The organism is Cupriavidus sp. IDO (assembly GCF_000812465.1).
In the GTDB taxonomy this organism is placed as follows: domain Bacteria; phylum Pseudomonadota; class Gammaproteobacteria; order Burkholderiales; family Burkholderiaceae; genus Cupriavidus.
The window spans coordinates 113,980-169,892 of record NZ_JWMA01000036.1 but is presented as its reverse complement, the minus strand read 5'-3'; the positions used below and the strand labels follow the sequence as shown (position 1 = coordinate 169,892).

The 55,913-nt window shown below is 63.9% G+C and carries 57 protein-coding genes and 1 tRNA gene (2 of these 58 only partly in view); 12 read left to right on the top strand and 46 right to left on the bottom strand.

What is annotated here, in order from left to right:
- From urtA to RM96_RS12895, 33 genes are all read right to left on the bottom strand, one after another.
- Window positions 1-74, bottom strand: the start of a protein-coding gene (gene urtA / locus RM96_RS13055; protein WP_039011006.1) for an urea ABC transporter substrate-binding protein. 1,183 nt of this gene lie to the left of the window's left edge; only the first 74 of its 1,257 coding nucleotides appear in the window; it begins with the start codon at window positions 72-74; its stop codon lies beyond the left edge, outside the window.
- Window positions 75-616: 542 nt separating this feature from the next.
- Window positions 617-985 (bottom strand): cytochrome o ubiquinol oxidase subunit IV, encoded by a 369-nt coding sequence (cyoD, locus tag RM96_RS13050; RefSeq protein ID WP_039011004.1) that lies wholly within the window; start codon window positions 983-985, stop codon window positions 617-619.
- Complete coding sequence (gene cyoC / locus RM96_RS13045) at window positions 985-1,635, bottom strand: cytochrome o ubiquinol oxidase subunit III (protein WP_039011002.1); 651 nt, start codon at window positions 1,633-1,635, stop codon at window positions 985-987. Before cyoC ends, cyoD begins: the two co-directional genes overlap by 1 nt.
- Window positions 1,636-1,640: 5 nt before the next feature.
- Window positions 1,641-3,614, bottom strand: coding sequence for a cytochrome o ubiquinol oxidase subunit I (gene cyoB / locus RM96_RS13040; protein WP_039011060.1), 1,974 nt, complete (start codon window positions 3,612-3,614; stop codon window positions 1,641-1,643).
- 8 nt (window positions 3,615-3,622) lie between these two features.
- Window positions 3,623-4,591, bottom strand: coding sequence for a ubiquinol oxidase subunit II (gene cyoA, locus RM96_RS13035; RefSeq protein WP_039011000.1), 969 nt, complete (start codon window positions 4,589-4,591; stop codon window positions 3,623-3,625).
- 587 nt (window positions 4,592-5,178) lie between these two features.
- Window positions 5,179-5,655, bottom strand: coding sequence for a MaoC family dehydratase (locus RM96_RS13030; protein ID WP_039010998.1), 477 nt, complete (start codon window positions 5,653-5,655; stop codon window positions 5,179-5,181).
- A 35-nt stretch (window positions 5,656-5,690) separates the two neighbouring features.
- Entirely contained in the window at window positions 5,691-6,134 is a 444-nt protein-coding gene (locus RM96_RS13025) for a MaoC family dehydratase (protein WP_039010995.1), read from the bottom strand.
- A gap of 159 nt (window positions 6,135-6,293) precedes the next feature.
- A complete protein-coding gene (locus tag RM96_RS13020) occupies window positions 6,294-7,412 on the bottom strand; it encodes an acyl-CoA dehydrogenase family protein (protein WP_039010994.1) in 1,119 nt (372 codons plus the stop codon).
- A gap of 13 nt (window positions 7,413-7,425) precedes the next feature.
- Window positions 7,426-8,628, bottom strand: a complete 1,203-nt coding sequence (locus tag RM96_RS13015; protein ID WP_039010992.1) for an acyl-CoA dehydrogenase family protein — start codon at window positions 8,626-8,628, stop codon at window positions 7,426-7,428.
- Window positions 8,629-8,725: 97 nt separating this feature from the next.
- Window positions 8,726-9,184: a DUF1178 family protein gene (locus tag RM96_RS13010; RefSeq protein WP_039010990.1), complete on the bottom strand. Its 459-nt coding sequence runs from the start codon at window positions 9,182-9,184 to the stop codon at window positions 8,726-8,728.
- A gap of 171 nt (window positions 9,185-9,355) precedes the next feature.
- Complete coding sequence (locus RM96_RS13005) at window positions 9,356-9,970, bottom strand: NUDIX domain-containing protein (protein ID WP_039010989.1); 615 nt, start codon at window positions 9,968-9,970, stop codon at window positions 9,356-9,358.
- A 47-nt stretch (window positions 9,971-10,017) separates the two neighbouring features.
- Entirely contained in the window at window positions 10,018-10,326 is a 309-nt protein-coding gene (locus tag RM96_RS13000; protein ID WP_039010988.1) for a DUF2818 family protein, read from the bottom strand.
- 19 nt (window positions 10,327-10,345) lie between these two features.
- A complete protein-coding gene (nuoN, locus tag RM96_RS12995; protein WP_039010987.1) occupies window positions 10,346-11,821 on the bottom strand; it encodes an NADH-quinone oxidoreductase subunit NuoN in 1,476 nt (491 codons plus the stop codon).
- Between the two features lie 18 nt (window positions 11,822-11,839).
- A complete protein-coding gene (locus RM96_RS12990; RefSeq protein ID WP_039010984.1) occupies window positions 11,840-13,306 on the bottom strand; it encodes an NADH-quinone oxidoreductase subunit M in 1,467 nt (488 codons plus the stop codon).
- A 27-nt stretch (window positions 13,307-13,333) separates the two neighbouring features.
- Window positions 13,334-15,418, bottom strand: a complete 2,085-nt coding sequence (gene nuoL, locus RM96_RS12985) for an NADH-quinone oxidoreductase subunit L (RefSeq protein WP_039010983.1) — start codon at window positions 15,416-15,418, stop codon at window positions 13,334-13,336.
- Window positions 15,419-15,479: 61 nt separating this feature from the next.
- A complete protein-coding gene (gene nuoK / locus RM96_RS12980; RefSeq protein ID WP_039010981.1) occupies window positions 15,480-15,785 on the bottom strand; it encodes an NADH-quinone oxidoreductase subunit NuoK in 306 nt (101 codons plus the stop codon).
- 17 nt (window positions 15,786-15,802) lie between these two features.
- Window positions 15,803-16,447, bottom strand: coding sequence for an NADH-quinone oxidoreductase subunit J (locus RM96_RS12975; protein ID WP_039010980.1), 645 nt, complete (start codon window positions 16,445-16,447; stop codon window positions 15,803-15,805).
- A gap of 158 nt (window positions 16,448-16,605) precedes the next feature.
- Complete coding sequence (gene nuoI, locus RM96_RS12970) at window positions 16,606-17,097, bottom strand: NADH-quinone oxidoreductase subunit NuoI (RefSeq protein WP_039010979.1); 492 nt, start codon at window positions 17,095-17,097, stop codon at window positions 16,606-16,608.
- Window positions 17,098-17,158: 61 nt separating this feature from the next.
- Window positions 17,159-18,223 carry an NADH-quinone oxidoreductase subunit NuoH gene (gene nuoH / locus RM96_RS12965; RefSeq protein WP_039010978.1) on the bottom strand — a complete coding sequence of 355 codons (1,065 nt, stop codon included), beginning with the start codon at window positions 18,221-18,223 and terminating at the stop codon, window positions 17,159-17,161.
- 21 nt (window positions 18,224-18,244) lie between these two features.
- On the bottom strand, window positions 18,245-20,608 hold the full coding sequence (gene nuoG, locus RM96_RS12960) for an NADH-quinone oxidoreductase subunit NuoG (RefSeq protein ID WP_039010977.1): 2,364 nt from the start codon (window positions 20,606-20,608) through the stop codon (window positions 18,245-18,247).
- A 12-nt stretch (window positions 20,609-20,620) separates the two neighbouring features.
- Complete coding sequence (gene nuoF, locus RM96_RS12955; RefSeq protein WP_039010976.1) at window positions 20,621-21,916, bottom strand: NADH-quinone oxidoreductase subunit NuoF; 1,296 nt, start codon at window positions 21,914-21,916, stop codon at window positions 20,621-20,623.
- 1 nt (window position 21,917) lies between these two features.
- Window positions 21,918-22,415, bottom strand: a complete 498-nt coding sequence (nuoE, locus tag RM96_RS12950) for an NADH-quinone oxidoreductase subunit NuoE (protein ID WP_039011058.1) — start codon at window positions 22,413-22,415, stop codon at window positions 21,918-21,920.
- Window positions 22,416-22,594: 179 nt separating this feature from the next.
- On the bottom strand, window positions 22,595-23,848 hold the full coding sequence (locus tag RM96_RS12945; RefSeq protein WP_039010975.1) for an NADH-quinone oxidoreductase subunit D: 1,254 nt from the start codon (window positions 23,846-23,848) through the stop codon (window positions 22,595-22,597).
- A 9-nt stretch (window positions 23,849-23,857) separates the two neighbouring features.
- Window positions 23,858-24,457 (bottom strand): NADH-quinone oxidoreductase subunit C, encoded by a 600-nt coding sequence (locus tag RM96_RS12940; protein WP_039010974.1) that lies wholly within the window; start codon window positions 24,455-24,457, stop codon window positions 23,858-23,860.
- 1 nt (window position 24,458) lies between these two features.
- A complete protein-coding gene (locus RM96_RS12935) occupies window positions 24,459-24,941 on the bottom strand; it encodes a NuoB/complex I 20 kDa subunit family protein (RefSeq protein ID WP_011297145.1) in 483 nt (160 codons plus the stop codon).
- A gap of 6 nt (window positions 24,942-24,947) precedes the next feature.
- A complete protein-coding gene (locus tag RM96_RS12930) occupies window positions 24,948-25,307 on the bottom strand; it encodes an NADH-quinone oxidoreductase subunit A (RefSeq protein ID WP_039010973.1) in 360 nt (119 codons plus the stop codon).
- Window positions 25,308-25,473: 166 nt separating this feature from the next.
- Window positions 25,474-25,558 (bottom strand) — tRNA-Leu (locus tag RM96_RS12925).
- A gap of 187 nt (window positions 25,559-25,745) precedes the next feature.
- A complete protein-coding gene (gene secG, locus RM96_RS12920; protein WP_039010972.1) occupies window positions 25,746-26,108 on the bottom strand; it encodes a preprotein translocase subunit SecG in 363 nt (120 codons plus the stop codon).
- A 52-nt stretch (window positions 26,109-26,160) separates the two neighbouring features.
- A complete protein-coding gene (gene tpiA, locus RM96_RS12915) occupies window positions 26,161-26,898 on the bottom strand; it encodes a triose-phosphate isomerase (RefSeq protein ID WP_039010971.1) in 738 nt (245 codons plus the stop codon).
- Between the two features lie 97 nt (window positions 26,899-26,995).
- Entirely contained in the window at window positions 26,996-28,000 is a 1,005-nt protein-coding gene (locus RM96_RS12910) for an NAD(P)H-quinone oxidoreductase (protein WP_039010970.1), read from the bottom strand.
- Window positions 28,001-28,167: 167 nt separating this feature from the next.
- Window positions 28,168-30,339: a polyribonucleotide nucleotidyltransferase gene (gene pnp / locus RM96_RS12905; RefSeq protein ID WP_039010969.1), complete on the bottom strand. Its 2,172-nt coding sequence runs from the start codon at window positions 30,337-30,339 to the stop codon at window positions 28,168-28,170.
- Window positions 30,340-30,792: 453 nt separating this feature from the next.
- Window positions 30,793-31,062, bottom strand: a complete 270-nt coding sequence (gene rpsO, locus RM96_RS12900; protein ID WP_010809136.1) for a 30S ribosomal protein S15 — start codon at window positions 31,060-31,062, stop codon at window positions 30,793-30,795.
- 150 nt (window positions 31,063-31,212) lie between these two features.
- The gene (locus RM96_RS12895; protein ID WP_039010968.1) at window positions 31,213-32,472 is read right to left on the bottom strand and encodes a branched-chain amino acid ABC transporter substrate-binding protein; all 1,260 of its coding nucleotides are present in this window, start codon (window positions 32,470-32,472) and stop codon (window positions 31,213-31,215) included.
- A gap of 203 nt (window positions 32,473-32,675) precedes the next feature.
- Between RM96_RS12895 and RM96_RS12890 the strand changes: the two genes are divergently transcribed.
- Window positions 32,676-33,197, top strand: coding sequence for a hypothetical protein (locus RM96_RS12890; RefSeq protein ID WP_039010967.1), 522 nt, complete (start codon window positions 32,676-32,678; stop codon window positions 33,195-33,197).
- A gap of 122 nt (window positions 33,198-33,319) precedes the next feature.
- Here the strand turns inward: RM96_RS12890 and RM96_RS12885 are convergent, their stop codons facing one another.
- The 7 genes from RM96_RS12885 to RM96_RS12855 all read right to left on the bottom strand — a co-directional run bounded on the left by RM96_RS12885 (window position 33,320) and on the right by RM96_RS12855 (window position 41,054).
- The gene (locus RM96_RS12885; protein ID WP_039010965.1) at window positions 33,320-34,858 is read right to left on the bottom strand and encodes a 2-isopropylmalate synthase; all 1,539 of its coding nucleotides are present in this window, start codon (window positions 34,856-34,858) and stop codon (window positions 33,320-33,322) included.
- A gap of 336 nt (window positions 34,859-35,194) precedes the next feature.
- The gene (lysM, locus tag RM96_RS12880; RefSeq protein WP_039010964.1) at window positions 35,195-35,698 is read right to left on the bottom strand and encodes a peptidoglycan-binding protein LysM; all 504 of its coding nucleotides are present in this window, start codon (window positions 35,696-35,698) and stop codon (window positions 35,195-35,197) included.
- 132 nt (window positions 35,699-35,830) lie between these two features.
- On the bottom strand, window positions 35,831-36,727 hold the full coding sequence (gene pssA / locus RM96_RS12875; RefSeq protein ID WP_039010962.1) for a CDP-diacylglycerol--serine O-phosphatidyltransferase: 897 nt from the start codon (window positions 36,725-36,727) through the stop codon (window positions 35,831-35,833).
- 25 nt (window positions 36,728-36,752) lie between these two features.
- Window positions 36,753-37,406 (bottom strand): phosphatidylserine decarboxylase, encoded by a 654-nt coding sequence (locus tag RM96_RS12870; protein ID WP_039010960.1) that lies wholly within the window; start codon window positions 37,404-37,406, stop codon window positions 36,753-36,755.
- A gap of 256 nt (window positions 37,407-37,662) precedes the next feature.
- Window positions 37,663-38,679, bottom strand: coding sequence for a ketol-acid reductoisomerase (gene ilvC / locus RM96_RS12865; protein WP_039010959.1), 1,017 nt, complete (start codon window positions 38,677-38,679; stop codon window positions 37,663-37,665).
- 123 nt (window positions 38,680-38,802) lie between these two features.
- Window positions 38,803-39,294 (bottom strand): acetolactate synthase small subunit, encoded by a 492-nt coding sequence (gene ilvN / locus RM96_RS12860; RefSeq protein WP_010809144.1) that lies wholly within the window; start codon window positions 39,292-39,294, stop codon window positions 38,803-38,805.
- On the bottom strand, window positions 39,294-41,054 hold the full coding sequence (locus tag RM96_RS12855) for an acetolactate synthase 3 catalytic subunit (protein WP_039010958.1): 1,761 nt from the start codon (window positions 41,052-41,054) through the stop codon (window positions 39,294-39,296). The genes ilvN and RM96_RS12855 overlap by 1 nt, the downstream gene beginning before the upstream one ends.
- 375 nt (window positions 41,055-41,429) lie before the next feature.
- Between RM96_RS12855 and RM96_RS12850 the strand changes: the two genes are divergently transcribed.
- The 10 genes from RM96_RS12850 (at window position 41,430) to RM96_RS12805 (ending at window position 48,947) form a co-directional block, all read left to right on the top strand.
- Window positions 41,430-41,996, top strand: a complete 567-nt coding sequence (locus RM96_RS12850; protein ID WP_039010957.1) for an RNA polymerase sigma factor — start codon at window positions 41,430-41,432, stop codon at window positions 41,994-41,996.
- Window positions 41,993-42,427 (top strand): DUF3619 family protein, encoded by a 435-nt coding sequence (locus RM96_RS12845; protein ID WP_039010956.1) that lies wholly within the window; start codon window positions 41,993-41,995, stop codon window positions 42,425-42,427. Before RM96_RS12850 ends, RM96_RS12845 begins: the two co-directional genes overlap by 4 nt.
- 1 nt (window position 42,428) lies before the next feature.
- Window positions 42,429-43,184 (top strand): DUF3106 domain-containing protein, encoded by a 756-nt coding sequence (locus RM96_RS12840; RefSeq protein ID WP_039010954.1) that lies wholly within the window; start codon window positions 42,429-42,431, stop codon window positions 43,182-43,184.
- A gap of 173 nt (window positions 43,185-43,357) precedes the next feature.
- Window positions 43,358-43,894, top strand: coding sequence for an RDD family protein (locus tag RM96_RS12835; RefSeq protein ID WP_039010953.1), 537 nt, complete (start codon window positions 43,358-43,360; stop codon window positions 43,892-43,894).
- Window positions 43,891-44,862 carry a lipase family alpha/beta hydrolase gene (locus RM96_RS12830; protein WP_039010952.1) on the top strand — a complete coding sequence of 324 codons (972 nt, stop codon included), beginning with the start codon at window positions 43,891-43,893 and terminating at the stop codon, window positions 44,860-44,862. The genes RM96_RS12835 and RM96_RS12830 overlap by 4 nt, the downstream gene beginning before the upstream one ends.
- 102 nt (window positions 44,863-44,964) lie before the next feature.
- Entirely contained in the window at window positions 44,965-45,960 is a 996-nt protein-coding gene (locus RM96_RS12825; protein ID WP_039010951.1) for a UDP-2,3-diacylglucosamine diphosphatase, read from the top strand.
- Window positions 45,961-46,036: 76 nt separating this feature from the next.
- Window positions 46,037-47,161: a glycosyltransferase family 4 protein gene (locus tag RM96_RS12820; protein ID WP_039010950.1), complete on the top strand. Its 1,125-nt coding sequence runs from the start codon at window positions 46,037-46,039 to the stop codon at window positions 47,159-47,161.
- The gene (locus tag RM96_RS12815) at window positions 47,091-47,576 is read left to right on the top strand and encodes a diacylglycerol kinase (RefSeq protein WP_082016533.1); all 486 of its coding nucleotides are present in this window, start codon (window positions 47,091-47,093) and stop codon (window positions 47,574-47,576) included. Before RM96_RS12820 ends, RM96_RS12815 begins: the two co-directional genes overlap by 71 nt.
- Window positions 47,577-47,667: 91 nt before the next feature.
- Window positions 47,668-48,366 (top strand): TetR/AcrR family transcriptional regulator, encoded by a 699-nt coding sequence (locus RM96_RS12810; protein ID WP_039010949.1) that lies wholly within the window; start codon window positions 47,668-47,670, stop codon window positions 48,364-48,366.
- The gene (locus tag RM96_RS12805) at window positions 48,363-48,947 is read left to right on the top strand and encodes a TIGR00730 family Rossman fold protein (RefSeq protein WP_039010947.1); all 585 of its coding nucleotides are present in this window, start codon (window positions 48,363-48,365) and stop codon (window positions 48,945-48,947) included. The genes RM96_RS12810 and RM96_RS12805 overlap by 4 nt, the downstream gene beginning before the upstream one ends.
- 21 nt (window positions 48,948-48,968) lie before the next feature.
- Here RM96_RS12805 and RM96_RS12800 read toward each other — a convergent pair whose 3' ends face one another.
- The 5 genes from RM96_RS12800 to RM96_RS12780 all read right to left on the bottom strand — a co-directional run bounded on the left by RM96_RS12800 (window position 48,969) and on the right by RM96_RS12780 (window position 54,552).
- On the bottom strand, window positions 48,969-49,565 hold the full coding sequence (locus tag RM96_RS12800) for a DUF924 family protein (protein ID WP_039010946.1): 597 nt from the start codon (window positions 49,563-49,565) through the stop codon (window positions 48,969-48,971).
- 41 nt (window positions 49,566-49,606) lie between these two features.
- Window positions 49,607-50,032 carry a group II truncated hemoglobin gene (locus RM96_RS12795; protein ID WP_443112253.1) on the bottom strand — a complete coding sequence of 142 codons (426 nt, stop codon included), beginning with the start codon at window positions 50,030-50,032 and terminating at the stop codon, window positions 49,607-49,609.
- 20 nt (window positions 50,033-50,052) lie between these two features.
- Window positions 50,053-52,686 (bottom strand): ABC transporter permease, encoded by a 2,634-nt coding sequence (locus tag RM96_RS12790; protein WP_039010943.1) that lies wholly within the window; start codon window positions 52,684-52,686, stop codon window positions 50,053-50,055.
- Between the two features lie 71 nt (window positions 52,687-52,757).
- Window positions 52,758-53,360 carry a DUF4126 domain-containing protein gene (locus RM96_RS12785; protein ID WP_039010942.1) on the bottom strand — a complete coding sequence of 201 codons (603 nt, stop codon included), beginning with the start codon at window positions 53,358-53,360 and terminating at the stop codon, window positions 52,758-52,760.
- Between the two features lie 94 nt (window positions 53,361-53,454).
- A complete protein-coding gene (locus RM96_RS12780; protein ID WP_039010941.1) occupies window positions 53,455-54,552 on the bottom strand; it encodes a substrate-binding domain-containing protein in 1,098 nt (365 codons plus the stop codon).
- Window positions 54,553-54,730: 178 nt separating this feature from the next.
- Between RM96_RS12780 and RM96_RS12775 the strand changes: the two genes are divergently transcribed.
- Window positions 54,731-55,519: a substrate-binding domain-containing protein gene (locus RM96_RS12775; protein ID WP_238587251.1), complete on the top strand. Its 789-nt coding sequence runs from the start codon at window positions 54,731-54,733 to the stop codon at window positions 55,517-55,519.
- 359 nt (window positions 55,520-55,878) lie between these two features.
- Here RM96_RS12775 and RM96_RS12770 read toward each other — a convergent pair whose 3' ends face one another.
- On the bottom strand, window positions 55,879-55,913 hold the end of the coding sequence (locus tag RM96_RS12770) for a LysR substrate-binding domain-containing protein (RefSeq protein ID WP_039010938.1). It continues 913 nt past the right edge of the window; 35 of the gene's 948 nt are visible here — the last part of the coding sequence; its start codon lies off the right edge, out of view — the gene reads right to left on this strand; its stop codon occupies window positions 55,879-55,881.

Genomic DNA, 55,913 nt, shown 5'->3' with positions numbered 1-55,913 from the left:
ATCGCCAGCGGGCTGGTTCCGATCATCGCCGCGGCGGCTATCGCCGACAGCTTCAGCATGTCACGTCGTTTCATTGCAGCTCCCGTTTGTCGTGTTGGTCAGGGACTACGCTCCCCGGGTGATGCTTCTGCAACTAGCGTGCCAAGACGGGAAGCCGCCGCAGGGACGGCGGACGGGCTGATAGCAATACAAACAGGCAGGCGCCAGCCGGCGCGCACCATGACAGTGCGGAACAAGGACGCACCGGGGCCGTGCACGGCTGCAAATGAGTGCAGTGAGTGCAGGACCGGGACTCGAACGAGTTGGCGATGGGGGGCGGCGCACCAGGGCCGCGCTCCCGTGCCCCAGCCGTGCGCAATGGCTCAGGCTATGGCGGGGCAATCTGAAGACGAGGGAGACCGCCGAACAGCGCGGCAGCTTGCGGCGGCAACCCGTTCCGGGGCGCCTCCGAAACGTGGACCGCGGACCGGCGGTATTGAGCAGCAGGGTATAGCCATCGGGAGCGGCGCGCGCCACCTGGTCGGTGCCGTCAATTGTGCAAGTTCTGGTATGGGCAGGCACTGAAACAAAACGGGGTCCCGAAGGACCCCGTTTGTTGACCACCGGATGACTGTCGTCAGCCTTTCATCCCCGGCATCATGTTGGCATTCAGGTTATGCATGATCCACAGCGAACCCGCCACCACGATCACCAGGATCAGCGCCGTGAACAGCAGTGCAACCACGTTGCCGCGCTGCTCCGACGAAGTATCCAGGTGCAGGAAGTACTTCAGGTGGACGAGCATCTGGACCACGGCCATGCCGAGGATGATCCAGAGGATGGTGCCCTTGTCCATTGTGCCGTCCATGACAAGCTTGAACGGGATGACGGTCAGGATCACGGCCAGGATGAAGCCGATCGCGTACGACTTGAAGCTGGCGTGCGTGTCGTGCGCGGCGTGCGAGTCGTGGGCGGCGTGCGCCGCCGGTGCGTTGTGCTGTGCCATCACAGTGCTCCCATCAGGTAAACCACGGTAAACACGCCGATCCAGACCACGTCCAGGAAGTGCCAGAACAGCGACAGGCAGGTCAGGCGCTTGGCGAGGGTCGGGGTGATGCCCTTCTTCGACAGCTGCCACATCAGCACGATCATCCACAGCATGCCGCTTGCGACGTGCAGGCCGTGGGTGCCGACCAGCGTGAAGAACGACGACAGGAACGCGCTGCGGCCCGGGCCGGCGCCTTCGGCGATCAGGTGGTGGAACTCGTTGATTTCCATCGCCATGAAGCCCAGGCCCAGCAGGAACGTCACGCCAAGCCACACCATCACGCGGCTCAGGCTGCGGTTCTGTAGCGAGATCATCGCCATGCCGTACGTGATGGAGCTGAACAGCAGCAGGAAGGTCTCCACCAGCACGTAGTTGAGCTCGAACAGCTCCTTGCCCGACGGGCCGCCCGCAATCTCGCCGCGCAGCACGGCGAATGCCGCGAACAGGCCAGCGAAGATGATGCAGTCGCTCATCAGGTAGATCCAGAAGCCGAACACTGTGTTGGCACTGGTATCGTGGTGCGCGTGGTCGTGCCCGTGCGTGTCGGCATGGGCATGCGCCGGCGCACCGGCGTGCGCGGGAATACGATCAAGAACTTCAGTCGACATGGTTATCAGGCCTGCGAAGCAATGCGCTGCAATTGGCGCGTTTCGATCTGCTCGACCTCCTTGGCCGGCACGTAGTAGTCGATGTGGTCGTCGTTGCTGCGGTGGATGAACGCCCACACCATGCCGACCAGGCCCACCGCCGCCAGCCACCAGATGTGCCAGGTCAGGGCAAAGCCGAAGGCCAGGCTGAAGGCGCCGATGATGAAGCCCGCGCCCGTGTTCCTGGGCATATGGATATCGGCATAGCCCTCGGTCGGGATCTTCTCGCCACGCGCCTTCATGTCGGCGAACGCGTCCAGGTCACGCACCACCGGGGTGTGCGCGAAGTTGTAGAACGGCGGCGGCGACGAGGTGGCCCACTCCAGCGTGCGGCCATTCCACGGATCGCCGGTCACGTCGGCCAGCTTCTTGCGGTCGCGGATCGACACGACGATCTGCAGCACCTGGAAGAAGATGCCCAGCGCCACGAACACCACGCCCACCACGGCCAGGTGCAGCCACGGCGTCCATGCCGCGTTGTCGGTATGGTTCAGGCGACGGGTCATGCCCATCAGGCCCAGCACGTACAGCGGCATGAAGGCGAAGTAGAAGCCCACCAGCCAGCACCAGAAGGCGCACTTGCCCAGGCGCTCGTTCAGCTTGAAGCCGAACGCCTTCGGCCACCAGTAGGTGATGCCGGCCAGGTAGCCGAACAGCACGCCGCCGATGATCACGTTGTGGAAGTGAGCGATCAGGAACAGGCTGTTGTGCAGCACGAAGTCAGCCGCCGGCACTGCCATCAGCACGCCGGTCATGCCACCGATCACGAACGTGACCATAAAGCCCAGGGTCCACAGCACCGGCGAAGTCAGCTGCACGCGGCCGCGGTACATGGTGAACAGCCAGTTGAAGATCTTCACCCCGGTCGGGATGGAGATGATCATGGTGGTGATGCCGAAGAACGCGTTGACGTTGGCACCCGAGCCCATCGTGAAGAAGTGGTGCAGCCACACGATGAACGACAGCACCATGATGGCCGCGGTCGCGTACACCATGCCCTTGTAGCCGAACAGTTTCTTGCCCGAGAAAGTCGAGATGATTTCCGAGAAGATGCCGAACGCCGGCAGGACCAGGATGTACACCTCGGGGTGGCCCCAGATCCAGATGAGGTTGACGTACATCATCGCGTTGCCGCCAGCCTCATTCGTGAAGAAGTGCATGCCGAGGTAGCGGTCCAGGCCCAGCAGCGCCAGGGTCACGGTCAGCACCGGGAAGGCAGCCACGATCAGCACGTTGGTGCACAGCGCGGTCCAGGTGAACACGGGCATGCGCATCAGGGTCATGCCGGGCGCGCGCATCTTCAGGATGGTCACCAGGAAGTTGACGCCTGTCAGCAGCGTGCCGAGGCCCGAGATCTGCAGGCTCCAGAGGTAGTAGTCCACCCCCACGCCCGGACTGAAGTCCAGCCCCGACAGCGGCGGATAGGCCAGCCAGCCGGTCTTGGCGAATTCGCCAACGCCCAGCGACACATTGACCAGCATGGCGCCCGCCACGAACAGCCAGAAGCTCAGCGTGTTCAGGAACGGGAAGGCCACATCGCGCGCGCCGATCTGCAGCGGCACGACCAGGTTCATCAGGCCGGTCATCAGCGGCATGGCCACGAAGAAGATCATGATCACGCCGTGGGCGGTGAAGATCTGGTCGTAGTGCTCGGGCGGCAGGAAGCCGGTGGAGCCACCGGTGGCGACAGCCAGCTGGGTACGCATCATGAGCGCATCGGCAAAACCGCGCAGCAACATGACCAGGGCAACCAGGCAGTACATCACGCCGATCTTCTTGTGATCGACGGAAGTAATCCACTCGCTCCAGAGGTAGTTCCACTTCTTGAAGTACGAGATCCCGCCGAGCAGCGCCAGCCCGCCAAGGGCGACGCAGCTCAGTGTGATCATGATGATCGGCTCATGAAACGGAATCGCCGACAAACTCAATTTGCCAAACATCATTGCTCCTAGGATTGCGCGCCCAGCGCCGGCTTGGTCGGCGTGGTCATGGACACCTGCTCTACGCCCAGCGTATTGCGCGAGGTGCAGATCGGGCCGCCTTTGAACCCGTTGGCGGCCATGGCGTCGCCGCCGTTGCCCATGTACTTGTGCAGGATGCCGTGGAAGAGCTCGTCTTCCACCTTGCCGTAGTAGGTGACCGGCTCTTTCTCGCTGGGCTCGGCCAGCTTGCGGTAGCCGTCGGCGCCGAGTGCATTCGACGAAGCGCGAACCTTGGCAACCCACTGGTCGAAATCGAAGTTCGACATGGCCGTGGCCGTGAACTTCATGCCCGAGAAGCCGCCACCGCTGTAGTTGGCGGACATGCCGTCGAACGTGCCGGCCTCGTTGGCGATCAGGTGCAGCTTGGTCTCCATCCCTGCCATGGCGTAAACCTGGCTGCCCAGTTGCGGGATGAAGAAGGAGTTCATGATCGAATCGGACGTGATCTTGAAGTTCACCGGCGTATTGACCGGGAACGCGATCTGGTTGACCGTCGCGATCTTCAGTTCCGGATAGATGAACAGCCACTTCCAGTTCATCGCCACCGCCTCGACGGTGATCGGCTTGGTCTTGGATTCCAGCGGCTTGTACGGATCCAGGTCGTGCGAAGACTTCCAGGTGATGATGCCCAGCGCCACGATGATCAGGCAGGGGATCAGCCAAACCACAATCTCGATCGCGGTGGAGTGCGACCAGTCCGGCTCGTAGCGCGCCGACGTATTGGTGGCGCGATACTTCCACGCGAACACCAGGGTCAGCACGATGACCGGCACGACCACCAGCAGCATGAGCCAGGTGGCGATCAGGATGATGCCTTTGATGTCGACGCCGACCTGCCCTTTCGGGTCGAGCAGCGTCAGGTTGCAGCCGGCCAGCAGGAGCAGGCCAAGGCAAGGCAGGAACCGCGTCCACCGCGGCAGTATGGGTTTCTTCATGTCACGACTGGTCTGGTTAAACCGCGCTTGGGCAAAGCGTGGCTAAACCGCCTGATGCTTGCGCAAGAGGCGTGGGGCTGAGGGAAAACCGGAAGGACGTGTCCTTAGCTGGCGTTGCGGTCTGGTGGCGGATCTAGCGCCGGGGGACCATGCGGCCTTGCAACGCCATGAACACGGAAGGACAACTGACGACTGCGCGCGCTGCTCGCTTGTGGCGACAAGGCGTGCGCTGGAGTACCTGATGGCCGAAACCGCGAACGGACCCGGCTGGATACAGCGGCCGGGCAGCGTTGGAATACGAGGTTTTTGCGATTCTCGACCGACTTGCCTTCATGGCAAGCGCGGTTTCCGGCCGGGGAGCGCAACACGTAAAACATCGTGGGCGCGACTGTACCGCAATGCAGCATTACGGGTAAACCCAACGTCACAGAACACACTGTTCAGAAAACCGGACAATTGCAACGAGTACTTTTACATACACTCGTGATGTGGATCAAGGTTCTCAATTCTGGCCAAAAAATGCAGAAAGCCGCGCATAGGCGCGGCTTTCTGGCTGCCGCTAATTCAACAGCGGCAAATTGTCGCACTCAGCCGTACCGGCGGCTGATCGACTCGGCCACGCAGACCGGACGGTCGCTGCCCTCGCGCTCGATCGTCACTTCCCAGGTGGACTGGGCGCCCTCCAGCTCAGGCGAATTGGGCAGCGGATCCAGCCGCTCGACCTTCAGCAGCTTGATGCGCGCACGCAGGCGGCTGCCAACGGGCACCGGCGCCGTAAAGCGCACCCGGTTCAGGCCGTAGTTCACGCCGATCTTCGATGGCATGTGCAGCGCGTTGTGCATGAACTTCGGCACCAGCGAGAGCGTCAGGAAGCCGTGCGCGATGGGACCGCCATACGGGGATTCCTTCTTCGCCCGCTCCACGTCGACGTGAATCCACTGGTGGTCGCCGGTCGCCTCGGCAAACAGGTTGACCTGCTGCTGGGTGATCTCCATCCAGTCGCTGACCGCGACTTCCTGGCCTTGCAGGCTTTCCAGTTCCTGCAGCGATGCAATGGTACGCATGGGGCTTGTCTCCTCGATTTCCGGGTTAAGTGTTCTTAGGCGGGGCGGCGTCCGTACATCCCCATACCCTTGACGGTGCAGACCAGCTCGCCACGCTGGTTGGTGGCTTCCCACTGGGTGTGGACCACGCCCCGGTCCGGCTTGGACTGCGATGGGCGGGTGTCCAGCACGTTCAGCACGACGGTCAGCGTGTCGCCCGCATAGACGGGCTTGAGCCAGCGGATCTCGTCGACGCCGGGCGAGCCCATGCTGGCCGACTTGCCAGTGGCGCTGAGCACCAGCAGGCGCATCATGATCGAGCACGTCATCCAGCCGCTGGAAATCAGGCCGCCGTAGATGCTGTTGGCGGCCGCTTCCTTGTCGATATGGAACGGCTGGGGATCGTACTGCCGTGCAAAGCTGAGGATCTCTTCCTCCGTGACAAGGTAGGAACCCAGCTCGCGGCGGCTGCCGACTTCAAAATCCTCGAAATACAGCATGAACTGTCTCTCCGTAATGTTTTGGCCGTTGACCTTTCCGCACGATGATCGCACGGCGGGCAGAGCCGAGTGTCCGTATTTGCCGAACACAACCCTAACAACGCGCAAAGAAAAAAACCGCGCCTGGACTACAGCGCGGTTTTGACTGGTACTGCGGGATCAGGCTGCTTGCTGGAACCCCGGCTGGGCAGCGAACCTGCCCAGGTGGTGATCCACGTCGCCGAAGGTGGTGTTGATCAGCGTCAGGCGCTTGAACATGTGCGCGGCCGGCAGTTCGTCCGTCACGCCCATGCCGCCGTGGATCTGTACCGCCTCCTGGCCGACCGAACGGGCAGCCTGCCCGACCCGGGCCTTGGCCGCGGAAACATAGTGGCGGCGCTCTTCCGGCGTCGATTCCTCGAAGCGGGCCGCTGCCAGCAGCGTGATCGAGCGCGACTGCTCGGCATGGATGAACATCTCCACCATGCGATGCTGCAGCGCCTGGAAGCGCGCGATCGGCTGGCCGAACTGCTGGCGCGTCTTGGCGTATTCCAGCGTGGCGGCGTTGAGCGTATCCATCACGCCCACGGCTTCGGCGCACAGCAGCACGGCGGCGTAGTCGGCCACCTGCTCGATCAGCGGCCAGGCCTTGCCTGCGGTGCCCAGCAGCTGGGCCGGCGCGTCCTGGAAGGTGATGTCGGCAGCGCGCAGGTTGTCGATGGTGCGGTAGTCGTTGATGCTGACGCCCGTGCCCTTTGCATCCACCAGGAACAGCGAGATGCCGTCCTGGTCGGCCTCGGCGCCGCTGCTGCGGGCCGACACGATCAGCTTGTCAGCCTGGCCGCCATGCAGCACGACCACCTTGCGGCCGCTGAGCTTGCCGTCGCGCGCGGCCACGCGCACGTCGTTCAGCGCATAGCGGGCCTGCGGCTCGTTGAACGCCACGGCCAGCTTCAGTTCGCCACCGGCAACCTGTTCGAGCAGCGCATCCTGGCCGCCAGCCAGCTTCAGGGCATAGGCACCCACCACCGTCGCCAGATACGGCTCGACGATCAGCCCGCGGCCCAGTTCCTGCTGGACCACCATCATGTCGACCGCGGTGCCCGCGAAACCGCCTTGCTCTTCCGGCACCGGCAGCGCGGTGAGGCCGAGCTCGACGAGCGAGCCCCACGCGGCCTCGCCGTAGCCGGCAGCGCTCTTGATGTTCTTCTTGCGGGACTCGAAGTCGTAGTCCTTGTCGATGAAGCGGCGTACGGCGTCAGCCAGTTGCTTCTGTTCGTCGCTGAGATTGAAGTTCATGTTGCGTGTCTCCTCACAGCCCCAGAATCATCTGGCTGATGATGTTCTTCTGAATTTCGTTGGACCCGCCGTAGATGGAGGTCTTGCGATAGTTGAAGTAGTACGCGGCCAGCGGTGCGGCGTCGTCGTAGCCGGTCACGGCGTGCTCGTGCTCGCACTCCAGGTAGGCGGTGTCGAACGGCTGGGCGTACGGGCCGACGGCCTCGACCATCAGTTCGGTCAGCATCTGCTGGATCTCGGTGCCCTTGATCTTCAGCATCGAAGCCTCGGGACCGGGGCCCTTGCCGGCGCTCTCGCTCGACACGACACGCAGCACCGTGATTTCCAGCGCCATCAGTTCGATTTCCAGCGCGGCCACCTTGGCGCCGAACACCGGATCTTCCAGCAGCGGCTTGCCGTTCTTCTGCTGCTGGCGCGCCACGCGCTTCAGGAAGCCCAGCTCGCGCTTGGAATTGCCCACGCGGGCGATGCCGGTACGTTCATGGCCGAGCAGGTACTTGGCGTAGGTCCAGCCCTTGTTCTCGTCGCCAACGCGGTTCTCCACCGCCACCTTGACGTTGTCGAAGAAGACCTCGTTCACTTCATGCTCTTCGTCAAGCATGATGATCGGGCGCACGGTGATGCCCGGCGTCTTCATGTCGATCAGCAGGAAGGAGATGCCTTCCTGCTTCTTCGCTTCGGGATCGGTGCGGACCAGGCAGAAGATCATGTCGGCGTGCTGGCCGAGCGTGGTCCAGGTCTTCTGGCCATTGACGATGTAGTGCTTGCCGTCCGAAGTCAGTTCGGCGCGGGTCTTCAGCGAGGCCAGGTCGGAACCCGAGCCCGGCTCGGAATAGCCCTGGCACCACCAGTCGGTGCAATCCAGGATGCGCGGCAGGTAGTATTGCTTCTGCGCTTCGCTGCCGTACTTCATGATGACGGGCGCAACCATTGCCACGCCGAAGGGCAGCACGCCGGGCGCGCCGACGCGGGCGTTCTCTTCGTCCCAGATGTGACGCTGGGTCGCATTCCAGCCGGTGCCACCATACTGCACGGGCCAGTGCGGCGCGGACCAGCCGTTGCCGGCCAGGATCTTGTGCCAGCGCACCAGATCGTCGCGGTTCGGACGACGGTGATTGAGAATCTTGCTGCGGATGTCCGCCGGCAAGTTGGCTTCGAGCCAGCTACGCACTTCCTCGCGGAAGGCGTTGTCGGACGCCGAATAGTTGAGATCCATGCCCGTCTCCAGTGGTGCCGGCACATTCTGGGAAGGCCGCCGGCGAATTGTTCTGCCTGCGCGTCATGCGCCGACAGCAACGGGCACAGGACGCAATTCAGTGAGCCGTCTGCTTGAGCGCATCCGGCACTACGAGCGGGAAAGCCTCGATGCCCTCCTCGGCCAGCTCCTGCACCTCTTCCGCAGATGCCGAACCGCGAATACCGCGCTCCGGCGCCTCGTCGTAGTGCATGCGCCTGGCCTCCTCGGCAAAGCGATCGCCAACGTCCTCGGTCTGCGCCAGCACCTGTTTCACTGCCTTCAGGTACAGCGCCTGCAGCGTCATCTGGGCCGCCGGCGCTTGCGCCGGCGGGCTGCCCTCCGCCCGGCCCGCTGGCCTCGCGGTCGCGCCTGACAGATTCAGGCGCGGCGCGCTCGGCAGCCGGCTGACGGCGTGGTCGCCGCAAACCGGGCACTGGACGAGGTCACGCGAAATCTGCGATTGCGCATCTTCCTCCGAGGCAAACCAGCCCTCGAAACGATGGTCTTGCGCACAGCGCAGGTCGAGCACCTTCATGATCTTTCCAGCCCGTCAAAAGCTATATTATCCGCGAATCGAAATTTTGTGAACGGTCGTGCTAAATTTTTTAGAACGACCGTTCGGAACAGTCGCGTGGCGATCAAATCACGTCCATGCGTTGTTCGCTTCCCCAGCTTAGCGCAGAGCGCCGCAGCCTGCCGCCAGCGCTCAGCGCGGCAGCGACTGCTCGCCGGGCTGCCAGGCGCCGGAGATCACTTTCTCCAGCCAGAATGCGCCGATGATGGTCTTCACATCGGTAATGCGGCCATTGCGGACCCAGTCGATAACCTGCCCCACGGGCGTGATGAAGGTCTCCAGAAACTCGCCGTCGTCGAGCTCTGCCTCGCCATGCGTCAGGTCGCGCGCCAGGAACACGTCGATGAATTCGGTCGAATAGGAAATCACCGGATGGATGCGTGTCAGGTAATCCCAGCGCGCCGCACTGTAGCCGGTCTCCTCGCGCAGCTCGCGCTCGCCGCAGCGCAGCGCTCCCTCCTGGGGATCGAGCTTGCCGGCGGGGAATTCCAGCATGACTTCACCCACCGGATAGCGGAACTGGCGCTCCATCAGCACGGTGCCGTCGTCGAACAGCGGGATCATCATGACTGCGCCGGGATGCAGCACGTACTCGCGCCCCGCCTGCTTGCCGTTCGGCAGCCTGACGATGTCTTGCTTGAGCGTGAGGAATTTGCCGCGATGCAGCGTCGCGGAGGCGACGCATTCTTCCCTGAGGCCTTCGTCGTTGTCTGGCGAAGGCAGGTTGCCCTTGGTCTTGTCAGTCATGAATGCTCCGAGGTGTTCACGCACGCCCGGAGACTTGACGACCGGCTTCAGGCGGCGCGGTGTTTGACGAGGTATTGCCAGGTGAAGCCCGGGAAGGCAAACACCAGCATCATGCAGGCCGTGATGGCATAGAACTGCCAGCCCTGCGGGAAAGCGTTGCCGAGGCTCGCCTCCACCGCAAAGCCGGCGGCGCCGGCAATGCCATAGCAGAGGATCAGTTCCACCAGCCGCAGCCACAAAGGCTTGCGCGGCCAGCGCAGCGGAATCAACGCGAACAGGCGCTGGTTGACGAACGGCAGGTTGGCACTGATCAGTGCCAACAAGATGACAAACCAGCCGCCTGCGGTGGAACTCATACGTTTTCCGGCCGGACGATCAGGAGCCCAGCGTGGCGCGGATCGCCTGATAGCACAGGTTCATCAGCGCGGCCGGGAAAATGCCCAGCACGATCAGCGCTGCGCCGTTCAGGCTCAGCATCGAACGCAGGCCCATGGTAGCTTCCAGCTGCTCTTCGCCAACCGGGGCGTCGAAGTACATCAGCTTGACCACGCGCAGGTAGTAGAACGCGCCGATCAGCGAGAACATCACTGCCACCACCGCCAGCCAGGTCATGCCCGACTTCACCACCGCGTCCAGCACCGACAGCTTGGCATAGAAGCCCACGGTCGGCGGGATGCCGGCCAGCGAGAACATCATCACCAGCATCAGGAAGGCGAACCACGGGTTGCGGCGCGACATGCCCTTCAGGTCTTCCAGCGTTTCGGCCTCGAAGCCCTTGTTAGTGCGCAGCAGGATGATGCCGAAGGTGCCAAGCGTGGTCAGCAGGTACGTCACCGAATAGAACATCGATGCGCCGTATGCATTGGCGGCGCCATCGGCCTTGTTGGCCACCACGCCCGACAGCAGGCCGAGCAGCACGAAGCCCATGTGCGAGATGGTCGAGTACGCCAGCATCCGCTTCAGGTTGGTCTGCACGATGGCGGTCAGGTTACCGATCGCCAGCGAGATCACTGAAAGCACGATCAGCATCATCTGCCAGTCATTGGCCAGCGGCAGCAGGCCTTCGACCAGCACGCGGATGAACAGCGCAAAAGCGGCAACCTTCGGACCACCCGCGATCAGCAGCGTCACCGCGGTCGGCGAGCCCTCGTAGATGTCCGGGATCCACATGTGGAACGGGGCGGCACCCAGCTTGAACGACAGGCCGGCGACGATGAAGACCACGCCGAACGCCAGCATGGTGGTGTTCACGCGGCCCGACTCGACCACGCGGAATACTTCACCCAGGTTCAGCGAACCGGTCGCACCGTACATCATCGAAATGCCATACAGCAGGAAGCCCGAAGCCAGTGCGCCCAGCACGAAGTACTTCATCGCCGATTCCGACGTCACGCGCGAATCGCGGCGCAGCGCCACCAGCGCGTAGGACGACAGCGACAGCAGCTCCAGGCCCAGGTACAGGGTCAGGAAGTTGTTGCCGGTGATCATCACGATCTGCCCACCCAGGGTGAACAGCGCCAGCATGTAGAACTCGCCGGCGAACATGTCGCGCTCGGCAAGGTATTGGCGGGTATAGACCAGGGTCACGAACAGGCCCGCGGCACAGAATGCCGACAGCACATTGGCCATCGGGTCGATCACGACCAGGTTCGAAAACGCATAGTGCGTCTCGCCGCCGGCGGCGTTGAGGCCGAACCAGACGGTCAGCACCAGCGTGGTCAGCAGCGACAGCGGATAGGCGACGCTTTGCTTGCCCTTGCCACGTGCCAGGTCAATCCAGTTGATCGCGGCGATCGCGATCGCCAGGAAAATGATCGGCGCCACGGGGCCGAGAGTCGAGGACGGTTGCATGTTGGTATCTCTCCCCGATTACAGCTTGGACTGCGCCACGTGGGACAGCAGGTTCACCACGGACGTATGCATCACGTCCGTAAAGGGCTTCGGGTGCAGGCCCATGTACAGCGTCATGATGGCCAGCAGGCCGAGCATGACGAACTCGCGCTTGTTCAGGTCGATCAGCTCGCGCACGTGCTGGTGCACGGCGTCGCCGAAGATCACGCGCTTGACCATCCACAGCGAGTACGCTGCGCCGAAGATCAGGGCGGTGGCCGCCAGCAGGCCGATCCAGAAGTTGAACTTGACGGCGCCCAGGATCACCATGAATTCACCGACGAAGCCAGAGGTTGCCGGCAGGCCGCAGTTGGCCATCGCGAAGAACACCGACAGCGCGGCGAACTTCGGCATGGTATTCACCACACCGCCGTAATCGGCGATCTGGCGCGAGTGCACGCGGTCGTACAGCACGCCGATGCAGAGGAACATGGCGCCGGAGATGAAGCCGTGCGAGATCATCTGCACGATGCCGCCTTCGATGCCGATTTCATTGAAGATGAAGAAACCGAGCGTCACGAAGCCCATGTGCGCAATCGACGAATACGCCACCAGCTTCTTCATGTCGGCCTGCACCAGCGCCACCAGCCCGATGTAGATCACGGCGATCAGCGAGATCGAGATGATGAACGGGGCCAGCGTGTGGCTCGCGTCAGGCGCGATCGGCAGCGAGAACCGCAGGAAACCGTAAGCCCCCAGCTTCAGCATGATGGCGGCCAGCACCACCGAACCGCCGGTCGGTGCTTCCACGTGGGCGTCGGGCAGCCAGGTATGCACCGGCCACATCGGCACCTTCACCGCAAACGCCATGAAGAACGCAATGAAGAGCGCGATCTGCTCGTTCATCGACAGCTTGGCCTGGTGCCATTCGAGGATGCTGAACGTGCCGGTCTTGCTGTACAGGTACAGCAGCGCAACCAGCGTCAGCAGCGAGCCCAGCAGGGTGTACAGGAAGAACTTGAACGCCGCATAGACGCGGTTCGGGCCACCCCACACGCCGATGATGATGTACATCGGGATCAGGGTCGCTTCGAAGAAGACGTAGAACAGCACGCCGTCCAGTGCGGCGAACACGCCGACCATCAGGCCCGACAGGATCAGGAACGAGGCCATGTACTCGGCCACGCGTTCGGTGATCACTTCCCAGGCCGAGATCACCACGATCACCGTGATGAAGGCGGTCAGCACCACGAACCACATCGAGATGCCGTCGACGCCCAGCGAGTACTGGACGTTGAAGCGCTCGATCCAGGTCGACTTCTCCACGAACTGCATGGCAGCCGTCGAGCGGTCGAAGTGGAACACCAGCGGCAGCGTGACGATGAAGCTGACGATCGAGCCGAACAGCGACATCCAGCGCACGTAGCCGGCGCTGCGATCCGAGCCGGAGCCCAGGATCAGCAAGCCGAAGAAGATAGGCAGCCAGATTGAGAAAGACAGAACCATTTCTTTGTTTTCCTTACTTGGTGCCTATCACTTGGTGCCGATCACGCCCGTGACCGTCAGCGTCAGCAGCACCAGCATGCCGACGATCATCGCGAATGCGTAGTGGTAGATATAGCCCGACTGCAGGTAGCGGCTCGCAGCGGCAAACGAAGCCACCACGCGCGCCGAACCGTTCACGAACAGGCCATCGATGAAGCCCTGGTCGCCGCCCTTCCACAGGCCGGTACCGAGCAGGCGAGCGCCCTTGGCGAAGACCGCCTGGTTGATGGCGTCCATGTAGTACTTGTTGTCCAGCAGCTTGTAGAGGCCCGAGAAGCGATCCTTGATCGCAGCCGGAATGTCCGGACGCTTCATGTAGAAGAACCAGGACAGCGCCACGCCGGCGATGGCCAGCCACAGCACGGGCGTCGTCACCGAATGCAGCGCCATCGGCACCCAGCCATGGAACGCTTGTGCCAGCTCTTCCATGGCGTGATGGTTCTCCCCAACGAAGATCACTTCCTTGAAGGCCACGCCGTTCTTGAAGAAATCGCCGAACAGCATCGGGCCGATAGTCATGGCACCGATCACCACCGACGGGATCGCCAGCAGCACCAGCGGCAGGGTCACCACCCAAGGCGACTCGTGCGGCTTCTCGCCCGGAGCCAGGCCATGGTGGTGGTCGGCCGAGACTTCCTCGTCTTCGTGGTTCTCGTGGTGATTTCCGTGCTCCTCCTTACCGAAGCGCTCTTCACCATGGAACACCAGGAAGTACATGCGGAACGAGTAGAACGCCGTGACGAACACCCCGGCCAGCACCGCGTAATAAGCAAAGCTCGAGCCTGCGATATGCGATTCGGCCACTGCCTCGATGATCGAATCCTTCGAGTAGAAGCCCGCGAAGAACGGCGTGCCGATCAGTGCCAGCGAGCCGATCAGAGAGGTGATCCAGGTGATCGGCATGTACTTGCGCAGGCCGCCCATGTTGCGGATGTCCTGGTCGTGGTGCATGCCGATAATGACCGAGCCGGCGCCAAGGAACAGCAGGGCCTTGAAGAATGCGTGGGTCATCAGGTGGAACACGGCAACCGAGTAGGCCGAGGCGCCGAGCGCAACGGTCATGTAGCCCAGCTGCGACAGCGTCGAGTAAGCCACCACACGCTTGATGTCGTTCTGGATGATGCCCAGGAAGCCCATGAACAGTGCCGTGATCGCGCCGATCACCAGCACGAAGGACAGCGCCGTATCCGACAGCTCGAACAGCGGCGACATGCGGGCAACCATGAAGATGCCGGCGGTCACCATCGTCGCCGCGTGGATCAGTGCGGAGATCGGGGTCGGGCCTTCCATCGAGTCAGGCAGCCAGACATGCAGCGGGAACTGCGCGGACTTGCCCATCGCGCCGATGAACAGGCAGATGCAGGCCACGGTGATCATCAGCCAGTCGGTGCCCGGGAAGATCACGGTCGCCAGCTGGTCGCGTGCTGCGAACACGTCGGTGTAGTTCATGCTGCCGCTGTAGGCCAGCAGCAGGCCGATGCCGAGGATGAAGCCGAAGTCACCCACGCGGTTGACCAGGAACGCCTTCAGGTTGGCGAAGATGGCGGTCGGGCGGGTGTACCAGAAACCGATCAGCAGGTACGACACCAGACCCACCGCTTCCCAGCCGAAGAACAGCTGCAGGAAGTTGTTGCTCATCACCAGCATCAGCATCGAGAAGGTGAAGAGCGAGATGTAGCCGAAGAACCGGTTGTAGCCGGGATCCCCCTCCATGTAGCCGACGGTGTAGATATGCACCATCAGCGACACGAAGGTCACGACCACCATCATCATCGCCGTCAGCGAGTCGACCAGGAAGCCGACTTCCATCTTCAGGTCGCCGATGGCCATCCACTCGTAGACGGTGCCGTTGAAGCTGGCGCCGTTCATCACGTCGAGCAGCACCATCACCGACAGCACGAAGGAAATGGCTACGCCCAGGATCGTGGCGGAATGCGCCACGATCCGGCCGCCGCGCGACTCCGAAGAGAACAGGTCGAAGAACTTGGTACCGAACAGGCCGGCGATCGCGGAGCCGACTAGCGGCGCCAGCGCGATCGCGAGCAGCAGGTTGGGGTTGAGCGTGGTTGCCATAGGACGCTTATTGGTGTGCGGTCGGGGAGCAGTCTTGGTTCATTACGTAAGCCGGCATGGATCAGTACTTCAGGGTATCCATGTCGTCCACGTTGATCGTGTCCAGATTGCGGAACAGCACGACCAGGATTGCCAGACCGATTGCCGACTCGGCAGCGGCCACCGTGAGGATGAAGAAAACGAAAACCTGTCCGGCCAGGTCGCCCATGTAGTGCGAGAAGGCGACGAAGTTGATGTTGACCGCAAGCAGCATCAGCTCGATCGCCATCAGCAGCACGATCACATTCTTGCGGTTCAGGAAAATACCAACGATGCTGATCGCGAACAGGATCGCACCGAGCACGAGGAAATGGGCGAGAGAGAGCACAGCGTTTCTCCGTGGCTTTAGTTCTTATTGGCGGATGCCGCGGCATCCGCCTGGGCGGCCTGGCCTTCGGACGGCATCGTCACCAGGCGTACGCGGTCGTCGCGGCGAGTGCGCAGCTGCACCGAGATATCCTGGCCCTTGACGTCCTTGCGGCGGCGCAGCGTCAGTGCCACGGCAGCAATGATGGCCACCAGCAGGATGATGCCGGCCACTTCAAAGGCGTAGATGTAGTCCGTGTAGATCAGCTTGCCGAGGGCAGCGGTGTTCGAGTAGCCGGGGTCCTGCGAGCCATTGGCCACCACCGGAGTCACCGTGCCGATGAAGTTGCGCACCAGCACGATGGCCATTTCCGCAATGATCAGCGCGCCGACTACCGACGCGAGCGGCACGTAGGTCCAGAAATCCCGCCGCAGGTGCTCGATGTCGATATCGATCATCATCACCACGAACAGGAACAGCACCATCACCGCGCCGACATAGACGAGCACCAGCAGGATGGCAAGGAATTCCGCTTTCAGCAGCATCCAGATCGCGGCGGCCGTGAAGAACGACAGCACGAGGAACAGTGCTGAGTGCACCGGGTTCTTCGCAGTGATGACTTTCAGTGCGGAGAGCACCAGCACCAGCGCAAAGACGTAGAAGATGGTGGTCGTGAGTTCCATGGTCCCTATCGGATCCTCTCTGGGCCGTCCGGCACAGACCTCCCCGTTGGGTGGTCCGCTCCCGCGGCATCCTTCTGTTGGCCCCTTGCGGAGCCGGATTCAAATTCGTTGGCGGCGGCTGCCAGAACCGGCAGCCATGCCGATCGAAACTTCGCCGGTCAGCGATACTTGGCGTCGGCAGCCTTGGCCGCGGCGATCTGCGGCTCGAAGCGGTCGCCCACTGCCAGCAGCATGTCCTTGGTGAAGTACAGGTCGCCACGCTTTTCGCCGTGGTACTCGAGAATCTGCGTTTCCACGATCGCGTCGACCGGGCAGGCCTCCTCGCAGAAACCGCAGAAAATGCATTTGGTCAGGTCGATGTCGTAGCGCGTGGTGCGGCGGGTGCCGTCGGCGCGCGAGTCAGACTCGATCGTGATGGCCAGGGCCGGGCACACCGCTTCGCACAGCTTGCATGCGATGCAACGCTCTTCCCCGTTCGGGTAGCGGCGCAGTGCGTGCAGGCCGCGGAAACGCGGCGAGATCGGCGTCTTTTCTTCCGGGAACTGGACGGTGATCTTGCGCGCGAAGAGATAGCGGCCGGTCACGGCCATGCCCTTGAAGAGTTCCTTCAGGAGCAGGCTGTTGAAGAAGTCCTTGATGACGAGCAGCATGACGATTGCTTCCTAGTGTTTCCAGCGGCGCGCGCAGCGGCGCGCACCGTCGTTTGACTGTTCAGTGCCAGATGTTCCAGGGCGACCGGATCCAGATCGCCACGATGATCAGCCACACAACGGTCAGGGGAATGAACACCTTCCATCCCAGGCGCATGATCTGGTCATAGCGGTAGCGCGGGAACGTGGCGCGAATCCAGATGAAGACCGACAGCAGCAGGAATACCTTGATCAGCAGCCAGAAGAAGCCGGGGATCGCATTGGTGACCACACTCTCGAACGGAGGCGCCCAGCCGCCCAGGAACATCAGCGCGGCCATCGTCGAGATGATGATCATGTTGATGTACTCGGCCAGGAAGAACAGCGCGAAGGCCATGCCCGAGTATTCGATCATGTGGCCTGCCACGATTTCCGACTCGCCTTCCACCACGTCGAACGGGTGGCGGTTGGTTTCGGCCACGCCCGAGACAAAGTAGACAACGAACATCGGCAGCAGCGGCAGCCAGTTCCAGGACAGGATGTTGATCCCCATGTCGGCGAAGTAGCCGGTGTTCTGGCCGTTGACGATGGCCGACAGGTTCAGGCTGCCGGCAACCATCAGCACCGTCACCAGCGCGAAGCCCATGGCGATTTCATACGACACCATCTGTGCCGCGGCACGCATGGCGCCGATGAAGGCGTACTTGGAGTTAGAGGCCCAGCCGGCCAGGATCACGCCGTAGACGCCGACCGAGCTGATCGCCATCACGTACAGCAGACCGGCGTTGACGTTCGCCATCACCACTTCAGCCTGGAACGGAATCACGGCCCAGACCGCAACAGCAGGCATCAGCACCATCAGCGGCGCGATCAGGTACATGCCGCGGCTGACCTGCGTCGGCATCATGACTTCTTTGAGCAGCAGCTTCAGCACGTCGGCGATCGGCTGCAGCAGGCCGAGCGGGCCCACGCGGTTCGGGCCGAGACGGACGTGCATCCAGCCGATCAGCTTGCGCTCCCACAGGATCAGGTAAGCCACGCACAGCAGCAGCGGCACCACGATGAGCACGGCGCGGATCAGGATCCACAGCGGCGTCCAGTACGCGCCCAGCACGCCCTGCCCTTGCGAGGTAATCCAGTCAATCATGTCTTCTTCTCGCTCTTGTTCTTACGCCGTGGCCATGGCGCCGGTGGCCGGCGCCAGGTCGATGGCCTTCTCTACGGTGACCGTACCGAACATGCCGCCCAGCCCGATGGCGGCCGGCGTTGCCGCGGGCACGCGCACGGTGTTGGCCGGCAGCGTCGCTTCCAGCACGGCAGGCAACACCACGCTGCCCTGTCCTTGCGTGACGCGGACCGGGTCGCCCGACTGGATGCCCAGGCGTGCAAACAGGTCGGCCGGCAGCGCGATCTGCATGGCGCGGCGTGCGGCTGCGGTCAGCTGCAGCGAATCGGCGCGGCGCACGATCAGGTCGGCATGGTAGATGGGCACGTCGGCAATGCGTTCGATGCCGTTGGCGGCGGCGGCCGTCACGCGGATCGGCGCGTCGGTGCGGTTATCCAGCTGTGCCTCGACCGGGGCCGACAGCACTTCGGCACGGACCGACTCGGCGGTTTCGTAGTCGAAGCCAGCCACGTCGAGCAGGTTGCCCAGCACGCGCAGCACCTTCCAGCCCGGACGCGACTCACCCAGGGCGCGGACCACGCCGTTGAAGCTTTGCGGCTTGCCTTCGCAGTTGACGAAGGTGCCAGCGGTCTCGGTGAACGGCGTGACCGGCAGGATCACGTCGGCGTACTGCATGGCCGCTTCCGAACGGAACGGCGACAGCACCACCACGGTACCGGCCTGGGCCAGCGCGGCCAGCGCCTTGCCCGGGTCGGCAGCGTCGAACTCGGGTTCGGTATTCAGCAGCACGTAGGCCTTGCGCGGCGTGTCCAGCATGGCCTGCGCGTTTGCGCCGCCTTGCTTGGGCAGTGCGCCGGCAATATAGCCACCCACGGTGTTGGCAGCCTCGGTCAGGAAGCCCAGCGTGGCGCCGGTTTCCGTTGCGATCCACTGCGCCAGCGCGTGCAGCGCGGCGAATTGCGGGTGACGTACGGCCTCGTTGCCGAGGAACACGGCACGGCGTTCGCCCGACAGTAGCGCTTCCGCCACCTTGCGGGCGGCATCGCCACCTTCGAAACCATCGGTGCCGGCCGGGGCGGCTACGCCCTTGGCGGCGGCCACGGCACGGGCCACGCCGGCGAGCGCGGCGGTCCAGCCGGACGGTGCCACGTCGATGCGGGTAATGGGCATCAGCAGGTCTTCACCGCCGGCGCCCAGCACGGCTACGCGGGCACCCTTCTTGGTGGCCTGGCGAAGGCGCGAGGCCAGCAGCGGATGATCCTTGCGCAGCGACGAGCCGATCACCAGCACGCGTTGCAGCGTCGACACGTCCGCAACCGGCATGCCCAGCCACGGAGCACCCTTCAGCCCCGCCGAGAAATCGGACTGGCGCAGGCGGAAGTCGACATTGTCGCTGCCCAGGCCGCGCATCAGCTTGCCCAGCAGGTAGAGTTCTTCCAGCGTGCTGTGCGGGCTGGCCAGCGCGGCGATCTGGTCGGCGCCGTGATCGCGCCTGATGCTGGCGAGACCATTGGCCACGTATTCCAGCGCGGTCTGCCAGTCGGTTTCCATCCACTCGCCGCCCTGCTTGAGCAGCGGGCGGGTCAGACGGTCGGCGCTGTTCAGGCCTTCATACGAGAAGCGGTCCTTGTCGGAAATCCAGCACTCGTTGATGTCCTCGTTTTCCAGCGGCAGCACGCGCATCACGCGCTGGTTCTTGGTCTGCACGACCAGGTTCGCGCCCAGGCCGTCGTGCGGCGACACCGACTTGCGGCGTGCCAGTTCCCACGTACGGGCCGAATAGCGGAACGGCTTGCTGGTCAGCGCGCCGACCGGGCACAGGTCGATCATGTTGCCCGACAGCTCCGAGTCGACGGTTTGTCCGACGAAGGTCGTGATTTCGGAATGCTCGCCGCGGCCCAGCATGCCCAGCTCCATCACGCCGGCCACTTCCTGGCCGAAGCGCACGCAGCGGGTGCAGTGGATGCAGCGGGTCATCTCCTCCATGGAGATCAGCGGGCCCACGTTCTTGTGGAACACCACGCGCTTTTCTTCCTTGTAGCGCGACTCTGAAGCACCGTAGCCCACGGCCAGATCCTGCAGCTGGCATTCGCCGCCCTGATCGCAGATCGGGCAGTCGAGCGGGTGGTTGATCAGCAGGAATTCCATCACGGACTTCTGTGCCTTGACTGCCTTCTCCGAATTGGTGAAGACCTTCATGCCAGGGGTCACCGGCGTGGCGCAGGCGGGCAGCGCCTTGGGCGCCTTCTCGACCTCGACCAGGCACATGCGGCAGTTGGCCGCGATGGACAGTTTGCGGTGGTAGCAGAAGTGCGGAATGTAGGTGCCCAGCTTGTGGGCAGCTTCCATCACCAGGCTGCCTTCTGCAACCTCAACCTTCTTGCCGTCGATCTCTAGTTCAACCATGTTCTGCCACGCTTAGATGTAGGCCGGAACCATGCACTGCTTGTGTTCGACGTGATACTCGAACTCTTTCCAGTAGTGCTTGAGCATGCCGCGGACCGGCATCGCCGCGGCATCGCCGAGCGCGCAGATGGTGCGGCCCATGATGTTTTCCGCGACGTTATTGAGCAGGTCCAGGTCTTCCTGGCGCCCTTCTCCGTGTTCGATGCGATTGACCATGCGATACAGCCAGCCTGTGCCTTCGCGGCACGGCGTGCACTGGCCGCACGATTCCTCAAAGTAGAAATAGGACAGGCGCAGCAGCGAGCGGACCATGCAGCGCGTTTCGTCCATCACGATCACCGCGCCGGAGCCCAGCATCGAGCCGGCCTTGGCGATCGAGTCATAGTCCATGTCGGACGCCATCATCATCTCGCCCGGCACCACCGGCGCGGAGGAACCGCCCGGGATCACCGCCTTGATGCGCTTGCCGCCACGCATGCCGCCGGCCAGTTCCAGCAGCTTGGCGAACGGCGTGCCCAGCGGAATCTCGTAGTTGCCGGGACGCTCGACGTCGCCCGAGATCGAGAAGATCTTGGTGCCGCCGTTGTTCGGCTTGCCCATCTTCAGGTAGTTCTCGGGACCGACTGCCAGCAGGAACGGCACCGCGGCAAACGTTTCCGTGTTGTTGATGGTGGTCGGCTTGCCGTACAGGCCGAAGCTCGCCGGGAAAGGCGGCTTGAAGCGCGGCTGGCCCTTCTTGCCTTCGAGCGATTCCAGCAGCGCGGTTTCCTCGCCGCAGATGTAGGCGCCGTAGCCGTGGTGCGCGTGCAGCTGGAAATCAAAGCCCGAACCCAGGATGTTGTCACCCAGGAAGCCGGCAGCGCGCGCCTCTTCGAGGGCTTCCTCGAAGATCTTGTATTCGTTCCAGATTTCGCCGTGGATGTAGTTGTAGCCCACGGTAATGCCCATCGCGTACGCACCGATGGCCATGCCTTCGATCAGCGCGTGCGGGTTGTAGCGGATGATGTCGCGGTCCTTGAACGTGCCCGGCTCGCCCTCGTCGGTATTGCAGACGAGGTACTTCTGGCCCGGGAACGTGCGGGGCATGAAGCTCCACTTCAGGCCGGTCGGGAAGCCCGCACCACCACGGCCGCGCAGGCCCGAGGCCTTGACGTCCGCAATGACCTGCTCGGGGGCGATCTTCTCGGTCAGGATGCGCTTGAGTTGCTGGTAGCCGCCGCGCTTGACGTAGTCTTCGAGGTGCCAGTTCTTGCCATCCAGGCCAGCCAGGATCAGCGGCTGGATATGACGGTCGTGCAGACAGGTCATGTTACTTGTCCCCCTTGGCAGCTTCGGACTTCAGCTCGTCAACGAGCGCGTCGAGCCTGGCGTCACTCATGAAGCTGCACATGCGGGTGTTATTGACGATCATCACCGGGGCGTCGCCGCATGCGCCCATGCATTCGCCCTCTTTCAGGGTGAAGCAGCCGTCCGCGGTGGTTTCGTTGTAGTCGATCCCGAGCTTGCGCTTCAGGTAGTCGCCAGCCCGCTCGCCGCCCGACAGGGCGCACGGCAGGTTGGTGCAGACGGCGAGCTTGAATTTGCCCACCGGCTTGGTGTCGTACATGTTGTAGAACGTGGCCACCTCTTCCACCCACACGGGCGGCATGTCGAGGTAGCTCGCGACGAACTGCATGACTTCCGGTGAAACCCAGCCCACCTCGCCCTGCGCCACGGCAAGCGCCGCCATCACGGCCGACTGCTTCTGGTCGGCCGGATACTTCGCGATCGCGCGATCGATTTCCTTGAGAGCTTCTGCTGATAGCATGGTCATTGCAGTCATACGGCGGAGGCTGCGCACTGGGCGCCCATCCGCGAGTTTGCAGCCGTCGCTGCTGTTCCGCCGGCAGGCCTCAGGCCGTGCCGGTCCGCCGCGGTTTTCCGGTCGCCCCGGTCTGGGGCAGCCTGGAAAGCGCCCGGATCGTCGTCCGGGCCGGCGGTCCGTGATTAGCGGTCGATCTCTCCGAAGACGATGTCTTGCGTGCCGATGATCGTTACCGCGTCAGCAATCATGTGTCCCTTGGCCATCTCGTCGAGGGCCGCCAGATGGGGGAAGCCAGGCGCGCGAATCTTCAGGCGGTACGGCTTGTTCGCGCCGTCCGAGATCGCATAGATGCCAAACTCGCCCTTCGGGTGTTCCACTGCAGCGTAGGCTTCGCCTTCCGGCACGTGGAAGCCTTCCGTGAAGAGCTTGAAGTGGTGAATCAGCTCTTCCATGTTCGACTTCATATCCACGCGCGGCGGCGGCGCAACCTTGTGGTTGTCGCTGATCACCGGGCCCGGATTGCGGCGCAGCCATTCAACGCACTGCTTGATGATGCGGTTTGACTGGCGCATCTCTTCCACGCGCACCAGGTAGCGGGCATAGCAGTCGCCGCCCACGCCGACGGGCACGTCGAAGTCCATCTTGTCGTACACCTCGTAGGGCTGCTTCTTGCGCAGGTCCCACTCGATGCCAGAGCCACGCAGCATCGGACCGGTGAAGCCCATCTGCAGTGCACGCTCCGGGCTGACCACGCCGATATTGACCAGGCGTTGCTTCCAGATCCGGTTGTCGGTCAGCAGCGTCTCGTATTCGTCGACGTACTTCGGGAACCGGTTGGTGAAGTCTTCGATGAAGTCCAGCAGCGAGCCCGAACGCGCTTCGTTCATGGCCTTGATGGCACGCTCGTTGTGGACTTTGGAGGCACGATATTGCGGCATCGTGTCAGGCAGGTCGCGATAGACGCCGCCCGGACGATAGTAGGCCGCGTGCATGCGCGCGCCCGACACCGCTTCGTACATATCGAACATATCCTCACGCTCGCGGAACGCATAGAGGAACACCGCCATCGCGCCAACGTCCAGCGCGTGCGCGCCGATCCACATCAAATGGTTCAGCAGGCGGGTGATTTCGTCGAACATCACGCGGATGTATTGCGCGCGGATCGGCACTTCCAGACCCAGCAGGCGCTCGATCGCCATCACATAGGCGTGCTCGTTGACCATCATCGACACATAGTCGAGACGATCCATGTAAGGCACGCTCTGGATCCAGGTCCTGGTTTCGGCCAGCTTCTCGGTGGCACGATGCAGCAGGCCGATATGCGGGTCGGCGCGCTGAATGACTTCGCCGTCCAGTTCCAGCACCAGGCGCAGCACGCCGTGCGCGGCCGGATGTTGCGGGCCGAAGTTGAGGGTGTAATTCTTGATGTCTGCCATGGCGCGTTCTCAGTGCTGCAAGCCGCCGTAGTTTTCCTCGCGGATCACGCGGGGCGTGATTTCGCGCGGATCGATCGTGACCGGCTGGTAGATCACCCGCTTCTGTTCCGGGTCGTAGCGCATTTCGACGAAGCCGGAGACCGGGAAGTCCTTGCGGAACGGATGGCCGACGAAGCCATAGTCGGTCAGGATGCGGCGCAGGTCCGGGTGGCCTTCGAACACGATGCCGTAGAAATCGAAGGCTTCGCGCTCGAACCAGTTCACCGTGTTCCACACGTCGATCAGGCTGGCCAGCACAGGGAAATCGTCATCCGGGGCAAACACGCGCACGCGCAGGCGCCAGTTGTGGGTAATCGACAGCAGGTGCGAGACGGCAGCAAAGCGCGGGCCGTCCCAGGCACCGTCGCCGTACTCGGAATAGTCCACGCCGCACAGGTCGATCAGCTGCTCGAAACGCAGCGAGGGATCGTCGCGCAGGATGCGAGCGGTTTCCAGGTAGTCGTCGGACTTGACGATCAGCGTGAGTTCGCCGGTCGCCTCGATCAGTTTCTGCACGCGCTTGCCGAGAGCCTTCTCGAGCGCGGCCTTGAGGGTATCGAGCTTCGCCATTTCAGCCCTTGCGCGCGATGGTGTTGGTACGCTTGATCTTGTTCTGCAGCTGGATGACGCCGTAGATCAGCGCTTCGGCCGTCGGCGGGCAGCCCGGCACGTAGATATCCACCGGCACGATCCGGTCGCAGCCACGCACCACCGAGTACGAATAGTGGTAGTAGCCGCCGCCGTTGGCGCACGAGCCCATCGAGATCACCCAGCGCGGTTCCGCCATCTGGTCGTAGACCTTGCGCAGCGCGGGGGCCATCTTGTTGCACAGCGTGCCGGCCACGATCATCACGTCCGACTGGCGCGGCGACGGGCGAAACACCACGCCGAAGCGGTCCAGGTCATAGCGCGCGGCGCCGGCATGCATCATTTCCACGGCACAGCAGGCCAGGCCGAAGGTCATCGGCCACAGCGACCCGGTGCGGGTCCAATTGATCAGCTTGTCAGCGGTAGTCGTGACGAAGCCTTCGTTGAGAACGCCTTCGATTGCCATTTCACATCACTCCCAATCGAGCGCGCCCTTTTTCCAGATGTAGACGAAGCCCACGATGAATTCCAGCAGAAACACGCCCATGGCGATGAAACCCGCCCAGCCGATGTCCCTCAGGGCTACACCCCAGGGAAACAGGAACGCGGTTTCGAGATCGAACAGGATAAACAGGATGGCGATGAGGTAGTAGCGCACATCGAACTTCATGCGCGCATCCTCGAACGCTTCGAAGCCGCACTCGTATGGGGACAGCTTCGCGGGATCTGGTTTGTTCGGACCGAGGATCCGACCAATCGACATCAGTGCCACGCCGAGCACGACACCGAAGATGATGAAGATGAGGACGGGGAAATAGGCTTCGAGATTCAAGGTACGGCCAGCCTTATCTGGAATGTTGTCAACAGCACCAGCTGAAGCGGCGTCCTGTTGCCCACCCCAGGCGCTAAGCCATGAGAATCACGGCGCGCCGCCTTGCGGACTGCCGGAGCCCCACACCCGGGAGCATTGCCCGGACAGGGACTCCGATCAAGTTGTTTGGTGCCGACGGCGAGACTCGAACTCGCACAGCTTTCGCCACTACCCCCTCAAGATAGCGTGTCTACCAATTTCACCACGTCGGCTGGGGGAGAAACAATATTGCCTGGCGCCGAGTTTTCAGGCCCTTCAGAGCTTTTGCAGAGGCCTTCGCCCTTGCTCAAGCCCCATCGCTGGGGAATCGTTTCAAGCCTTGCATTCTAACCCAAGATTCCAGTTTTGTTCAACGCACAACTGCAAAAAAACTCAGGAATCCGCCACAAGGCCGTTTGATTATTTCGGTACAGCAGGGGCTGCCGGAGCCGAAGCCGCGGTAGCTGCTGCCGGCGCGGAAGCACCGGCCGGAGCGGGCGCCGTTGCCGGAGCCGCGCCCATCACGCCCAGCGACGCAGTGGGCTTGTAGTTACCCAGCATCGTCAGGCTCAGCGTACAGATAAAGAACAAGGTGGCCAGCACCGCCGTGGTACGCGACAGGAAGTTTGCCGAACCGGTTGCGCCGAACAGGCTGCCGGACGCACCGGAACCGAATGCCGCGCCGACATCGGCGCCCTTGCCATGCTGGATCAGCACGAGGCCAATCACGCCCAGCGCCGACAACACCTGCAACACCACCAACAAAGTCTTGAAGATTGCCATTTGATTTAAATAAGCTCTACTTGCCCTATCGGACGATTGGAACGGCCGGTATTCAGGCGTTACCGATCGCGAGAAAATCTTCCGACTTCAGCGAGGCGCCGCCAATCAGCCCCCCGTCGATGTCGGCCATCGAAAACAGCTCGGCCGCGTTGTCCGGCTTCACGCTGCCGCCGTACAGGATCGCCATGCGATCGGCCACACCGGCGTCGCGCGCGCGCACCGTGCCGCGCAGGAATGCGTGGACCGCCTGCGCCTGCTCGCTGGTCGCGGTCTTGCCGGTGCCGATCGCCCACACAGGTTCGTAGGCCAGCACGACGCGGCTCAACTGCTCGACCGACAGCGCCTCGAGCACGGCCTGCAACTGGCGACCAACAACCACCTCAGTCTCGCCCGCCTCGCGCTGCGCCAGCGTCTCGCCCACGCAGATCACCGGCACGATGCCGAATTCCAGCGCACGCAGCGCCTTGGCGGCAACGGCCTGGTCCGTCTCACCGTGATAGGTGCGGCGCTCGGAGTGACCGACCAGCACGTAAGTGCTGCCAAACTCACCCAGCATGGACGCAGCCACTTCGCCGGTGAAGGCGCCACGCGCCTCCGCCGACACATCCTGTGCGCCCCAGGCCACTTGAGAGCCATTCAGCAACGCCTGGCACTGTGCAAGATAGGGGAATGGCGCACATACCGCCAGCCGCGCGCGCGACGACGCGGCCTTGATTCCCTCCAGCAGTGCCGCGTTGGCGGCAAGGCTGCCGTGCATCTTCCAGTTACCGATGACGAGCTTTTGTCTCACGAAGTGCCCCTCCCAAATCAAACCCACTATTGTAGCGTGTGGCAGGGGCCCGGCGCTACCGCCCGATCGGCAATTCGGCGCAGCAGATTCCGCAGCCTTACCAGGTCAGCACAATCTTGCCGATGTGCTCGCTGGATTCCATCAGCCGGTGGGCATCAGCGGCCTGGGCTGCCGGAAACACCTGGTGGATGACCGGCTTGATCTTGCCGGCAGCCAGCAGTGGCCAGACGTGCTGATGCAGAGCCTGTGCAATCTGCCCCTTGAAGGCAGCCGGTCGCGGACGCAGCGTGGATCCGGTCACGGTAATGCGACGGCGGAGGATGTCCCCCAGAGGAATCTCGGCCTTGGCGCCGCCGAGCAGCGCGATGATGACAATGCGGCCGTCATCGGCAATGCATTTCAGTTCGCGAGCGAGGTAGGATCCGGCGACCATGTCGAGGATGACATCGACGCCCTTCCCTTCCGTCAGCGCAGCGACCTCGGCCACGAAGTCCTGCGTCTTGTAGTTGATCGCGCGGTCGGCGCCGAGTGCCTCGCAGGCCTTGCACTTCTCGTCGCTGCCGGCCGTCACGAACACCTTGAAGCCGAGCGCCTTGGCGATCTGGATGGCGGTTGTGCCGATGCCGCTGGAGCCGCCCTGGATCAGCAGCGTCTCGCCCTTGCCGCGCGGGCCCTGCCCCAGGTAGCCGCGATCGAACACATTGCTCCAGACGGTGAAGAACGTTTCGGGCAGCGCCGCGGCCTCGATGTCGCTCAGGCCGGCCGGCACTGGCAGGCACTGCGCCACGGGGGCGGTACACAGCTGCGCGTAGCCGCCACCCTGCACGAGTGCGCACACGCGATCGCCCACCTTCAGGCCGAAGCGGTTATCGGCACTGGCCAGGTCGCCACCGACCACCACGCCGGCAACTTCCAGACCAGGCAGATCCGATGCACCCGGCGGAACCGGATAGTTGCCGGTGCGCTGGAACACATCAGGGCGGTTCACCCCTGCCGCGGCGACGCGGATGAGGATCTCGCCCGCGCCGGGGACCGGGTCAGGCCGCTGCGTCTCCTGCAGGACTTCCGGGGCGCCGTATTCGCGGATCTCGATGGCTTGCATTGCTGCTCCTGTTTCGTTTTCTGTTGTGCGAGGCGCCTGCTGCAACGCGTTCGCGACTGGGTCGGTGCGAGCATTTGCTCGGGCTGCCGGCAGTGTAAACAAAAAAACGGCTGGACATCGCCAGCCGTTTTTCCGTGGAGCCGCCTTGCGGCGGCGCCAGTTGCAGCTTACTGCTGCTGATCCGACGGGGTCGCCGGCGCAGCGGGTGCAGCTTCGCCCGCATTGATCGGGCTGATGCTGCCGCCCTCTTCCGCCAGTGCCGCCTTCAGCGACAGGCGCAGACGGCCCTTCTCGTCAGCCTGGATCAGCTTGACGCGAACGTGCTGGCCTTCCTTCAGCCAGTCCTTGATGTCCTTCACACGCTCGTTGACGATTTCCGAGATGTGCAGCAGGCCATCCTTGCCCGGCAGAATGTTGACGATGGCACCAAAGTCCAGCAGCTTGAGCACGGTACCGGCGTAGATCTTGCCCACTTCGGCTTCGGCGGTGATGCCTTCGATGCGGCGCTTGGCTTCGGCCATGCCATCGGTCGAGGTCGAGGCGATGGTGATCGTGCCGTCTTCCTGGATATCGATGGTGGTGCCGGTTTCCTTGGTCAGCGCCTGGATGGTCGAGCCGCCCTTGCCGATCACTTCGCGGATCTTGTCCGGATGGATCTTCATGGTGATCATGCGCGGCGCGTGCGCTGACAGCTCGGTGCGGGCGTGGCCCATCGCTTCCTGCATCTTGTGCAGGATGTGCAGACGGCCTTCCTTGGCCTGCGCCAGCGCGACCTGCATGATCTCCTTGGTAATGCCCTGGACCTTGATGTCCATCTGCAGCGCGGTGATGCCGTTGTCGGTACCCGCCACCTTGAAGTCCATGTCGCCCAGGTGATCTTCGTCACCCAGAATGTCGGTCAGCACGGCGAACTTGTTGCCTTCCAGGATCAGGCCCATGGCCACGCCGGCCACGTGCGCCTTCACCGGAACGCCGGCGTCCATCAGTGCCAGGCAGCCGCCGCAGACGGAAGCCATCGACGACGAGCCGTTCGATTCGGTGATTTCCGAAACCAGGCGGATGGTGTAAGCGAACTCGTCATCCTTCGGCAGCACCGGAATCAGCGCGCGCTTGGCCAGACGGCCGTGGCCGATTTCACGGCGCTTCGGGCTGCCCACGCGACCGGTTTCGCCGGTGGCGAACGGAGGCATGTTGTAGTGGAGCATGAAGCGGTCACGGTATTCGCCGGCCAGTGCGTCGATGATCTGCTCATCGCTCTTGGTGCCGAGGGTCGCAACCACCAGCGCCTGGGTTTCACCACGGGTGAACAGCGCCGAGCCGTGCGCGCGCGGCAGCACCGACGAGCGGATCTCGATCGGGCGAACGGTGCGGGTGTCGCGGCCGTCGATACGCGGCTCGCCTGCCAGCACCTGGCCGCGCACGATCTTGGCTTCCAGGTCGAACATGATGTTGCCGACTTCCACCTTGTCGGCTTCCACACCAGCTTCAGCCAGTGCGGCCGTCACGCTGGCGGACACTTCCTTCAGCTTCTGGCTGCGGGCCGACTTCTGGCGCAGCTGATAGGCTTCCTGCAGCAGCGGCAGCGCAACTTCGGTGACCTTGGCAATCAGCGCCTCGTTCTTGGCGGCCGGCGCCCAGTCCCACTCGGGCTTGCCACCCTCGCGCACCAGCTCATGGATCGCATTGATCGCGATCTGCATCTGCTCGTGGCCATAGACCACGGCGCCCAGCATCACGTCTTCCGACAGCTGGTTGGCTTCCGATTCCACCATCAGCACGGCGCGCTCGGTACCGGCGACCACCAGGTCCAGGTCCGAGGCAGCGAGCTGCGAGCGGGTCGGGTTCAGCAGGTACTGGCCATCCTTGTAGCCAACGCGCGCAGCGCCGACCGGGCCGTTGAACGGAATGCCCGACACGGCCAGCGCGGCCGAGGCGCCGATCAGCGCGGGGATGTCAGCCGGCACTTCCGGGTTGATCGACACGACGTGCACGACAACCTGCACGTCGTTGTAGAAGCCTTCCGGGAAGAGCGGGCGCAGCGGACGGTCGATCAGGCGCGAGGTCAGCGTCTCGTTTTCCGACGGACGGCCTTCACGCTTGAAGAAACCACCGGGGATCTTGCCGGCAGCGTAAGTCTTTTCGATGTAGTCGACGGTCAGCGGGAAGAAGTCCTGGCCCGGCTTCGGGCTCTTGGCTGCCACCACGGTAGCCAGCACCACGGTGTCTTCGATATCGACCAGCACGGCACCGCCAGCCTGACGGGCGATTTCGCCGGTTTCCATGCGGACCGTATGCTGGCCCCACTGGAATTGCTTGACGACTTTATTGAACATGGACATGAGCGTTCCTTGATGCTTGCGTGCACGCATGCCGGTAATGCATGGCGTGCAATGCCTGCGCTAGCAGCCGCAGGCGAACTGCCGGAGAGTTGCCGGTCGCAGTCTCAGGGAAGTGCTATGCCATTCCAGCGCGATACCGTTGGGCACCCTCGGTGCAACGTCGGCGATATCGCCCTGGAATGACACAAAGCCCTGTTTCCTTGGCCGGCTCCGGTTTCCAAAACAAAGAAAAGAACAGAATAACTTACTCCGTTGCAGGCCTTGCCGCAACGGGCATCGGGGAGGCACAGGCCCGGCCCGAAAGTGAAGCAAAAATCACCAACGCTGACTGACGCCTGAACAAAAGCCGGCGCCAGAAATGCAAAATGCCTGCATCAGCAACGCTGACGCAGGCATTGTGGCCTCACGCGAAACCGTGCAAACCCAGGATTCGCGCTGCCATCCGGCCGTTCCTTACTTGCGCAGACCCAGCTTTTCGATCAGGGCGCGGTAACGGTCGGCGTCGTTGGACTTGAGGTAGTCCAGCAGGCGACGACGACGGCTCACCATGCGCAGCAGACCGCGGCGGCTGTGGTGATCCTTCATGTTGGCCTTGAAGTGCGGGGTCAGTTCGTTGATGCGGGTGGTCAGCAGGGCCACTTGCACTTCGGGGCTGCCAGTGTCGTTGGCGCCACGGGCGAACTGCTTGATGACTTCGGACTTGTTGATATCGGCGACTGCCATGATGATTTCCTTTCACTTGCGAACGCTGCAGCGCGGAATGCGCCACTTGCGTCGTGCCTTTGCTAATCAGGCAACTACCGCCTTCCGGCCAGGGCCAGCGGACGGCAGCCGCGGATTATAACGGAAATCCCCTCCGGGGAGAACCCAGGCTCAAGGGCGCTCCATGCGGCAGGTAGTGGGAAGCGTCGTCTGCGCCGCCTTGAGCTTCCGAACCGTCCGGAAACCATAGCCCGAGCCCTCATTGTCGAACCGGACCGCTCGGCCCTGCTTCTCCATCACGGAAACATATAGCGGTTGCAGCACCTGGTGGTCGTCGGGGCGCACGGTAGCCTCATGGAAATCATTGACGTAACGCATCTGCTCCAGCGCGCGTGCAACCCGCACGGCATCGGTGGTTCCAGCCTGTTCGATCGCGCGCGCCAGCATTTCCACCATCATCTGCATACGCAGATGAACGTAGTCGTCCTTGGGATCCGGGTAGCGGGCACGGAATTGCTGGTAGAACGCGTCAGATGCGGCACCGCCCACGTTCGGATGCCACTCGGCCACCGCCAGCACCTGGCCGACACCCGCATCGCCCATCGCCGCCGGCGCACCCAGGCCATTGCCATAGAAGGTGTAGAACCTGGCGCGCAGGCCGCCCTCGCGCGCGGCCTTGACCATCAGGGTCAGGTCGTTGCCCCAGTTGCCGGTGATCACGGCGTCGGCGCCGCTTGCCTTGATCTTGGCGACGTACGGGGCAAAATCCTTGATCTTGCCGATCGGATGGAATTCGTCGCCGACGATCTGTATATCAGGCCGCTTGGTTGCCAGCATTTCGCGGGCCGATCGCGCCACCTGATGGCCGAAGCTGTAGTCCTGGTCGATCAGGTAGACGCGGCGCACGGCGCGGTCCTCCCGGATCACCTCGGTCAGCGCCTGCATGCGCATATCCGCGCTGGCATCGAAGCGGAAATGCCAGAAGCTGCAGTTCTCATTGGTCAGGCTGGGGTCGACCGCCGAGTAGTTCAGGAACAGCACCCGGGCATCAGGCTGGCGAGCGTTGTGCCGATTGATGGCAGCCACCAGCGCCCCGGCGACGGCCGAGCTGTTGCCCTGGAGGACAAAGGGAATGCGCTTGTCGACCAGTGCGCGGAACTGGATCAGGCTTTCGTCGACATTGCCCTTGCTGTCGAAGGTAACCAGCTCAAGCGGCCGCTGCCCCTCCGCTGTCTTCACCCCGCCGCGCGCATTAACGCGATCGATCGCGATCCGGAGATTGCGCACGACAGCTTCGCCCGCGTTCGCGAACGGGCCGGACAGGCCATCGATCATGCCGAGCCGGATCGGTTCCTGCGCGCCAACTGCGGCCGATACCGCCAGCAGCAGACTGCCTGCCAACCATCGCAAACGATTCGATCCAGCCTTCATTGCACCTCTCCAGGAAAGCGCTGGATGGTAAGACAGGCGCCCGCCCTGGGCAACACAACGACAAATCCGGGGCAGAGGGAAAGATGATGGCAGTTAGCGCCAGTTCGCGGGAAGAATCACAAAAAGGAACGCTGAATGCACACGACTGATCGCACCCCACTACACTCACGCTGTTGCGTTATCGCGTCCCAGGAGGTCAATGCATGAAAACCGTTTCCCGTCGCGCCGCCCGTTGGCTGGTCGTCGCGCTGGCGACCGCGCTCTCGGCCTGCACCACGCTGCTTCCGGTACAGGAGGGACAAAAGCTGATCGGGTCGCCCCAGAGCGCCGTTCAGGCGCGCTTCGGGCAGCCAACTGATGTGTTCAATCTGCCGGACGGCACCACGCGCTGGATCTACTCCAAACAACCGCTGGGCCAGCAGGCCTATGCTGCGGATTTCGATCGAAACGGCAGCCTGACCCAGTTCCGCAACATGCTGGAAACGCAGGAGCTGTACAAGGCCAGGGTCGGCACCTGGACCAGACAGGATGTGCTGGAGCACTACGGCAGGACGCGCGAGCCCATCCAGTACTACCCGCTGATGAAGCGCGAGGTCTGGAGCTACCGGTTCCGCCATGAGAACCTCTGGCCATCGCTCTTCAATTTCTACTTTGATGACAGCGGCGTCCTGCGCCAGACCCAGATCACGCCGGATCCACTCAATGACCCCGATCGGCGCCGCTGAGCAAAACGGGCTGCTGCCAATCGCGCATCCATGAAAAAGCCCGCCATTCCCGGATAGGGAATGGCGGGCTGGTTCGGATGCTCAGGCCTGATAAGCCTTTCGCCACCTGCGCAGATCGCGGGTCAGATCTGCGGGTTGATCTTCTGCACGGCCTTGTCGTGCAGCTTGTTCAGGGCCGCCAGGTAAGCCTTGGCCGATGCCGCGACGATGTCCGGATCGGTGCCGACGCCGTTGACGATACGGCCGGCCTTGGACAGGCGCACAGTCACTTCGCCCTGGGCCTGGGTGCCGGTGGTGATGGCATTGACCGAATACAGCACCAGTTCCGCGCCGCTGTTGACCTTGCCTTCGATGGCATGCAGCGTGGCGTCGACCGGGCCGTTGCCCTCGCCTTCGCCCGTCATTTCCTGACCGTCCATGTTGAACACGACCTTCGCATGCGGGCGCTCGCCGGTTTCCGAATGCTGCGACAGCGAGATGAAACGATAGTGCTCGTTGGCGTCATGCGCCTCGTCAGAGACGATCGCGACGATGTCTTCGTCGAAGATCTCGGCCTTCTGGTCGGCCAGCTCCTTGAAGCGAGTGAAGGCGGCGTTGACTTCGCTCTCGCTGTCGAGCTCGATGCCGAGCTCCTGCAGGCGCTGCTTGAAAGCATTGCGGCCGGAGAGCTTGCCCAGCACGATCTTGTTCGCGCTCCAGCCCACGTCCTCGGCGCGCATGATTTCGTAGGTGTCGCGCGCCTTGAGCACGCCGTCCTGGTGGATGCCGGAAGCATGCGCAAAGGCGTTGGCACCGACCACGGCCTTGTTCGGCTGCACCACGAAACCGGTGATCTGCGAGACCAGCTTGGAGGCAGGCACGATCTGCGTGGTGTCGATGCCGACGTCGAGGTCGAAGTAATCGCGGCGGGTCTTCACCGCCATCACCACTTCTTCAAGGCTGGTGTTGCCGGCACGTTCGCCCAGGCCGTTGATCGTGCACTCGATCTGGCGCGCGCCGCCGAGCTTGACTGCTGCCAGCGAGTTCGCCACGGCCATGCCGAGGTCGTTGTGGCAGTGCACCGACCAGACCGCCTTGTCGGAATTGGGGATGCGTTCGCGCACCGAGCGGATCAGGTCGGCGTAGCCTTCCGGCACCGCATAACCCACGGTATCCGGCAGGTTGATCGTGGTGGCGCCTTCGGCGATCACGCCTTCCAGCACGCGGCAGAGGAAGTCCATGTCCGAGCGGCTGCCGTCTTCCGGCGAGAACTCGATGTCGTCGGTGAACTGGCGCGCGAAGCGCACGGCGAGACGGGCCTGCTCATACACCTGGTCAGGGGTCATGCGCAGCTTCTTCTCCATGTGCAGCGCCGATGTGGCGATGAACGTATGGATACGGAAGGAATTGGCAGGCTTGAGCGCCTCGGCCGCGCGGGCGATGTCCTTGTCGTTGGCGCGGGCCAGCGAGCAGATGGTCGAGTCCTTGACGGTCTGCGCGATGGCGCGGATGGCTTCGAAGTCACCGTTGGAGCTTGCCGCAAAGCCGGCCTCGATCACGTCGACCTTCAGGCGTTCCAGCTGGCGCGCGATGCGGATCTTTTCCTCGCGGGTCATGGAGGCGCCGGGCGATTGTTCGCCGTCACGCAAGGTGGTGTCGAAAATGATGAGTTTGTCAGACATTTGTGGAGCTCCTGTACTTTATCGTGTGCTGTCCCCGACATCTGCCGCCGGGGATTTCCGCTTGTCCCGCTGTCCGCGAAAGTGGAATGCAAAACGCCCCGGCGTGCAAAGATGCAGGCCGGGGCGTTGAAAAAATTCCTTGCGGATTTCGCGCTAAGGGTGAGTCTTGTCCTTAGCGCGCGCGCGTCCCGACCTGATGGCGTAGTAGGCCACCTAGGCTGGTGCGGGCGAGTAGGACTTGGCGCGAAATCATGTGAGCGACTATAGCCGAGTTGGCGCGTGTGTGCAACACAGGGATTGCGCCAGCGCGCCCCGCGGCTATGTGTGTCCGGACACTCAGCCCTTGGGAGGGATGCGCAGCTTCTGGCCCGGGTAGATCTTGTCGGGATGGGTCAGCATGGGCTGGTTGGCTTCGAAGATCCGGTTGTACTCCGCGCCGTTGCCGTAAGCCGCCTGCGAAATCGCCCACAGCGTGTCACCCTTTACCACGGTATGCCACTGGGACTCGGCGGAGTCCACGTTGACCGACATCTTGTCCTCTACCTTGTCCACGCCTTCGACATTGCCGCAGCAGAGGATGATCTTCTCGCGCGTGGCCTGGTCGGGCGCCACGCCGAATACCGTGACCAGTCCCTGGGAACCATCCACCTGCACCATCAGGCCGGTGGCATCGAGCCCCATTTTATTGATGTAGGCCTCGATGGCGTCGCCCGCGGCGCGGTTGGCGGCGTCAACCTTCTCTGCCGAGGCATCCGCCGCGGCCGCGTCCTGGGCGGCCTTGGCCTCGCCGCTGCCGAACAGCTTTTCACCCGCTTCCTTGATGAAGTCGAACATACCCATGACATTCTCCTGACGGTGAGTGGAAAACACTGCAGAGTGCCACGCCTTCCTGGCCGCGGCATGAAAACAATTGTGAATTTCCTGGTCCTGCAAAGCACGAAGGGCGCCGCAGCGCCCTTCCCTTCCCGCAACTCAGGAAATCTTGCTTCCGTTGTCGCGCTGCTTCTTCACTCCGCCCGGCTGGCCGTGCAAGGCACGCCACCCCCAGAGCAGGTAACCCGAGATCGCGTAGGCCACGAACAGGCCGAACAACGCAACCGGCGGATCGGTCGAAACCACCACGAACAGAACGAGCACAAGCACCATCATGCCGAACGGCACGCGGTACCGCACGTCGAGCGCCTTGCCGCTATAGAACGGCGCATTCGACACCATCGAAAGCCCCGCATACAGCGTGATGCCGAACGCCACCCACGGCATCCACAGCTCCTTGACCGGCAGCTTGTTGTCGATCACCAGCCAGACGAAGCCCGCCACCAGCGCAGCGGCTGCCGGACTCGGCAGGCCCTGGAAAAAGCGCTTGTCGACCACGCCGATATTGGCGTTGAAGCGGGCCAGCCGCAGCGCGGCGCATGTGCAGTAGACAAAGGCCGCGATCCAGCCCCACTTGCCTAGGTCATGCAGGATCCATTCGTACATCACCAGCGCCGGCGCGACGCCAAACGAGGTCATGTCGGACAGCGAGTCGTATTGCTCGCCGAACGCGCTCTGGGTATTGGTGATGCGGGCCACGCGGCCGTCCATGCCATCGAGCACCATGGCGGCGAAGATCGCGATGGCGGCCACATCGAAGCGCATGTTCATCGCCTGGACGATGGCGAAGAAGCCGGCAAATAGCGCAGCGGTCGTAAATGCGTTGGGCAGCAGGTAGATGCCGCGCCGGCGCGGACGCACGTACTCGATATCGTGATCGTCGGCCGCTTCGTCGTCGAAATCCTCCGCGCCGCGCAACTGGTTGTGGCGGAACGGCCGCAGGTGGGTCACATTGCCGTTGCTGGCCCGCTTGTTACGTCGGTTGAAGGCAACCATCGCGTTCTCCTGGTCGGACCGGCGCTTACTTCTGCTCATCCAGCTCGGCAAGAATCGTCGACGATGCCGATACTTTCTCGCCAATCGTGACGCGCGGACGCGCGTCCAGCGGCAGATACACGTCAACCCGCGAGCCGAAGCGGATAAAGCCATAGCGCTGGCCGCGCGACAGGTTGTCGCCCACCTTGGTGTAGCACAGGATACGTCGCGCCACCAGGCCGGCCACCTGCACCAGCGTGACCAGCTGGCCGTCCGCGACGCGGCGAATCACGACGGCATTGCGTTCGTTCTCGCTCGACGCCTTGTCCAGGTCGGCGTTAACAAACTTGCCAGCGAAATATTCGAGCTTCTCGACCTTGCCATCCACCGAAGCGCGGTTCGAGTGCACGTTGAACACGTTCATGAACACGCTGATCTTCAGCGCCTCACGCCCGGCATAAGGATCCTGCACCTTCTCGACGGACACGATGCGGCCATCGGCCGGCGCCAGCACGGCGTTCGGCTGCGACGGGATCGGCCGCGGCGGATCGCGGAAGAATTGCAGCACGAACAGCGTGATGATCCACAGCGGCAATGCCCACCAGAAGCCCGCACTGGCATGCACCAGCAGCGAGATGACAAAGGCGCCGGCCAGGAACGGCCAGCCTTCACGGGCGATCAGCGGATGAGGATAGTTCATGCAGTGCTTGTTTCGGGTTGTACAAAGAGGCACGCCAGCGCGCTTTTTGCGCCGGGCCGTGACCAGGATGCAATATGGCTGCCAGGGCAGTGCTGCGGGCAGGATAAGGCACGCCTTGCCTGAAGTCTGACAAGGATAACAAAAAGCCGTTCAGGCTCCGCGCGAATCCCTTCTGACTATAGAAGGCATGGCGCGAAACGCTGAACGGCCCCGGCCTGCCGCCGGACGGCGGCAGGCCATCAGACTGGCTGGCAGCTTAGTTCTTCGACTGGTCGACCATCTTGTTCTTGGCAATCCACGGCATCATCGCACGCAGCTTGGCACCCACTTCTTCGATCTGGTGCTCGGCGGTCAGGCGGCGGCGCGAGCTCAGGGTCGGAGCGCCGGCCTTGTTCTCGAGCAGGAAGCTCTTAGCGTATTCGCCGGTCTGGATGTCCTTCAGGCACTGCTTCATCGCCTTCTTGGTCTCTTCGGTCACGACGCGCGGACCGGTGACGTATTCGCCGTATTCCGCGTTGTTCGAGATCGAGTAGTTCATGTTGGCGATGCCGCCTTCATAAATCAGGTCGACGATCAGCTTCAGTTCGTGCAGGCACTCGAAGTAGGCCATTTCCGGCGCGTAGCCGGCTTCCACCAGCGTCTCGAAGCCGGCCTTGATCAGCTCGACGGTACCGCCGCACAGCACGGCCTGTTCGCCGAACAGGTCGGTTTCGGTTTCTTCGCGGAAGTTGGTCTCGATGATGCCGGCACGGCCGCCGCCATTGGCGGTGGCATACGACAGGGCGATGTCACGGGCAGCGCCGGACTTGTTCTGGTGCACGGCGATCAGGTGCGGCACGCCGCCACCTTGCGTGTAAGTGGCGCGCACGGTGTGGCCCGGTGCCTTCGGCGCGATCATGATGACGTCGAGGTCGGCACGCGGCACCACGGCACCGTAGTGCACGTTGAAGCCGTGGGCAAAGGCCAGCGCTGCGCCTTCCTTGATGTTGGCGTGCACTTCGTTCTTGTAGACGTCGGCGATCTGCTCGTCCGGCAGCAGGATCATGACCACGTCGGCGCCCTTCACGGCCTCGGCCACTTCCTTGACTTGCAGGCCTGCGTTCACGGCCTTGTTCCACGACGCGCCGCTCTTGCGCAGGCCGACCGTCACGTTGACGCCCGAATCCTTCAGGTTCAGCGCGTGGGCGTGGCCCTGCGAGCCATAGCCGATGATGGTGACGTTCTTGCCCTTGATCAGCGAGAGGTCGGCGTCCTTGTCGTAAAACACTTTCATGATAAATCCTTCAGTCTCAATTTTTGTATGAGGGAGGCAGCGTCATCTGTCGCATCGTGTGCGCCCGGGTCGCGCCGCCGGGGGGATACTGCTTGAATCTGTGTGTGCGTCCGGTGAAGCCGGTCAGACCTTCAGGATGCGTTCGCCGCGGCCGATGCCAGAGCCGCCGGTACGGACGGTCTCCAGGATCGCGGTGCGGTCGATCGCATCGAGGAACGCATCGAGCTTGACGCCGTTGCCGGTCAGCTCGATGGTGTAGGTCTTCTCGGTCACGTCGATGATGCGGCCGCGGAAGATATCGGCGGTGCGCTTCATTTCCTCGCGTTCCTTGCCGACGGCGCGCACCTTGACGAGCATCAGCTCGCGCTCGATATGCGCGCCTTCGGTCAGGTCGACCACCTTGACCACTTCCACCAGGCGGTTCAGGTGCTTGGTGATCTGTTCGATCACGTCATCCGAGCCGGAGGTGACGATCGTCATGCGCGACAGCGAGGCGTCCTCGGTAGGCGCCACCGTCAGCGTCTCGATGTTGTAGCCACGAGCCGAGAACAGGCCGACCACGCGCGACAGCGCGCCCGGTTCGTTTTCCAGCAGGACCGAAATGATGTGTCGCATTACAGGTCCTCCGCGCCGAGCAGCATTTCGGAAATGCCCTTGCCTGCCTGGACCATCGGCCAGACGTTTTCGGTGGGATCGGTCTGGAAATCCAGGAACACGGTGCGGTCCTTCAGGCGGAATGCCTCGCGCAGGGCGGGCTCGACGTCGGCAGTCTTCTCGACACGCATGCCGATGTGCCCGTAGGCCTCGGCCAGCTTGACGAAGTCAGGCAGCGCGTCCATGTAGGAATGCGAGTAACGATTGTCGTACTCGATCTCCTGCCACTGGCGCACCATGCCCAGATAGCCGTTGTTGAGCGAGCAGATCTTCACCGGGGTGTCGTACTGCAGGCAGGTCGACAGCTCCTGGATGCACATCTGGATCGAGCCTTCGCCGGTGATCGTGACGACTTCCTTGTCCGGGAATGCCTTCTTGATGCCCATCGCGTACGGCAGGCCCACACCCATCGTGCCCAGGCCGCCGGAGTTGATCCAGCGGCGCGGCTCGTTGAACTTGTAGAACTGCGCGGCCCACATCTGGTGCTGGCCGACGTCCGAGCAGATGAAGGCATCGCCATGGGTCAGTTCCCAGATCTTTTCCACCACGTACTGCGGCTTGATGATCTCGGAGCTGCGGTCGTACTTCAGGCAATCCACCGAGCGCCATTGCTCGATCTGGTCCCACCACCTGGCCAGGGCCTCGCGCTTGGGCTTGACCTCGCTGGCCTGGAGCTGGGCGATCAGTTCCTGCAGCACGTCCTTGACGTTGCCGACGATGGGGATATCCACCTTGACGCGCTTCGAGATCGACGACGGGTCGATGTCGATATGGATGATCTTGCGCGCCTGCGATGTGAAGTGCGCCGGGTTGCCGATCACGCGGTCATCGAAGCGGGCACCGATCGCGATCAGCACGTCGCAGTTCTGCATGGCCATGTTGGCTTCATACGTGCCGTGCATGCCTAGCATGCCGACGAACTGCTTGCTGGTACCGGGGAACGAGCCCAGGCCCATCAGCGTGTTGGTGACCGGATGGCCGGTGATCGCCGCCAGCTGGCGCAGCTCGTCGCTGGCATTGGCCAGCACCACGCCGCCGCCGGCATAGATATACGGACGTTCGGCACCCTGCAGCAGCGCCACAGCCTTGCGGATCTGGCCCGAGTGACCCTTGTTCACCGGGTTGTACGAGCGCATGTCGATCGACTTGGGGTACTCGTACTTGCAGGAATTGCGGGAAACGTCCTTGGGAATATCCACCACCACCGGGCCCGGACGGCCGGTAGCTGCAATGAAGAACGCCTTCTTGATGGTCGCCGCGAGATCGCGCACGTCCTTCACCAGGAAGTTGTGCTTGACGATCGGGCGCGTAATGCCGACCGTGTCGCACTCCTGGAACGCATCCTGGCCAATGGCGTGGGTCGGCACGTTGCCGGTGATCACCACCATCGGGATCGAGTCGAGATAGGCCGTGGCAATGCCGGTGACGGCATTGGTCACGCCGGGACCCGAGGTCACCAGGGCGACGCCCACCTTGCCGGTTGCCCGTGCATAGCCGTCTGCGGCGTGAACCGCGGCCTGCTCGTGGCGCACCAGGATGTGCTCGAACTTCTTTTGCTTGTGGAGCTCGTCGTAGATATACAGCACTGCGCCGCCGGGGTAGCCCCAGACGTACTCGACGCCTTCTTCGGCAAGTGCGTGAACGAGAATTTCCGCCCCGATCATTTCGGGTGCGGCAGATGAATTGCTGTCTGCGTGGAATTCCGCGCTGGGCATGTTCATTTCAGTCCTTTGCAATTTTCGGCAAAAAATTGTTTGGATGCTCTCTGCCGGGCTTGTGGCACGGGTTCAAGCGGTGCGCGTCTGCATGGAAGACCGCCTCATAAGCGGCCGGATGAGACAACCACTGATGTCGTGAACCGCTGATGATACTGCAATGCACCAGCGCGGTCTACGGTCTTTTGCTGCCATATGCGGTCTTCGTCGGCGCAAACCGGCATCCGGCAGCGCGGTCTTGGGGGCCTGCATGTATTCAGCAAAATACAGGAGTGGTCACGGGCACCTGTTTTTTGCTAGGATCGCACCATTTTGGACGTGCCGCAGGCCGTACGCAGCACATCCGTCAGCATTGAGCCTACGTCCCCGCATTTCGCCTGCATGGCCACCGATCAGGAACTCTCCGATTTTCTCGCCAGCGTCGAGCGGCGCGCCTTCAAGCAGGCCGTCTTTGCGGTACGTGACGACGAGGCAGCCCTGGACATCGTCCAGGACGCCATGATCAAGCTTGCTGAAAAGTATGGCGACAAGAGCGCCGCCGAGCTGCCTCCGCTGTTCCAGCGCATTCTCCAGAACACCATCCACGACTGGTTCCGCCGCCAGAAGGTCCGCAACACCTGGGTCTCGCTGTTTTCCAGCCTGCGCGACGACCGCGATGGCGACGATAATGACTTACTCGACACCCTGGAGGCGCAGGCCGGCTCGGAATCGGCCGAAAGCAGCGCCGACAAGGTGGAACGGGCCCAGGTCATGCATATCATCGAGCAGGAGATCCAGCGTCTGCCCACGCGTCAACGCGAAGCTTTCCTGATGCGTTACTGGGAGGATATGGACGTCGCCGAAACCGCCGCGGTCATGGGGTGCTCAGAAGGCAGCGTCAAGACGCATTGTTCCCGTGCCACGCACACACTGGCACAAGCCTTGCGCGCGCGGGGGATCCGACTATGAGCAGAAACGACAGAGAAATCCAGGAACGCCGCTTTGCCCACGAGATCCGGACAGCGCTAGACGCTGCCACGGACGAACTCCCGGCAGATCTGACCGACCGGCTTGCCGCCGCGCGCCGGATGGCGCTCGCACGCAAGAAGGCCGAAGCGCCCGTGCGCGTGCCGCAGCTGGCCATGCCGGGCGGGCACTCGCCGGTGTTCGAAGAAGACGAGGACACGCCACTGCACCGCGCCGGTGCGTGGCTGCGTCGTGGCGCCCTGGTCTGGACCCTGGTGGCGCTGGGTGCCGGCCTGATCGGCATCTACCACTGGCAGCAGCAAAAACGTGTCGAGGAACTGGCGGACATCGATGCCGCCATGCTGCTCGACGACCTCCCCCCCACGGCATACGCCGACCAGGGCTTCCACGTGTTCCTCAAGCGCGGGCAATAGCATGGCTCGCGCAACCACCTGCTCCGACGCACCGCGACGCCGGCTCGCCGCGCTGTTGCTGGCCGGCTTGGGTGCGGCCGCGCTCTGGTGCCTGATGCCGCCCGCCGCCCATGCGCAGGGGCCGGCATCGGCGTCGGCGCCGCAAGTCATCAACGCCCATCCCGCCTGGTCCGAGTTGAGTCCGGTGCACCAGCGCATCCTGGCGCCGCTCGAGCCGCTCTGGGACACGCTGCCGGAACTCAACCGCCGCAAATGGCTGCGCATCGCGGACCGGTATCCCAAGTTCTCGCCGGCCGAGCAGGCCCGGCTGCAGACGCGCATGGGCGAATGGGTAAAGCTGACGCCGCAGCAGCGCCGGCTGGCGCGCGAGAACTACCAGATCACCCGCTCCCTGCCGCCTGAAAAGAAGGCCGAGGCCTGGGACAAATACCAGCAATTGCCGGAAGAGCAGAAGAAGAATCTGGCAGCCGCCGAACGCGTGCCGCGCCGCCCCGGTGCGGTCAGCGCATTGCCCAGCGGCAAGCGCCTGCCCGGCGACACCACCCGGCAGCTGCGGCAGGAGAAGAAGCAGGCGCCGCTGGCAGGGGGCAAGTCCGCCTCGGAAAGCGCCGCGAAGGCTGTCAACACGACGGCACCGGCCAGCGGTCCCGCTGCGGCGCCAGTGGCACCTTCGCCCGCGAGCCCGCCCCCCGCAACGATCGAAGCAGGCTCAGAAGCCGCTGCCGCAACGCCGGCGGACGCTACTATCCGCCAATAGACCATCCTGCATTTGGCATAATGCCGACTCCGTGCAGGCTACGGGCGCGCTCCGCGCCGGTGGTCGCATCCAGCAGTTGCCGCCCGGCAGAACCGCGACCGAGCCGATAAGCCCGCGGCTCCCCGGACTGGCCTACACCGAAACGCCCGCAGAACGTTCCTCGCGCCCGCGCCATGCCCGCCGCCACTATCGACCCAGCACCTACCACCGCAGCTGTTGCCGCTGCCCCGCCGCTGCGGCGCCGCTTCACCTGCATGCTGTACGAAGGCGTGCTCCTGTTCGGTGTGCTCAGCGCATCGACGGCGGCCTATCTGCTCTTGCGCCCCTTCTTGCAGAAGACCGGCCTCGACAGCCCCGTCTCGATGCAGCTGTGGAGCTTCCTGATCCTCGGCTGCTATTTCACATGGTTCTGGCAGCGCAGTGGCCAGACCCTGGCAATGCAGACCTGGCGCATGCGCGTGGAAAACGCGCGGGGCATGCCGCCACGCTGGCCACAGGCGGCGCTGCGCTACCTGCTGGCGTGGCTCTGGCTGCCGCCCTCGGCCGCCGTGGGGCACGCGCTCGGGCTGGTTAAGGGGCCGTTCGTCGGCGTGCTGTGCGCCGGCCTGCTGATCTGGATCCTGCTGGCCCTGCTCGACCCTCGCCGGCAGTTCCTGCATGACCGGCTTGCGGGCACCCGACTGACCGATCTGCGCCAGCCCAAGCGATGAGCCTGAGCGCCGCCGGCATCCGCCGCATTGCGGTGGCCATGCAGGCGGCCACCGCATGCGGTATCGGCGCCGCGCTGGTGTGGCTGGCGGGCTGGGGCTGGGCCGCCGCGCTGGCGGCCGGCGTGCTGGTCGTCCTGGCGGGCCTGGGACTGGGCATCGCACAGGCCTTCGTGCTGACGAAGCGGGGCTTTGGCATCCGGCGCGCCGATCTTCCGCCGGCCGCTCCCTCCGATATTGCCGCCTGCCGCAGGCCATTGCGGGCACCCGAGGCGCTCGCCTGCTACCTCGCCGAATACGCGGCCGTGTTCCGCATGTTCAACTGGCTGCAGCCGTTCCTCTCTCACCGCCAATTCGCCGAAACCTCACCCGGCCGCAATGCTCCCACGGTGCTGCTGGTGCACGGCTACGCCTGCAACCATGCAGTCTGGCTCGACCTCCAGCCGGCGCTGGCGGCGGCGGGCTACCGCTGCGAGGCGATCGACCTGGAGCCGGTATTCGGCGGCATTGACGACTACGCGCCGGTGCTGCTGGACCGCATGCGCGCGATTGCCACCCAAACGGGGCGGCCGCCGTTGCTGGTCTGCCACAGCATGGGCGGGCTTGCCGCCCGCGCGGCGATGGTGCTGGGCGGCACCGATGAGATCTGCACCGGCGCCGTAACGCTGGGCAGTCCGCATCACGGCTGCGCCCTGGCGCGCTTTGGCACCGGGCGCAATGCCGAACAGATGCACTGCGGCAATGACTGGCTGGAAGCGCTCGCCGCCGCCGAATCGCCGCGGCTGCGCGGGCGCCTCGTCTCGATCTTCAGCTGGCACGACTCGATCTCGGGTCCGGCGTGCACGTCATGGCTGGACGGTGCGCATCACATAGCACTGACGGGCATCGGCCACGTCTCGCTGCTGCGCCACCCGCGCGCGGTAGCGGCAGTGCTGGAGGCACTGGATACGCTGTCGACCAGGGCCCGCTGACGCCGGGCAACCAGGCCCGGTTTCATATGTCATTCATGTTTCCGTCACGGTCCCGTCACGGCAGGCTGGCTGAATGCAGCCATCGCCGTTACCGGGGCCAACATGGTTCAAGCAATCCGATCTGCCCGCGGATATCTGTCGTGGGTCACGCACAGGCTGCGCAGAAGTCCTGACCCGACCTTCTCCGTGACCGCCGCGCTGGCGGCATTCATGCCCCCGGCCTCGGATCTAGAATCTCCCGCTGCCCGCCCGGCATCCCCCCCGGCCTCCGAAGCCGGCACGAGCTACCCGCCCGAACCGCACCTGATCCAGCGCTATCGGGCCATCTGGCTGTCGGACATCCATCTCGGCACGGCCGGATGCCAGGCCACCTACCTGCTCGACTTCCTCAAGCACAACGAATCGGACCAGCTCTACCTGGTCGGCGACATCATCGACGGCTGGCAGTTGCGCCGCGGCTGGTACTGGCCGCAGAGCCACAATGATGTCGTGCAGAAGCTGCTGCGCAAGGCCCGCAAGGGCACCGAAGTCATCTATGTGCCCGGCAACCATGACGAGGTGGCACGCCAGTTCGACGGCATGGCGTTCGGCGACATCACCGTGCGCGAGGACGCCGTCCACGTCACCGCCAGCGGGCGGCGCCTGTGGGTGGTGCACGGCGACCTGTTCGACGGCGTGGTGCAGCATGCCCGCTGGCTGGCCTACCTGGGCGATTCGCTGTACACGGTGATCCTGGCGATGAACCGGCACTTCAACCGCATCCGCGCGCGCCTTGGCTTTCCCTACTGGTCGCTGTCCCAGTACCTGAAGCACCAGGTCAAGAACGCGGTGAACTACATCAGCTCGTTCGAGCACGCGATGGTCGACGAAGCACGTCGCCGCGGTTGCGACGGCGTGGTCTGCGGGCATATCCACAAGGCCGAGATCCGCGACGTGGATGGCCAGCTCTACTGCAATGACGGCGACTGGGTCGAAAGCCTGTCGGCGCTGGTGGAAACCATGGAGGGCGAACTGAAGATCGTCTACTGGACCACCCTGCTCGACCCGCCCGAGCCCGCCGCGCGCAAGCGTCGGCGCGCAGCCGTCGTGGCCGGCTGACTACCGCTCCCCGCTCGCCACACGCTATTCCCGAACGTTCACTGCAAGCCACGCGGCCACGCCGCTAGGAGTCCGCATGAAGATCCTGATCGTCACCGATGCCTGGGAGCCGCAGGTCAACGGCGTGGTACGCACGCTCAAGTCAACCCGCCGCGAGCTCGAAGCGATGGGCCACACGGTCGACATGATCACGCCGCAGGAATTCCGCACCGTGCCGTGCCCGACCTACCCGGAGATACGGCTCTCGCTGATGCCCTCGGGCCGGGTGCGGCGGCGCATCCACGCGTTTGCCCCGGACGCCCTGCATATCGCCACCGAAGGCCCGCTCGGGCTGGCCGCACGCCGCTACGCCATGCAGCAGCAGATCCCGTTCACGACGGCCTATCACACGCGCTTTCCCGAGTACGTGCAGGCGCGCTTTGGCATGCCGCTGGCGTGGACCTACCGCTTCCTGCGCTGGTTCCACGGCCCTGCGCGCGCCGTGATGGCGCCGACGCCGGTCGTGCTCGACGACCTGCACCGCTACGGCATCACCCACGGGGTGCTGTGGACACGCGGGGTCGACCTGGACGTCTTCACCACGCAGCAGGCCAACGTCCTGAATACCGCACATCCAATCTACCTGTACGTGGGCCGGGTTGCCGTGGAAAAGAATGTCGAGGCCTTCCTCGCGCTCGACTTGCCGGGCTCGAAATGGGTGGTGGGCGACGGCCCGGCGCTGCCGGGCCTGCGGGCGCGCTATCCGGGGGTAAGCTACCTCGGTGTGCTGAGTCAGCCAGAATTGGCCAAGGTGTATGCTTCGGCGGATGTCTTCGTGTTTCCCAGCCGCACCGACACCTTCGGGCTGGTCCTGCTGGAAGCGCTGGCCAGCGGCTTGCCGGTGGCAGCCTACCCGGTGACGGGTCCGATCGATGTCCTGGGCGACAGCCCGGCCGGCGTGATGCACGAGGACTTGCGTGAAGCCTGCCTGGAGGCGCTGCGTATCGACCGCGCCACGGCCCGCGCCCATGCCGAGCGGTTCTCGTGGCGCGCCGCTTCCGAGCAGTTCCTGGCACACCTGCGCCCGCTCGCGGCACCCGGCAGCACGAGCAAGCCGGGCGGTGCGCCAACCCAACCTGCATCGCAAAGCCATGTCGAAACCACATCAGCCGCTGTCGTCAGACCCGCCGCTGCAGAGGCCGGCGCAACCCGTGCAGAGTAGCGACTATTCGGTCGACCAGAACCCGCACAAGGGCAACCGCGGGCTGGCGCGCGCCTGGCACGCCGGCATCAATTCCCTGTCCGGCCTGCGCTATGCGGTCCTCGAGGAAAGCGCGTTCCGGCAGGAGCTCACGCTGGTGGTCATCCTCACGCCGTGCGCCTTCCTGCTGCCGGTCAGCGTGGTCGAGCGGATCTTGCTGCTTGGCACATTGCTGGTCGTGCTGATGGTGGAACTGCTCAATTCGAGTGTCGAGGCCGCGATCGACCGCATCTCGCTGGAGCGCCACAGCCTGTCCAAGCGCGCCAAGGATTTCGGCAGCGCCGCCGTGATGCTGGCGCTGGTCCTGTGCGGCGGGACCTGGATTGCGATCGCCGGGCCACATGTGATGCGCTGGCTGCGGGCGCTGGCGGGCTGAGCGGGCCGCAGGCCAGGCGGCATGGGGCGGGCGGGGGACGATTGCTTATAATCGCTACCCTTGCCCCGATTTACCGATCGCCCGGACGCCCATGGAACCCAAACCGCAAACCGGCCCCCGCCGCACCAGGGACCGCATCCTCGACGTCTCGCTGCGCCTGTTCAACGAAGTCGGCGAACCGAACGTCACCACCACGACCATTGCGGAAGCGATGGAGATCAGCCCCGGCAATCTCTACTACCACTTCCGCAACAAGGACGACATCATCAACTCCATCTTCGTGCGCTTCGAGCAGGAGATGGAGCGCCGCCTGAAGCTGCCCGACGACCACAAGGCCACGCTGGACGAGAGCTGGGGCTACCTGCAGTACATGTCCGAGTTCCTGTGGAACTACCGTTTCCTGTATCGCGACATCAACGACCTGCTGGCGCGCAACCGCATGCTGGAAACCAACTTCAAGCGGATCGTCGAGCAGAAGAAGCGCTTTGCACTCGAGATCTGCCGCCAGTTCCAGGAAGACGGCGAGATGGAAGCCACGCCGGAGCAGGTCGAAGCGATCTGCACCAATATCGTGGTGATCGCCACCTACTGGCTGTCGTTCCAGTTCGTGCAGCATCCGCGCCAGTACAACGATCCCGAGCAGATCCGCGGGTACCTGCACGGGTCGAGCTACCACATCTTCTCGATCCTGGCGCCGTACCTGCGCGGCCGGGCACGGGAAGCGTTCGATCAGCTTGCCCGCGAATACGCGGCATCGAAGGCCGCAGAGGCCGGGAAGGAAAAGAAGTGAAATCCGTTTGCGTTTACTGTGGTTCCAGCCCGGGCAACCGGCCCGAATATGCCCAGGCCGCGCGTGCCCTGGGCAAGGCGCTGGTGGACAACGGCATGTCGCTGGTCTATGGCGGCGGCAAGGTCGGCCTGATGGGCGTGGTGGCAGATGCAGTGCTGGAGCACGGCGGCAAGGCCATCGGCATCATTCCCGAAGCGCTGATGCAGAAGGAAGTCGGCCACCGCGGGCTGACCGAACTGCACGTCGTGCGCAATATGCACGAGCGCAAGCAGATGATGGCGGACCTGGCTGAAGCCTTTATCGCCATGCCCGGTGGCGTCGGCACCTTCGAAGAGCTGTTCGAGACCTTCACCTGGCTGCAGCTGGGCTACCACGCCAAGCCGGTGGGCCTGCTCAACGTGGCCGGCTTCTATGACAGCATGCTGGGCTTTCTCTCGCACGCGGTGCAGGAAGGCTTCCTCAAGCAGGTGCATGCCGACCTGCTCCATGTGTCCGATACCGCCGAAGGCCTGCTCGGCAAGCTCGCCGCCGCGCCGCGCGTACGCGTGGACAAGTGGCAGGAAAGCCGCGAGCGGACCTGAGATCGGCTTGAGCCAGGCCGTCTAGAACGACGAGCCCGGCTCTTTCAGGAACGCCAGCTCGTCGGCGGTGCTCTGCCTGCCGAGCACCGCGTTCCGGTGCGGAAAGCGTCCGAACCGCTCGATGAGGGCGCGATGCTTTTCGGCCCACTCCACCACATCCACCACCCCGCCGCTGGCTTCACGCAGCAGCGTCGTCAGCCTGACGGATTCGTCCTGGTCGGCCAGCGCCTCCGAGTGCTCGAACGGCATGTAGCAGAACATGCGGTGGTAGTTCGTGGGCAGCGCGCGGTCCATGCCTGTGGCCACGATGCGCTTTGCCAGCGCCAGCGCCTGCTCGTCGCTGCCAAAGCTGCGCGGATCGTTGCGGAACATGTTGCGCGGGAACTGGTCCAGCAGCACCACGCGCGCGCAGGCGCCTTCGGGCGTGACCGACCAGTCGTCCGGTGCCCCGTCGCAGGCGACCTGCCAGTCGGACAGGAATCGCGTGCGGATCTGCGCATCGAAGGCATCCGACTTGGTGAACCATGCCGGGCGCTCGGTATTCCAGGCGGCCGAACCAGGCTGGTCGAACCAGAAATCAAGCACACGCAGGGCAGCTTCAGGCAGTTGGACGGTCATGGGTCGGGAAACCTTCCGGTGAAAAAAAACGCGGCGGCGCCTCAGCGCGCCACGTTGCGCATCCAGTCAGCAGTCTGGAAGAACGCCTGCATCAGGCGCAACTGCAGGTCTTCAGACAAGCCGACATCCTGCATCGCCAGTGCCATGCAGCGCATCCACTGGTCGCGCTCGCTGATGCCGATTTCGAACGGCATATGGCGCGCACGCAGGCGCGGGTGACCGAAGCGCTCGATGAAATGGTTGGGGCCGCCCAGCCAGCCGCACAGGAACCAGAACAGCTTGTCGCGCGAGCCGTCCAGCGATGCGGGATGCAACGCGCGCAGCCCGGCGAACTCAGTCTCCAGGTCCATCAGGTCGTAGAAACGGTCGACCAGTTCGCGCACGCGCGCCTCGCCACCGACCAGTTCGAAGGCGGTCACATCAGCGGCGTTGGTGTTATCAGTGGGTTCGGTACTCATAAGACACATGAATTCAATGGTGCGGCGGCTCAGACGTCACGCAGGGTGGTCAGCGCGGGCTGCCTCAGCACTTCGCGCAGGCCAAACCAGCCGCCCGCAAAAGCGCACAGCATGCCAGAAACCACGCCTACCGGCACGATCCACGCATTGAAGCGGTAGGGGAAGTCGAACACGTACTGCGACAGGCCCCAGCCCACGGCAATCGCGCCAAGGCTGGCCAGCAGCCCCGCCAGGCCGCCCACCACCAGGAACTCCGCATACTGCGTCTGCCTGACCAGCGCCGCCGACGCCCCTAGTGCCTTGAGCAGGCCGGCATCGCGCATGCGCTCGTCGCGTGCGCCGGACAGCGCTGCGTACAGCACCGTGACACCGGCCGCGAGCGTGAACACGAACAGGAATTCCACGGCGGCGATGACCTGGTCGACGATCTCCTGGATCTGGCGCAGGATCAGGTCGGTATTGACCACCGTGATGTTGGGAAAGGCCGCGGTCAGCCGGTTGCCCAGCGCCGCGCTGGCTGGCGGCAGATGGAACGAGGTGATGTAGGTTTCCGGCAGGCCTTGCATCGCGGAAGGCGGCAGGATCACGAAGAAGTTGACCCGCATCGAGCCCCAGTCGAGCTTGCGCAGCGAGGTGACCGGCGCCTGCACCGACTGCCCCGCCACATCGAAGCGCAGGGTATCGCCCAGCCGGATACCCAGCGTCTTGGCGATGCCCTCTTCCACCGATGCCCCCGCGTCCTTGCCGTTCATCCAGCGGCCAGCGATCACGCGGTTGCCCTCGGGCAGCTCGTCGGTATAGGAGAGATTGAATTCGCGCTCGACCAGGTTGCGTGCGCGGCCTTCCGTGAAGCTGTCGGCGCGGATAGCGCGCTTGCCGATATGCGTCAGCCGGCCGCGCACCATCGGGTAAAGCAGGTCGTGAATCCCGGCGCCAGCCAGCATGTTGCGCAGCGGCTCGCGCTGGTCCGGCTGGATATTGATGATGAAGCGATTGGGCGCATCCGCGGGCGTGGCGCTGCGCCACGAATCGACCAGGTCGTTGCGCGTCATGCCGAGCAGCAGCAGCGCCATCAGGCCCACCGCCAGCGCCACCGTCTGCAGCACCGTGACGGTGCGGCGGCGCTCCAGCACCGCCAGCGCAAAACGCCAGCCCACCGCCGTGCGCCCCGCCAGCCGCCCGCGCAGCACGCGCGACAGCAGCGTCAGCATGCCCAGCGCAAGCAGTGCGAACGCGGCGCCGGCCGCGACGAATCCACCAGCCGTGGTCAGCCCCAGCCGCAGGTCGCGTGCAGCCACCAGCAGCAGCGCGACGAAGGCGCCAAGACCCAGGGCGTAAGCCACCCATGCCGACACCGGCGGCAACCCGATATCCCGCCGCAGCACCCGCAGCGGCGCAATGCGCGTCAGCGCCAGCAATGGCGGCAGCGCAAACCCCGCCAGCAGCACCAGCCCGGCCAGCACCCCGACCAGCGCCGGCACCAGCGACGGCTGCGGCAACGACACCTTCAGCAGCCCGCCCAGCGAAAGCAGCAGGCCGTAATGCGCGAGGTAACCCAGCGCCACGCCCACCGCCGCGCCAGCCGTGCCCAGCAACAGGAATTCGATGCCGAAGGCCTGCAGGATCTGCCCGCGCGACAGGCCCATGCATTTGTAGACGGCGCAGGCGTCCGTATGGCGCTGCATATAGCGGCGCGCCGACATGGCGATGGCCACCGCCGCAATCATTGAAGACAGCACTGCCACCAGCGACAGGAAGCGCTCGGCGCGGTCCAGCGTGGCGCGCATCTGCGGCTGGCCGGATTCCAGCGATTCGATGCGCGTGTTGCGCAGTTTGCGGCGCTCGATTTCGTCCTTCGCCCATTTCAGGTATGCGGCGCCCGCGGCATCGGGCCCAGCCACCAGCAGGCGGTAGGTCACGCGGCTGCCCCAGCCGATCAGCCCGGTGCTGTCCAGGTCCGACAGCGGCAACAGCACGCGCGGAGCAAAGTTCATGAAGCCGGCGCCGCGGTCGAGCTCCTGCGTGATGATCCGTTCGATGCGGAACGTGCGGCTGCCCAGCTGGAGCGCCTCGCCCACGTGCACACCCAATGCGCTCAGCAACGCCTCGTCGACCCAGACCGTGCCCGTCGCGGGAATGCCGTCGGCAAACGCTTCGGGCGCGCCCGGCGCGCTGGCAACCTTGAGCTTGCCACGCAGGGGATAGCCCGGGCTGACCGCCTTCAGCGCGGCCAGCTGGCTGGGAGCTTCGCCATTCGCCGGCGCCGCCGCGCCGCGCGCGGTAGCCATGCTCGGGAAGGTCACCGTCTGCGCCACCGCCAGGCCCGACGCCGATGCATGCCGCGAAAATTCCGCGTCGAACGGCTGGTCGGATACCAGCAGCACGTCCGATGCAATCATCTGGCGCGCATCGCGCTCCAGCCCCAGGCGCATGCGGTCTGCCAGGAAGCCGACGCTCGCCAGCGCCGCCACCGCCAGCACCAGCGCGAACAGCAGCAGATTGAGCTCCCCGGCCAGCCAGTCGCGCCGCGCCATGCGCAGCGCCTGCCGCCAGGGCGAGAAGCGCAGCCCATCATGCGGCGTCTGCCGGTGGGCAGCAAGAGCAGGCGAAACGGCGCTCGTGTTGGGCTCGGAAGCGGGCTCAGAAGCGGACTCGGTTGGCATCGGTCGTCAGTCAGTGTTGTTTGCGGTCGGTGCCAGCACGTCCCTGGCGCTTGGGCGATGAAAGCGGGCGGTCAGAGCCGTCCGGGCCGGCTGTCCGGTTTGCTGCGCAGGGTGGCGCGCAGGCGTCGCACGCCACGCCAGAGCTTCGGCAGCAGCCAGGCGGCGACCAGCAGGAAAACGACGAGCAGGCCGAAGAAGACCACGGGCAGGAAGAATGCCAGCAGCAGGCTGCCGGTTGCCGTCACATCCTCAGTCAATGAGGCCACCCAGTTCGAAAACGGTTCCGGCGAGACATTGATCAGGGCGCGCGTGCCGGCCTTGGCGGCATGCGCGGTGCCGGCGAGCGTGCCGCCGATCAGTCCAGCCGCCACCATCCACTGCGGATCGAGCTGGCCAAATGCCGCTGCCGCCAGGATCGCCCCGGCAGGGATGCGTATGAAGGTATGGATGCTGTCCCAGACGGTATCGAAACCGGGAACCTTGTCGGCCACGAACTCGGCAACCGCCAGCACGGCCGCCACGCCGATCACCCACCACGACTCCAGCGACTGCAGGCCGTGCGGCAGCTCCAGCCAGCCCAGGCGCGCCAGCACGCCGGCCGCGAAAACGGCCAGGTAGAGGCGGAAGCCGCTGGCCCAGGACATGCCTGCGGCCAGCGCGGCGGTTTCCAGCATTGTGTTCCTTGCGAAGGGTTCCGGAATGGCGTCGGCGCCATGCAAGGAGTGTAATACGCCGGGCGGTGGGCGGCTGCCGGCCGCCCTCTTGGCGTCAGCTGCCTTCCTTGCCGTCGGGGCCGAACCACGGCAGGGCTTCCTGCGGCGTCAGCAGGCCCGCGGGCTCGGCCATGGTGTAGCCGGGCAAGGCCTCGATGCGGCGGGCGAAAGCCGGATCGGCCAGCAAGCCCAGCAGCCCTGCCATCCATCCCGCGGTCTGGTCATTCTTGCGCAGGGCCAGGTAATACGCCTCGCGCGTGAGCGGCACGAACGTCAGCCCGTGGGCCTCCGCATTCATGCGCAGCCCGAAGCCGACCTGCGCGCGGCCGGCATGAACCGCTTCGGCCACTTTCTCATTGCTGAATTCAGGATCGTCATAGCCGGCAATCTGGTCGGGATAGAGCCCTTGCGCAGCCAGCAACTGGTCGAACAGCATGCGCGTGCCCGAACTGCGCTGGCGGTTGACGAAGCGCGCCTGCGTGCGCACCAGGTCCTGCAGGTCATGGATCTCCCGTGCCAGTTCCGGCGCCACGATCAGACCCTGCTCGCGCCATGCCAGCCGCAGGAGCCGGACCGACGGCGGACGCAGCCACTTGCGCAGCGTCACGTGCGCGACCGAACCGGCAGTCTGGATCGGCGAGACGTAAAAACCGGCCAGCTCGGACTGCCTCTCCTGCAGGCAGATCAGGCCTTCCACGCTGCCGCAGAACACCGTGTCGAGCTGCAGCGAAGACGGCTGCTGCGCCAGCGCCCCCGCCAGGACTTCAACGGCCGGGTCGTGGCTGCCCGTGAAATGCACGCAGGTCTGCGGCAGGACGGCGTCGTCTAGGTCGGCAATGAATTCCGCCATGGCCTTCTGCACTACCGGGTCGATGGTCTCTCGCAGGCGCAGTTCCGCCCGCAGCAGCCGCTCGCCAAACCGCGTCAGCGAAGCGCCGCGGCCGCGCTCCATGTCCAGCATGTTGCGGCCAAGCATTTCCTCCCAGGCCCGCATCACGCCCCAGGCGTGGCGGTAGGACAGGCCGATCTCGCGTGCCGCGCGATGCAGGGAGCCGGTCTCCCGCACCGCCTTCAGCAGCTGGAAAACCTTGCCGTTGGCGCGCGGATTGTCATCGGCGGCAATCACCGGAAACAGGTCAAAGCGAAATGTCATATGTACCGCCTTGCATATTTACTTCCCTGATGTGACTCGACGACAATCTGATCACCCCGTTATTTACGTAATTTCCGGCATTCTCCACGATCACGGAAGAACGTGGCAATTATGTTTCTAAAAACATAATTCAAAGGAACCACAGATGCCCCTACCCCTGCTTCGCCTGATTCCGCGGATGGCCGCCGTCGCCTGCCTGATGATGTGGGCAACCACGCACGCCAGTGAACTGAAGATGGCCACCACGACCAGCACGGAGAACTCCGGCCTGCTGAAGTACTTGCTGCCGAAGTTCGAGCAGAAGTCCGGCGTGACCGTGAAAGTCATTGCGGTCGGCTCGGGCAAGGCCATGAAGATGGGCGAGATGGGCGACGTGGACGTGCTGCTGGTGCACGCCCGCAAGATGGAGGACGAATTCGTCGCGGCCGGCTACGGCGTCAATCGCCGCGACGTGATGTACAACGATTTCATCGTGGTCGGCCCGGCCAGCGATCCTGCCGGACTCAAGAGCAGCAAGGATGTCCTGGCCAGCTTCCGCAAGCTTGCCGGCAGCGGCAGCAAGTTCATCTCCCGCGGCGACAACTCGGGCACCGACATGATGGAGAAGGACTACTGGAAACAGGTCGGCATCGAGCCGAAGGGCCAGCCCTGGTATGTGAACGCGGGACTGGGCATGGGCGAGGTGCTGACGATGGCGGCGCAGATGCCGGCCTACACACTGTCCGACCGCGCCACCTACGGCGCCTACCGCGCCAAGACCGGCTTGGCGATCGCCGTGCAGGGCGACCCGAAGATGTTCAATCCCTACGGGATCATCGCCGTCAATCCTGCAAAGCACCCCGGCACCAACTATGCGGATGCGATGAAGCTGGTGGAATGGATTACGTCGAAGGAAGGCCAGGACGCCATCGCCGGCTACAAGGTCGAGGGTGAGCAGCTGTTTTTCCCGGACTACAAGGGGAAATAAATAGATTCTTCGCTGGTTTGTGGGGTTGGGGTTTTGGAGGGGCGGTTGCCGATAAACCTGAGGGTAGTGGCTGCGGTTGGGCGCTGTCGAGGGTCGACGGCCTCAGGTTTCGCCCCTGAAGGGGCGCCGGCTACGCCGGCGAAACAGCAGAGCATCCAAGAACCCCGAACCGCGATCCAGCGAAGAGCCAAATAAAACGGCTAGTCCGCGCCCGGCGGCCCCAAAACCGCGGCAATAAACGACGATTTCGCGGCTCGGTAGGCGGGATACGCTGGAACCCCCGCTCCACCGCGCCGGAGTCAACGGAAGGCGCGGCGAGCCTGAACCGCGTTCCGGTTTCGCTTTCCATTTCCGCCCTGTCAGCCCGCCGCTGCTTCCAGCCGCGGCAACTGCG

What these genes read in the sequence shown, in the direction of transcription:
- nuoL (WP_039010983.1), bottom strand. Translation starts at nt 15,418, where the DNA reads ATGGCAACCACGCTCAACCCCAACCTGCTGCTCGCGATCGCGCTGGCG.
- RM96_RS12845 (WP_039010956.1), top strand. Translation starts at nt 41,993, where the DNA reads ATGAGCAGAAACGACAGAGAAATCCAGGAACGCCGCTTTGCCCACGAG.
- RM96_RS12895 (WP_039010968.1), bottom strand. Translation starts at nt 32,472, where the DNA reads ATGAAGGCTGGATCGAATCGTTTGCGATGGTTGGCAGGCAGTCTGCTG.
- cyoA (WP_039011000.1), bottom strand. Translation starts at nt 4,591, where the DNA reads ATGAAGAAACCCATACTGCCGCGGTGGACGCGGTTCCTGCCTTGCCTT.
- RM96_RS13000 (WP_039010988.1), bottom strand. Translation starts at nt 10,326, where the DNA reads ATGAGTTCCACCGCAGGCGGCTGGTTTGTCATCTTGTTGGCACTGATC.
- nuoE (WP_039011058.1), bottom strand. Translation starts at nt 22,415, where the DNA reads ATGCTATCAGCAGAAGCTCTCAAGGAAATCGATCGCGCGATCGCGAAG.
- nuoI (WP_039010979.1), bottom strand. Translation starts at nt 17,097, where the DNA reads ATGCTGCTCGTCATCAAGGACTTCTTCAACAGCCTGCTCCTGAAGGAA.
- RM96_RS12835 (WP_039010953.1), top strand. Translation starts at nt 43,358, where the DNA reads ATGCCCGCCGCCACTATCGACCCAGCACCTACCACCGCAGCTGTTGCC.
- pssA (WP_039010962.1), bottom strand. Translation starts at nt 36,727, where the DNA reads ATGGTTGCCTTCAACCGACGTAACAAGCGGGCCAGCAACGGCAATGTG.
- RM96_RS12800 (WP_039010946.1), bottom strand. Translation starts at nt 49,565, where the DNA reads ATGACCGTCCAACTGCCTGAAGCTGCCCTGCGTGTGCTTGATTTCTGG.
- nuoH (WP_039010978.1), bottom strand. Translation starts at nt 18,223, where the DNA reads ATGATTGACTGGATTACCTCGCAAGGGCAGGGCGTGCTGGGCGCGTAC.
- RM96_RS12825 (WP_039010951.1), top strand. Translation starts at nt 44,965, where the DNA reads ATGGTTCAAGCAATCCGATCTGCCCGCGGATATCTGTCGTGGGTCACG.
- RM96_RS12780 (WP_039010941.1), bottom strand. Translation starts at nt 54,552, where the DNA reads ATGACATTTCGCTTTGACCTGTTTCCGGTGATTGCCGCCGATGACAAT.
- rpsO (WP_010809136.1), bottom strand. Translation starts at nt 31,062, where the DNA reads ATGGCAGTCGCCGATATCAACAAGTCCGAAGTCATCAAGCAGTTCGCC.
- RM96_RS12890 (WP_039010967.1), top strand. Translation starts at nt 32,676, where the DNA reads ATGAAAACCGTTTCCCGTCGCGCCGCCCGTTGGCTGGTCGTCGCGCTG.
- RM96_RS12815 (WP_082016533.1), top strand. Translation starts at nt 47,091, where the DNA reads ATGTCGAAACCACATCAGCCGCTGTCGTCAGACCCGCCGCTGCAGAGG.
- lysM (WP_039010964.1), bottom strand. Translation starts at nt 35,698, where the DNA reads ATGGGTATGTTCGACTTCATCAAGGAAGCGGGTGAAAAGCTGTTCGGC.
- nuoF (WP_039010976.1), bottom strand. Translation starts at nt 21,916, where the DNA reads ATGACCTGTCTGCACGACCGTCATATCCAGCCGCTGATCCTGGCTGGC.
- RM96_RS12855 (WP_039010958.1), bottom strand. Translation starts at nt 41,054, where the DNA reads ATGAACATGCCCAGCGCGGAATTCCACGCAGACAGCAATTCATCTGCC.
- RM96_RS12810 (WP_039010949.1), top strand. Translation starts at nt 47,668, where the DNA reads ATGGAACCCAAACCGCAAACCGGCCCCCGCCGCACCAGGGACCGCATC.
- RM96_RS12945 (WP_039010975.1), bottom strand. Translation starts at nt 23,848, where the DNA reads ATGGCAGACATCAAGAATTACACCCTCAACTTCGGCCCGCAACATCCG.
- nuoG (WP_039010977.1), bottom strand. Translation starts at nt 20,608, where the DNA reads ATGGTTGAACTAGAGATCGACGGCAAGAAGGTTGAGGTTGCAGAAGGC.
- RM96_RS12830 (WP_039010952.1), top strand. Translation starts at nt 43,891, where the DNA reads ATGAGCCTGAGCGCCGCCGGCATCCGCCGCATTGCGGTGGCCATGCAG.
- RM96_RS12775 (WP_238587251.1), top strand. Translation starts at nt 54,731, where the DNA reads ATGGCCGCCGTCGCCTGCCTGATGATGTGGGCAACCACGCACGCCAGT.
- RM96_RS12990 (WP_039010984.1), bottom strand. Translation starts at nt 13,306, where the DNA reads ATGGTTCTGTCTTTCTCAATCTGGCTGCCTATCTTCTTCGGCTTGCTG.
- RM96_RS12795 (WP_443112253.1), bottom strand. Translation starts at nt 50,032, where the DNA reads ATGTGTCTTATGAGTACCGAACCCACTGATAACACCAACGCCGCTGAT.
- RM96_RS12870 (WP_039010960.1), bottom strand. Translation starts at nt 37,406, where the DNA reads ATGAACTATCCTCATCCGCTGATCGCCCGTGAAGGCTGGCCGTTCCTG.
- RM96_RS13005 (WP_039010989.1), bottom strand. Translation starts at nt 9,970, where the DNA reads ATGACTGACAAGACCAAGGGCAACCTGCCTTCGCCAGACAACGACGAA.
- cyoC (WP_039011002.1), bottom strand. Translation starts at nt 1,635, where the DNA reads ATGTCGACTGAAGTTCTTGATCGTATTCCCGCGCACGCCGGTGCGCCG.
- RM96_RS12790 (WP_039010943.1), bottom strand. Translation starts at nt 52,686, where the DNA reads ATGCCAACCGAGTCCGCTTCTGAGCCCGCTTCCGAGCCCAACACGAGC.
- ilvN (WP_010809144.1), bottom strand. Translation starts at nt 39,294, where the DNA reads ATGCGACACATCATTTCGGTCCTGCTGGAAAACGAACCGGGCGCGCTG.
- cyoB (WP_039011060.1), bottom strand. Translation starts at nt 3,614, where the DNA reads ATGTTTGGCAAATTGAGTTTGTCGGCGATTCCGTTTCATGAGCCGATC.
- RM96_RS13025 (WP_039010995.1), bottom strand. Translation starts at nt 6,134, where the DNA reads ATGCTGTATTTCGAGGATTTTGAAGTCGGCAGCCGCCGCGAGCTGGGT.
- RM96_RS12935 (WP_011297145.1), bottom strand. Translation starts at nt 24,941, where the DNA reads ATGGCAATCGAAGGCGTTCTCAACGAAGGCTTCGTCACGACTACCGCT.
- RM96_RS12820 (WP_039010950.1), top strand. Translation starts at nt 46,037, where the DNA reads ATGAAGATCCTGATCGTCACCGATGCCTGGGAGCCGCAGGTCAACGGC.
- RM96_RS13010 (WP_039010990.1), bottom strand. Translation starts at nt 9,184, where the DNA reads ATGAAGGTGCTCGACCTGCGCTGTGCGCAAGACCATCGTTTCGAGGGC.
- pnp (WP_039010969.1), bottom strand. Translation starts at nt 30,339, where the DNA reads ATGTCCATGTTCAATAAAGTCGTCAAGCAATTCCAGTGGGGCCAGCAT.
- RM96_RS12850 (WP_039010957.1), top strand. Translation starts at nt 41,430, where the DNA reads ATGGCCACCGATCAGGAACTCTCCGATTTTCTCGCCAGCGTCGAGCGG.
- nuoN (WP_039010987.1), bottom strand. Translation starts at nt 11,821, where the DNA reads ATGCAACCGTCCTCGACTCTCGGCCCCGTGGCGCCGATCATTTTCCTG.
- RM96_RS12785 (WP_039010942.1), bottom strand. Translation starts at nt 53,360, where the DNA reads ATGCTGGAAACCGCCGCGCTGGCCGCAGGCATGTCCTGGGCCAGCGGC.
- RM96_RS12975 (WP_039010980.1), bottom strand. Translation starts at nt 16,447, where the DNA reads ATGGAACTCACGACCACCATCTTCTACGTCTTTGCGCTGGTGCTGGTG.
- ilvC (WP_039010959.1), bottom strand. Translation starts at nt 38,679, where the DNA reads ATGAAAGTGTTTTACGACAAGGACGCCGACCTCTCGCTGATCAAGGGC.
- RM96_RS12885 (WP_039010965.1), bottom strand. Translation starts at nt 34,858, where the DNA reads ATGTCTGACAAACTCATCATTTTCGACACCACCTTGCGTGACGGCGAA.
- RM96_RS12910 (WP_039010970.1), bottom strand. Translation starts at nt 28,000, where the DNA reads ATGCAAGCCATCGAGATCCGCGAATACGGCGCCCCGGAAGTCCTGCAG.
- RM96_RS12940 (WP_039010974.1), bottom strand. Translation starts at nt 24,457, where the DNA reads ATGGCGAAGCTCGATACCCTCAAGGCCGCGCTCGAGAAGGCTCTCGGC.
- secG (WP_039010972.1), bottom strand. Translation starts at nt 26,108, where the DNA reads ATGGCAATCTTCAAGACTTTGTTGGTGGTGTTGCAGGTGTTGTCGGCG.
- RM96_RS12840 (WP_039010954.1), top strand. Translation starts at nt 42,429, where the DNA reads ATGGCTCGCGCAACCACCTGCTCCGACGCACCGCGACGCCGGCTCGCC.
- RM96_RS13020 (WP_039010994.1), bottom strand. Translation starts at nt 7,412, where the DNA reads ATGAACTTCAATCTCAGCGACGAACAGAAGCAACTGGCTGACGCCGTA.
- cyoD (WP_039011004.1), bottom strand. Translation starts at nt 985, where the DNA reads ATGGCACAGCACAACGCACCGGCGGCGCACGCCGCCCACGACTCGCAC.
- RM96_RS13030 (WP_039010998.1), bottom strand. Translation starts at nt 5,655, where the DNA reads ATGCGTACCATTGCATCGCTGCAGGAACTGGAAAGCCTGCAAGGCCAG.
- RM96_RS13015 (WP_039010992.1), bottom strand. Translation starts at nt 8,628, where the DNA reads ATGGATCTCAACTATTCGGCGTCCGACAACGCCTTCCGCGAGGAAGTG.